We start from the raw sequence: 57,671 nt of genomic DNA on the forward strand, positions 1-57,671 counted from the left end.
AGATTGGCGATGATATATCCATGGGCACACGCATTGCAGATTCCGTTCGCGAACGCATCGAGCAGATGATTGTCACCGGCGAATTCGCCGATGGCGAACGTCTCGACGAGGTCAAGCTGGCCGAGCAGTTCGGCGTCTCGCGGACGCCCTTGCGCGAAGCATTCCAGGCGCTGGCGGCGTCGGGCCTGCTGACCCTCGAAGCCCGACGCGGCGCCTTCATCCGGCATCCGGATTTTGTCGAGCTGGTCGAGATGTTCGAGGTCATGGCCGAGATTGAGGCGATGTGCGGCTTCCGGGCAGCGCGGCGCGTCACCGATGAACAGATGATTGCCATCGGCCTGACCATCGATGCCTGCGAGGCGGCGATCGCCCACGCCGATTTCGATGAATATTACCGCGAGAACGAGAAATTTCACCACCTGATCTATGAGGCCAGCGGCAATCGCTTCCTGGCCCGCGAGGCGGCTCGGCTGCACAAGCGGCTCAAACCTTACCGGCGGCTGCAACTGCGCGCCAATGGCCGCATGCCGCAATCGATGCGCGAGCATCGCGCCGTGTTTTCCGCGCTGAAGAACTCGGACTCAAAGGCGGCCGCTGCGACCTTGCGCCTGCATGTCGCCATTCAGGGCGAGCGCTTCAACGATCTCATGGCCAGCTACCGGCAGATGGCCGCGCTGAAGATCGGCTGACGTGGCACGTCTGAACGCCACTGTTCGCTCATTGTCACGCAAGGCCTGATACGGGCTCGCGTCAGTCGTCGCCCTCGACCAGGTGACAGGCGACCATATGTCCATCGCCACAGGGTTTGAATGCGGGAACTTCGCTTTTGCAGCGGCTGATCGCCACCGGGCAGCGCGTGTGGAAGCGGCAGCCCGAGGGCGGATTGATCGGGCTCGGCAGGTCACCGGCGAGCAGCATGCGCTCCCCGCGCGACACCGTCGGGTCCGGCGAGGGCACGGAGGACAGCAGCGCCTTGGTATAGGGGTGCCTGGGATTGGAATAGAGCGTGGCACGGTCGGCCAGTTCGACCAGCTTGCCCAGATACATCACCGCCACGCGATGGCTGATGTGGTAGACGATCGACAGGTCGTGGGCGATGAAGACATAGGCAATGCCGAGTTCCTGCTGCAGATCCATCAGCAGATTGACCACCTGCGCCTGGATCGACGCATCGAGCGCGGAGACCGGCTCATCGCAGACGATCACCGACGGGTCCAGCGCCAGGGCCCGGGCGATGCCGATCCGCTGGCGTTGCCCGCCGGAAAATTCCGACGGCAGCTTATGCATGTCGGCTTCGCGCAGCCCGACGCGGCGGAACAGGTCCTCGGTGCGCGCCTTGCGCTCATCCGGCGTGCCGATGCGGTGAATGATCAGCGGCTCCATGACGATGGCTCCCGCGGTCATGCGCGGGTTCAGCGACGAATAGGGGTCCTGGAAGATCATCTGCACGTTCCGGCGCAGCTCTCCATCCTCGATCCCGGCAATATCCTTCCCGCGTAGGCGGACCTGCCCCGAGGTGGGGGTGAGAAGCCGCGTCATCATCCGTCCGGCGGTGGATTTGCCGCAGCCGCTTTCCCCGACAATGCCGAGCGTCTCGCCCGGCGCCACCGACAGGGTCACGCCATCAACGGCCTGAACATGCCCGGCCACCCTTTGAAGCAGTCCCTTGTGGACCGCGAAATGCTTGGTCAGATCTGTAACTTCCAGCAGCGGCCCGTTGTGTGGTGTGTCCGGTGTATCGGGTGTCATGGACTGGCTCATCGGTTCAGTTCCCCCAGAGCTTCGGCCCGGAAACAGGCAACGAACTGCCCCGGCGCGATTTCGTCCAGTGGCGGGCGGGCCGCGGTGCAACGGTCGGTGACATATTTGCAGCGCGCGGCAAAAGCGCAGCCTTCGGGCAGTTCCTGCAGCGACGGCACAACGCCGGGGATTTCCTGCAGCCGTTCCGAGCCGTGCCGGGCGGTGAGGTCGATCTTCGGGATCGCCGCCATCAGGCCCGCGGTGTAGGGGTGGCGGGTGTGCTTGAACAGGTCCGTGACGCTGGCGCTTTCGACAACCCGCCCGCCATACATCACCACCACGCGGTCTGCCGTTTCGGCGACAACACCCATGTCATGGGTGATGAAGATGACAGCCATGCCGAGCCGCTCCTGCAGATCCTTGAGCAGGTTGAGGATCTGTGCCTGGATGGTCACGTCCAGCGCGGTTGTCGGTTCGTCGGCGATCAGAAGTTGCGGGTTGCAGGCCAGCGCGATGGCGATCATTACCCGCTGCCGCATGCCGCCCGACAGGTTGTGCGGATATTCCCGCATGCGCTGTTCGGGTTCGGGAATGCGCACAAGCTGCAGCAACTCGATCGCCCGCGCCGTGCGTTCGGACGATGTCAGCGTGGTATGGGTTTCCAGCACTTCGGTGATCTGCTGGCCGATCCGCATGATCGGGTGAAGCGACGACATCGGGTCCTGGAAAATCATCGCGATCTTGTTGCCGCGGATCTTGCGCCAGCCCTGGGAGTCCAGGCTGGTCAGATCTGTTTCGCCGAAGCTGATCCGCCGCGCCGAGATCTGTGCCGCCGGTTCCGGCAGAAGCCGGATCAGGCTCATTGCCGTCACGCTCTTGCCAGAGCCGGACTCGCCGACAATGGCCAGTGTCTCCCCGGCCTTGACCGAGAAGGAGATGTCGTCGACGGCAGTGACGCTGCCCGATCTTGACCTGAAACGCGTGGTCAGGCCCTCGACTTCAAGCACCGTGGATGCGGCGGCACTTGCGTCGGAGTGACCGGCGACCGGTGCGGTATCCGAAGAAATCATCTCAGATATCCTTGGTATGCGGGTTGAGTGAATCCTGCGTGCCGTCGACCACCAGATTCAGTCCGATAATGGTGATGAAGATGGCGATGACAGGCAGCATTGACGGCCAGGGATTGATGTAGAGCGTCGAAAGCCCTTCACGCACCATCAGGCCCCAGCTCGGCGTCGGCGGCTGCACCCCCAGGCCAAGGAAGCTCAGGCTGGTTTCGGTCTTGATCGCCGTGGCCAGCCAGAGTGTCGAAATCGAAGACATCTCGATCATCACATTCGGCAGCAGGTGACGCAGCACGATGCGGGTGGGACTGGCGCCGATGGAGCGGGCGGCTTCGACGAATTCGCTGGTCACCAGCGTCAGCGCCACACCGCGCGACATCCGCACCATGCGGGGCAGGAACGCCACCGCGATGGCAATGCCGACATTCATCGTGCCCTGTCCGAGGATGGCAACCACGACCACGCCGAGAATGACCATGGGGAAGGTGAGCAGGATGTCCATTGACCAGCAGATCAGCGAGTCCGTCCATTTCCCCCGGTTATAGGCCGCAATCAGCCCGATCAGGATGCCGAGCGCGGCCGAGGCCATGAGCGACAGCGATGCCAGGAAGATGGTGTGGCGGGTGCCCACGATCAGACGGCTGAACACGTCGCGCCCGAAGGCGTCCGTGCCGAACCAGTGCTCCGCCGAAAACCCCTTGTTGCGGTTGATCAGCGACTGTGCCACCGGATCCTGGGGGGCGAGCAGGGGTGCAAAGGTTGCCGTAAGGACAATGAACAGCAGGATCAGAACGCCGATCTGGCCGCTTGTCGGCAGGCGGCGCACGCGGGCCAGCATCTTGCCCGGAATGGCAAGCGGTCCGGTAGCCGGTGCCGCCGCTGCCGAAGTCTGCAGATTGGTCATGTGTAACGGATCCTCGGGTCAAGGAAGGTGTAGGTGACGTCGACGATCATGTTCACGATGCTGACGAAGGCGGCGTAGAAGATGATCGCGCCCTGGATCACGGTGAAGTCACCCTGCGATATCGCCCCGATGACCAGACGGCCGACGCCGGGGCGTCCGAAGACGAGCTCGATTGCCACAGATCCGCCGATGCTGACTGCCGAATAGATCCCGATCAGCGTCACGATGCCGACCCAAGCCAGTTTGAGGACATGACGGCTCATCACCCGGTACTCGCTCAGCCCCTTGGCCCGCGCGGTCCGGATGAAGTCGCGCGACATGATTTCGAGAACCGAGGTCCGGGTCAGCCGCGCGATATAGGCTGCAACCGCAAGCCCCAGCGCCATGGCCGGCAGGAACAAATGGCTGGCGCGGCTGGACAGGTCATCGAGATCGCCGCCGCCATTGACCGGAAACATCCGGAAGGTGATCGCGAAGACGATGAGCAGCAGATAGGCGATGATGAAGGGAGGCATCGAGATGCTGGCCAGCGTGCACACGCGGATGATCTGGTCCCACATGGTGTTGCGCTTGATCGCCGAAATGAAGCCAAGCGGAACGCCGACCACCACCCCGATCACCATGCCCCAGAATGTCAGGTCAAAGGTGTTGGGCAGGACCTGCAGGATCTGCTGCAGCACCGGGCGGCCGTTCTGCAGCGAGACGCCGAGATCGCCGCGCAGCAGGCCGGTCATATACATCACATATTGCTGCCACAGCGGCTTATCGAGCCCCAGGGACTCGCTCAGCAGCGCCACGCTTTCGGCGGTCGCATAGCTGCCTTGAATGGCAATTGCCGGATCGGTGCCGCCAAGGCGGATGCCGAAAAACATTGCCGTCATGACGACAAACATCGCCATGAACATCAGCAGGAGGCGGCTCAGTATCAGTCTCGCCATGGGCCGGTCAGTTCCTTACGTATCGAGGGACGCGGGAAGCGTGCGATCCCGGCCGCCGGAAATCATCCGGCGGCCGGAAAGCCGTTCAGGTGTCAGACCGAGGTGGCCGGCGACAACTGGTAGAGATATGGCAGGCTGGTCACGTCATCGCCTTCGGCGATCTCGTAGCCCAGATTGACATAGCCCTGGCGCAGAACCGGGGTCGACATCGTGCCCAGCGGCACGACCGGCAGATCCTTCAGGGCAATCATCTGCGCCTTGGCGAATTCCTCGAGCCTGACATCGGGATCACCGCTGGCGATCGCCGCCTGATAGGCCACGTCGAAGTCCGGATTGCAGTATTCCGCAAATCCCTGGACGCCGCTCGGCTGGCTGACGCGCGCGTCGCACAGGAAGAATTCCCGCATCAGATATTCGGCGCTCGGATAACGCGAGCTGATCGACCAGACCAGCGATCCGCGCTTTTCCTTGATGATCGCAGCCACCCAGGATCCGTGATCCAGAATGTCCAGTTTCAGCGCGATGCCGACCTTGGACAAGCGCTCCTGCACGATCTGGGCAAGCGCCAGATAGTCGCCGCGCTCGCTGCACACCGTGCTGATCTCGAAGCCGTCGGGGAAGCCTGCTTCGGCCAGCAATGCCTTTGATTTCTCCGGGTCGAAGCCGTATTTCAGCTCGTCGGGGATGTCGGCGGTCTTCAATCCGCCGAAATAGCTCGGCGGAATCGATGAATTGGTTCCCTTGAACACCGGGCCGAAGAACTGCTCGAAATCGTCGCGGTTGATCGCATGGGCGATCGCCTGGCGCACCAGCGGGTTACCCAGCGGCTCGACGGTCGCCTTCATGTGCAGATTGACCGAACGTGCCGGTCCAAGCAGATCGACCTTCGGATTGCCGGGCGTGGAATTGACCACTTCGGTCAGCCAGTCCTCGTTTGAAGCGCCCTGGATGATGTCCAGCTCCTGCTGCACAAAGGCAAACCGGCGGCTGGTCTCGTCCGGCACATAGGAATAGACGACGCGCTCGAGCGCCGGGGCGCCGGCATAATAGTCCTTGTGCGCGGTAAGGGAGATATTGTCCTGCGGCGTATAGCGTTCGAACTGGAACGGACCCGAACCCACCGGTTCGGTCCTGTAGAGATCGCCCATTTCCTCAACGGCCTTGCGGCAGATGACGAAACCGCCCTGCCAGTTGGCCATCGCGGTCACGAAGGTCGGATCGGGTTCGTTGAGGTGGATGACGACGGTGTAGTCATCCGGGGTCTCGATCTCGCCCATATTTGAATAGAGCGGGCGGAAGGTCGACTGTTCGCTGTCGCGGACATTGGCAAGCGAATAGGCAACATCGGCCGAGGTCACTTCGCCGTAGCCCTTGTGCCACTGGACACCCTTGCGCAGATGGAAGGTGTGGACGGCAAAGTCGTCGGACATTTCCCAGCTTTCGGCCAGATCGGGCTGAATCGCGGTGATGTTGACGCGGGTCGGCTCATAGCGGACCAGGCCGCTGAAAATCGAGGCGATGACCGGCACGTCGTTGCCGCCGGTTGCGACATGGGGATGAAGAACGCCGATGTCGCGGGCGTTCAGGCCGATGCGAAGCGTATTGGCCTGTTGCGCCAGGGCGCTGGTCGGCAGCGACATGCTGGCCGTCGCGATCAAGCCGCCGATACCATAGGCAAGCACCTCGCGGCGGCTGAGGCCGTTGGTGGTGGAATGAGTAGGTTTTGTCATTGGATACTCCCAGTTTTCAGTTCGGTTCCAGTTGTTTTTTGTAGTTCCCTGCGTCTTGTCGTTGCCCCTTGATATCGGCACGGGGTCATTGGGCGGCCTAAAGATTGACCATGAAGGCGCCCATTCTTGCGGCTTCCGGCAGCGTCTGAACCAGGTCAAACCGCCGGAGGGCCTCGCTTTCGTCGCAGCCTGCAAAGCTGCAGCACGCGACAAATTTCTGTTGGATTTCCGCAGCACTCAGCGGATTTCTGGCGCTGCCGCGGGTGTCGGTCACGGTGACCTCGATCTGCTCGCCGCTGTGCAGCGTCGCCCGGGTGCGCACCGGAAGGCCCATAGCATTGGCCCCGTTGGGCAGGCTGTGCATGGTGATGCGCGACAGGCTGTCATGGGTGGCAAACCGGGCCACGGCTTCGGCGGTCAGATCGCTCAACGCCAGCTCCCCGGTGTCCAGCACGCGCGCGGCGCAATAGGCCATGCTGAACTGTGCCTGGGTCACGTTTTGCGGCCGGTCAAAGCGAAGATTCCCGGCAAGATCGGCAGGAACCCAGGTTTCGAGACGGGCGACCGACTGCGCGTCGACACCGCGTGAAAGCAGGTCCAGCACGCCGTCGAGAGATTTGTGGGTGGCAGCGCAGGACGGGAACCGCTTGAGTTGAAGCACTCCCGCGGCCAGGGCATCGCCGATCCGCAGATCGGCCATAGCGTCGGTTACCTGTTTCTGATCCGGATTGGCGCCGAACTGGCGGAGCATGCCCCACGTGCCGGATAGCGGTTCGGCGTCGCCTGCAATCCCGGCCCGCGCCAGCAATGCGGCCTCGACCGCAGCGCGCGCCGCCAGACCGGCATGGATCGGCTTCATCGGCGTGCCGATCTGTTTCCTGCTGCCGCCGATCATGCTTGTGCAATTGCTGATCGCGGCAAGAATGCCGTCGGCACCCAGCCCCAGCAGATGCGCGCATCCCGCTGCCGCGCCAAGCGCGCACACGGTCGAGGTGGAGTGCCAGCCGGCGGCATAATGTTCGGGATTGGCCACACGGCCGATGCGGTCCTGCACCTCGACGCCGGCGACAAAGGCACTGACCAGGTCTGCACCCGAGCGGTCTTCTGCCTCGGCAACGGCCAGCAGGGCGGGAACCATGACGGCCGAAGTGTGGCCTAGCGCCGTGGTGCAGGCGTCGTCGAAATCCAGCGCATGGGCTGCCGTGGCATTGACAAGGGCTGCGTCCGGTGCCGTGCGTCCACCGCCCTGGCCGACAACCGTGCAGGCGCCGCCTGCTGTCTGCGCGATGGCGGCAAGCCCCAGCGGAGCGCTTTCGCGCGCACCCGCAATCAGGCAACCGATGGCGTCAAGAATGGCGGATCGCGCCAGCGGCAACAGCTCCGGGCGCTGGGAGATCCGGAAGCCGGCGGCGGACTCTGCCAGGGCCCGCGCCATGCCGTCAGCGACGCCGGCATCTTGAAGTTCGGTGGTCATCCCCATCAGAACGACCCTCCGTTGACCGGCAGGATCTGTCCGGTGATGTATCCCGATCTGCCGAAGCCGAGAAACAGGACAGCATCGGCCACATCTTCGGCGGTTCCCAGGCTGCGCAGCGGAATGCTTTCGATGATGTCGCGCTGTTTTTCAGCACTGTAGCTCTCCCACTGTCTGCGGGTCCCGGGCGAGACCGGCTGCAGGCCGGGCGCCACGGCATTGACGGTCACGCCATAGGGACCGAGTTCGTGGGCAAGCTGGCGGGTCAGCCCGTGAAGGGCGTGTTTGGCGGTGGTATAGGCCTGAACGCCGGTGCGCGAGGCGCGAAATCCTGCGCCCGAGGTGATGTTGATGATCCGCCCGAAGCCTGCGGCCTTCATCGACGGGGCGACCAGCCGGCTCATCAGGAACGTGCCGCCGAGATTGACATCGAGCACCGCGTCCCAGTCCGCCAGATCGATATCCTCGATCGGCACCTGGCCCCGGCCGACGACGCCGCCGGCATTGTTGACCAGGCAGTCGACATGACCCAGTTCGGCAATCGCGGCCGGAATGGCCGCAGCCACGGCAATGCGGTCGGTAAGATCGAGTTCGCACAAAATGGTGCGGTCGGCGTCAAACTGCGCTGCCTTGAGGCCTGCGCCGTCGAGATCCACCGCGCAGACGCGAATTCCCTCGTTGAGCAAAGTCTCGACAATCGACTTGCCGAACCCGGTCGCAGCACCTGTCACGATCGCCGTGCGATCATCGGAAGATGTCGGCTGCTGACCTGGTCGTGTCATCAGCGGCGCCCCCTTGCCGGGTTGCGGGGCGTGCCCAGGGCGCGCTGGTGTTCCGCAATGATGAGCAGCGCCATTTCCGCGGCGCGTTCGATGTGAATGCGTGCCGCCTCGGCGGCCCGCTCGGCATCGCGGGCCTGCACGGCCTCGCCGATCTCGCGCAGCTCGGACATGCTGCGCTCGGCCCGCCCCGGCCAGCGCGTCGACGAGAAGCGGAACAGCGCCATGCGATTGTGAAGGGTTGCCAGAGCCTGGCTGATCGCGCCGTTGTCAGCACCTTCTGCCAGCACTTCATAGAACCGGCGCGAGGCGTCGATGACGCCGAGCATGTCGCCATCGGCATGGCCGCGCCCGATATCCTGGACGCAGGCGTTGAGCGCCGCGACCTGCGCATCGGAGGCGCGCTGCACGAACAGCGACGCGCAATGGCTCTCCAGCAGTGCGCGCATCTCGTAAAGATTGCGGGCTTCCTTTTCCGTCAACTGGGTCACGATCGGTCCGCGAAAACGCACCACGGTGATCAGGCCCTCGGAGGCGAGGGTGCGGATTGCCTCGCGCACGGCGGCACGGCTGACGCCGGTGAGTTCGCACAGCTCGCGTTCGCTCAAATGCTCGCCGGGGCGGAATTCACCCGCCACGATTCCCTGCCGGATCCGGACTTCTGCGAGCTCGCTCACACCCTGTTCGCGCGCCGCTTGTCCGGTGGTGTCGGTCAGTTGCGTGGCACTCACGCTGTCCGCCTCGTTTTCTTTCATGTGACAATCGGTAAAATATTGTCTGACAATTGTCAAACAAATTTGCATATGATAATTGACGTATTGTCATACTGTGTCGACGAGCGGCGAATCCGGCGTTCGATTGACGGCACGCAAATCAATTCAGGGCAGGGATAGTTTCGTGGCTGATCAAGGTACCCGAACGCAGCACGGCCGGTCTGCATTGCAACCGGTGGTGATCTGGGGCAGCGGCGCAATCGGCGGCACAATCGGCGCAGTGCTGGCGAATGCCGGCCGCAAGGTTGTGTTTGTCGACGCCAGCGAGGAGCATGTGCGCCGCATTCGCGAGCAGGGACTGCATGTAGAAGGCCCTGTCACCACGCTTTCCTGCCGCGGCGATGCGGTCACACCCGACCAGATGACCGGCCAGTGGCCGCTGATACTTCTTGCCGTCAAGGCCCATCATACCGAACAGGCCACCCGGCAATTGCTGCCATTCCTCAGCGATGACGGTGCGGTTGTCTCCTGCCAGAACGGTCTGAACGAGCCGATGATTGGCGATATCGTTGGCCCGCAACGCACCATCGGCGCCTTCGTCAACTTTCTGGCCGACTATATCGAGCCGGGCCGCATCCTCTATGGCGGGCGCGGCGCGGTGGTGGTGGGCGAGATCGACGGCAGCTGTACAGCGCGTGTTGCGGCCCTGCATGACATGCTCAGGCTGTTCGAGCCCGACGCCGTGCTCACCGATGACATCTATGGCTATCTCTGGGGCAAGTCTGCCTATGGCACCTTGCTCAAGGCCTCGGCCATCGCCGACGCTTCCATTGTCGACTACATCACCGGTGCCGCCTATCGCGGCGTGTTGCTGGCGATGATCCGCGAAGTCTTGACCACCGCGCAAGCCGAGGGCATCCGGCCAAGACCCTTCAACGGCTTCGAGCCAGCGGTCTTTCTCAATGGCGATGCGGAAGCAGTTGCAGCTTCGCTGGAAGCCTTGCGCCAGTACAATGCTGCCTCGACAAAAACCCACAGCGGTGTCTGGCGCGACCTTGTGAAGCGCAAGCGCCAGACCGATGTCGCCGCGCAACTGAACCCGGTCCGCGCAATCGCAGCCCGCAATGCCATCCCCACGCCCCTGCTGGACCGGTTGATCGAACTGGTCGAAGATGTCGAGTCTGGCCGGCGCGCGGTCGGTCCCCAGACATTCGCAGCCCTCAATGAAGTTGTCCCATGCAAGTGAACTCAAAATTCCTGTCCGAGCTGGTCTCGGGCATTTCCGCCGACAAGATGATGGAGCATCTGCAAGAGTTCTCCCGCTGGCAGAAACTGGCCGGCAGTGACGGCGAGGCCCGCAGTCTTGGCTATGTCCGCAAGGTTCTCGATGGCTATGGGCTGAGCACGACCCTGCTGATGCATGACGCCTTCATCAGCCTGCCCCAGGCCGCCCATGTGGATTTCGACGGGCAACGTCTCACCTGCATCACCCATTCCATGGCCCTGCCGACCCCACCGGCCGGTCTCACCCGCCCGATCGTCGATCTCGGCGATGGTTCCCAGGCCGCGTTCGACGCGGCGGATGTGGCCGATGCGATTGTCCTGATCGACGGCATGGCGACACCGGAAATGGCCTTGCGCAGCCGCAAGGCTGGGGTCGCGGGGCAGATCCATATCAGCCCCTATGAGCATCTTCACGAGATGTGCCTGTCCCCGATCTGGGGCAGCCCCGACACAGAGACCGTGCAGAATCTGCCGGCCAGTTCCGCCGTCACCATTTCCCGGGACGACGGCACGGCGCTGCGCGCACGCCTGGCAGCCGACACCGGACTCGTCGCGACGCTCCACGCAAAGGTCGATACCGGCTGGCGCAAGACTCCCATTCTCATTGCCGATATTGACGCCGGCGACGCACCCGATGACGCGCCCTATATCCTGTTTTCGGGCCATCACGACACCTGGTACGAGGGTGTGATGGACAATGGCAGCGCCAATGCGACAATGATGGAAATCGCCCGCTGCATGGCGCCGCTGCGACAGGCGATGAAGCGCCCGCTGCGGCTGTGCTTCTGGTCCGGCCATTCACAGGGCCGTTATTCGGGATCGACCTGGTTTGCCGATACCCATTGGCACGAGCTGGAACGAAACTGCGCCGTGCATGTCAATGTCGATTCGACAGGTGGCGAAGGCAACACCCTGCTCAGCCGCGCCCCTGCCGCCACCGAGCTGTGCGCGCTGGCGCGAGAGGCGATTGCCGCGCATTCTGACCAGTCCCATGACGGCAGCCGCCTGGCGCGCAATTCGGACCAGTCCTTCTGGGGGATCGGCATCCCGTCCCTGTTCGGAATTCTCAGCTGCAAGCCGGCCGACACCGTTGGCGTGCGCAATGCGCTGGGCTGGTGGTGGCACACCCCACATGACCAGATCGACCACATCGACCCGGCGCTGTTGCTGCGCGACACGCGGATCTATGCCCATGCTCTGGCGCGCCTGGTTGCCGACCCCTGCCTTCCCTTCGACCTCGCCGCCCAGGCCGCGGACCTGGCCGCAACGCTCGCCGGGATCGGGCTCCCGGCAGGCCAGGATCAGCAATTGAACTCCCTGCTTGCCGAAGCTGGAGCACTGCAAGCTGAACTGACCGCGTTCCAGGTGCAACAGCCCGAAACGGAAGAAGCTTGTGTGCGCCGCGACCGCACGCTGATGCGGGTGTCGCGGCAGATGGTGCCGCTGGACTATACCACCGGCGACCGGCACCGCCACGACCCGTCCTTGCCATTGCCGAAATGGCCAAGCCTGGAACCGTTGCGCCGTCTTGCACAGGAAACGCCTGGCACGGATGCGTTCCTGCTGCGGCAGGGCCCCGCGATGCGCGCCGCCAACCGGATCCTGTCCGGCCTGCGCGCCGCCCGCGCCGAACTGGCCGCTGCCGGATCGGGAGGGTCTGTCGCTTGAGCCTAAATCCTTCCGTCCGAATCGGCGCAGACGACCTGAATCTGCCGGCGTTTCTGGGCGAGCTGCGCGCTTGGGTCGGGATTGAAAGCCCGACAGCAGACACTCCGGCCGTCAACAGGATGGTCGACCATGTCGAGGCGCTGACGCGGCAGGCAGGACTGTCGGTGTCACGCACGCCAGGGCGTCTTGGCCGCGGCGATCTTCTGACCGTGCGTCACGGCCCGCCACCCGCCCCCGACCGCAAGGGAGTTCTGGTGCTGGCTCATCTCGATACCGTCCACCCGATCGGTACGCTGGCCGGCGCCTTGCCGTGGAAAGAAGACGCCGCACGGATTTTCGGGCCCGGAATCTATGACATGAAATCCGGGGCGCTGATGGCGCTGGAAGCGCTCAAGCTTGCCCGTGCCGCGGGGCAGGGACCACAACATCCGGTGACAATCCTTTATGTTTCCGACGAGGAAATGGGAAGCCGTGCCTCCCGCCAGACGATTGAGCAGGAGGCCGACAACGCGCTGTGCGTGCTCGTTGTCGAACCCGCCCGTGACGGCGGCAAGATCGTTACCGCACGCCGCGGTTCGGCGATCTACGACATCACCATCAAGGGGCGCGCCGCCCATGCAGGCACCCGGCCGCAGGACGGGCGCAGCGCCATCCGTGCGGCGGCGCGGCTGGTGCTGGAGCTCGAAGCCCTCAACGATCCGGCCGCCGGTATTGGCGTTTCGGTGGGCACCATCAACGGCGGTACCACCCGCAACACCATTCCCGCCGAGTGCCGCATGCAAGTGGATGTGCGCCTGCCGGACGCAGCTGCCACCGGCGTGATCATTCCGAAGATCGAGGCGCTCAGGGTCGCCGATCCCGACATCGAAATTGAGATCGAAGGCGGTGTCACCCGCCCTGCCTATGCGTCCTCGCAAGCTGGAGAGCGGCTCTTCAGCCATGCCGCAGACTATGCCCGGATGCTCGGCTACGAGCTGGAGGCGATGACCAGCGGCGGTGGGTCTGACGGCAATTTTACCGCCGCACTCGGCATTCCGACACTGGACGGGCTCGGTCCGGACGGGGAAGGCGCACACACATTGGTCGAATGCATATTCCCTTGCTCCGTCGCCGCGCGCACGGCCCTACTCGCCAATCTCATGCTTGATCCCGGCTTCTGAGCCGCGTCAAACCGCGATCAGACTTCGGTCGGCGCCTTGACCTCTTCCTGCTTGGACTTGCGGCGGCGCGTAACCAGCACGAAGAACAGCGGCACGAACAGGATGCCGAGAACCGTGCCGGAGATGGTTCCGCCAAGCACGCTGGTGCCGATGGCATTGCGGCCGCCGGAGCCGGCGCCGGTGCTGATGACCAGCGGCAACACGCCAAGGGAAAAGGCCATCGAGGTCATGATGATCGGGCGGAAACGCTGTTGTGCCGCCTCCCGCACCGCATCGAACAGAGGCTCTCCCGCCTCGTAGCGTTCACGCGCGAACTCCACGATCAGAATCGCGTTCTTGCCGGTCAGGCCGACGACGGTGAGCAGGCCCACCTGGAAGAACACGCCGTTCTGGTAACCGCCGAAAAGGGTCCACAACAGCGCGCCGAGGATGCCCACCGGCATGGCGAGCATGACGGCAAACGGGATCGACCAGCTTTCATAGAGCGCGGCAAGACACAGGAACACGGCTGCCAGGGACAGGGCATAGAGCAAGGGCGCCTGGTTGCCCGATTCCCGCTCTTCCAGCGACAATCCCGTCCAGGATACGCCGAAGCCGGGCAGCTGCGCGGCGAGCTGTTCGATTTCGGCCATGGCTTCGCCGGTGGTCACGCCGGCCGCGGGAGATCCCTGGACCTGCATCGAGTTGACCGCATTGTAGCGGTTGAGGCCCTGCGGACCGAAGGTCCAGCTGCCTTCGGCGAAATTGGCAAATGGAACCAGCCCGCCGCTGGCATTGCGTACCTTCCATTTCGAGATGTCCGAGGGCAGGGCGCGCGCATCGGCCTCACCCTGGATGTAGACGCGCTTGATCCGGTCGCGGTCGATGAAGTCGTTGACATAGGTTCCGGCCCAGGCGACCTGCAGGAGCTGCGCGACATTGGTGGCGTTGACGCCCATTGCGCCGGCTGCGCGCCAGTCGATGTCGAGGTGATATTGCGAGGCGTCTTCGAGACCGGAAGGCCGCGCCGAAGCAATCAGCGGGCTCTGCGCGGCCATGCCGAGCAGCTGGTTGCGCGCAGCCAGCAATTCCTCGTGCGATTGGCCGTTGCGGGCCTCGAGGTAGAAGTCGAAGCCGCTCATGATGCCGAGTTCGGGGACAGATGGCGGCACGATCGGGAAGGCCATCGCATCCTTGATGCCCATGAAGGCGGGGAAGGCGCGACCGGCGATTGCCTGCGCGCTTTGTCCCGGCTCTGTCCGCTCCGACCAGTCTTTGAGGCGTACGAAGGCGAGACCCATGTTCTGGCCCTGACCGGAGAACGAGAAGCCGACCACGCCGAACACCGATTCGACATTGTCCTTCTCATTGACCAGGAAGTGGTTTTCAACCTGTTCGAGAACCTTCTGGGTGCGTCCGGCGGTGGCGCCGGTCGGCGCCTGGATCAGCGCCAGCAGGATGCCCTGGTCCTCGTCGGGCAGAAAGGCGGTCGGTGTCTGGATGAAGCTCCAGGCCATCAGGCCGACAAGCGCCAGGTAGATCACGCCGACGCGGAACGGGCGGCGGACGATCCAGCCCACTGTGCTGCCATAGCCGCCGGTGATCCGGTCGAAATTGCGGTTGAACCAGCCGGCAGGCCCCTTCTTTTCATGGTGCGCCGACTTGGCCGTCAGCAGCGTCGCGCACAGCGCAGGCGTCAGCGTCAGGGCAACCAGCACGGAGAGCGCCATGGCCGACACGATGGTGATCGAGAACTGCTGATAGATGACGCCGGTGGAGCCGCCGAAGAAGGCCATGGGCACATACACCGCCGACAGCACCAGCGCGATGCCGATCAGGGCGCCGGTGATCTGGCCCATCGATTTGCGGGTGGCCTCGCGCGGACTGAGACCTTCTTCCTCCATGATGCGCTCGACATTTTCCACAACCACGATGGCGTCATCGACCAGAAGTCCGATGGCCAGCACCATGCCCAGCATGGTCAGCGTGTTGATGGAGAATCCGAACAGCGCCAGAATGCCGAAGGTTCCCAGCAGCACCACCGGCACGGCCAGCGTCGGGATCAGCGTGGCGCGGAAATTCTGCAGGAAGACCAGCATGACGAAGAAGACCAGCACGATGGCCTCGATCAGCGTCTTGACCACTTCCTCGATCGAGATCTCGACAAAGGGCGTGGTGTCGTAGGGCACGACATAGGACACGCCTTCGGGGAAGAAGGCCGAGGCCTCCTCGATCTTCGATTTCACCAGTTCAGCGGTATCAAGCGCATTGGCGCCGGCGGCAAGGCGGATGGCCATGCCGGTGGCCGGATTGCCGTTGTAGCGCGCAATCGTGGAATAGTTTTCGGATCCGATTTCGACGCGGGCCACATCCTTGAGCAGCACGAGGCCGCCATCGGTTGCGGCGCGGACCACGATACCCTCGAAATCCTCCGGCGTCGTCAACAGCGACTGCGCGGTGATGGTGGCATTGAGCTGCTGGCCTTCAACCGACGGCAAGGTGCCGAAGGCGCCGGCGGAAATCTGCGCATTCTCAGTCGAAACCGCGTTCAGCACATCGCTTGGCGCCAGGCCGTAGGCCGCAAGCTTGACCGGGTCGAGCCAGATGCGCATGGCGTATTTGGCGCCGAACACCTGGACTTCGCCGACACCCTCGAGGCGGCTGAACTCGTCGACCAGATTGGTGTTGAGATAGTCGGAAAGGTCGGTCTGGTCGAGCGCGCCATCCTCCGAAATCAGGCCGATCACCATCATGAAGCTGGCCGAGGATTTCTGCACCGTCACACCTTGGCGCTGCACCGTTTCGGGCAACAGCGATGTGGCTTGCGACAGCTTGTTCTGCACCTGGACCTGGGCGATGTCGGGATCGATGCCTGTCTCGAAGGTGAGCGTGATCGACGCGGTTCCTGCCGAGGTCGAACTCGACGAGAAATAGCGCAGCCCGTCAAGTCCGGTCAGCCGCTGCTCGATGACCTGCGTCACCGTGTTGGCGATGGTCTGGGCCGAAGCGCCGGGATAGCTGGCATTGATCGAGATCGTCGGCGGCGCGATCTGCGGATATTGCGCGATCGGCAGGATCTGGATGGAGAGCACACCTGCCCCCATGATGATGATCGCGATCACCCAGGCAAAAATCGGCCTGTCGATAAAAAAGCGTGCCATGTCGATCTCCGCAAGGTCAGTTCTGTGCCGGGTCTTCGGCGCGTTCTTCGGGGGCGACTTTGGCGCCGACGGCAATCTTCTGGAAGCCTTCGACAATCACCTTGTCGCCGGCCTCGACACCTTCCGAGACGATCCAGTCGGACCCGCTGTCGCTGACGACTTCGAGGGTGCGCTGTTCCACGACATTGTCGGGCGTGACGACCATGGCGGTCGGATTGCCGCGACGGTCGCGCGACACGCCTTCCTGCGGGACAAGCACCGCATTGTCGATGACGCCCTGCGGCATCTCGACCTGGACATACATGCCCGGCAGCAGCATCTCGTCCGGGTTGGAGAACTGCAGGCGCAATGTCACCACACCGGTGAGTTCATCGACATGCGGTTCAGCCGCGGTCAGTTCGCCGGTCTGGTCGTAAGCGGTGCGGTCGGCCAGGGTCAGCTTGACCTTGGTGTCGACATTCGCACCTGCAGCCTTGGGGCCCTTGCGCTTCCAGCGGATGAGATCGGCGGCCGACTGGGCAACATCGACATAGACCGGGTCGAGCTTGCGGATCACGGCCAGCGGATTGCTCTGCCCGGAAATGACCAGCGCGCCCTGGGTGGTCAGCGAAAAGCCGATGGCGCCGGAGATCTGAGCGCGGATGGTGGTGCGGTCGAGATCGATATTGGCGGCCAGCAATTGTGCCTGGGCAACCTGCAGCGCCGCATCGGCGGAATCACGCGTGGTGACGGCCGTATCAACGGATTGCTCGCTGGCAACATTGCTCTTGCGCAGCTTCTCCATGCGTTCGAGCTCGCGATTGGCCGAATCCAGATTGACCTGGGCCTGGTTGACGGCTGCCTCGGCGGCCACGACCTGCGCCTCGTAGGTGGCCGGATCGATGCGGTAGAGGACATCGCCCTCCTCGACTTTCGAGCCTTCCTCGAAAAGCCGTTCGATGATGATGCCGTTGACCTGCGGACGAACTTCCGCAACGCCCGAAGCGACCACGCGACCGGGAAGCGTCGACGTCACCGTGACGGTCTGCGCCTCCACCGTGACGACTGTGACCGGGGTCGGCGGGCGTTCCTGCTGCTGCGCGGCGGCGACGGATGCCGTCATGGCGACGGCCAGGAACGTGTACAGAATGTGGGGCGTGAACCGCATCGAATATCTCCGGTGTATCGGAAGTGGCGCTTGGCGAACGCGTCCGCAGCAACTAATTTGGAAACCAGCGGGTTTTATAATTGCTTTTTTACTTTAAGCAAGCGCATTGCTGCAGATGCGAACATGGAAAGGAGCGATTGTTGTCAACATTTTGTGATAGCCAGCGGGGGCCGGGAAGGCCGCGACAGCTCGATGTTTCCGAACGCGAAGCGATCATCATCGACGCAGCGGAAAGGGTGATCGTGGCCCAGGGGCTTGCGGCAGCATCGATGACGGCGATCGCACATGAAGCCAGCATGTCCAAGCGCACCCTTTACGAAGTGTTCGAAAGCCGTTCGGCGCTGTTTGCCTCCATCATCCGCCGCATGCACAACAAGCTGACCCGCCCGCTTGCGCCGTGCGAATTCGATCTGCCGCTCGCCGAACGGCTGCGCCTGCTGATGACGCCGACCGGTGAAAAATTCACCGACCCGCTCCCGCTGGCGATCTTGCGCGCAGTCATCACCGAAGCCGGGAGGCAACCCGAGCTCGCCGCTGAGTTCATGCAGGAAGGGCCGCATGCGCTTTACGCCATGGTGCGCGAGGAACTCGACCGGTCAGTGGCCCGCGGCGAGCTCCGGATCGGCGATACCGCGGCCGCCGCCCGTCTTCTGGCGGACATGGCGCATGGCAATGTGCTCGAGCATCTGGTCACATCCCAGACCGCCTGCGAACGTCAGCAGGCCTATGAAAGCCGACTCGAGCTCGCCATCCGCGTGTTCCTCGGCGGCATAGCGGACGCCGCCTGAGCTCAATGCCGGGGCAGTCATGAATTGCCTTGATGCAGCACCCGGTACCGGAAGTCCTGTATGCCGCGGATGTGTTTCAGGCTCTGCAAACCGCCTCTTTAGGCGCAGATCAGACCTCATTCGATGGGCGAATGTCCGGCCACCCTGGCCCCGGGCGATCACCAATTTGCAAAAAAACTCGAGCCCGGGCGGAACGATCCGGGCCTTCGTGCGGTTTAGGAGACACTTGCCGGCGGATTTGCCGGTGTCCTGTTTGTCCGCCGAGGGAGATCCGCCTTGTATCCGTTACACCTGACAGTCAATGGCACGGCTCATGATGTCGAGGTCGATCCGCGCCGGACGCTGCTCGATCTGGTCCGCGAAACACTCAACCTCAAAGGCCCCAAGAAGGGGTGCGACCACGGCCAGTGCGGAGCCTGCACGATGATCGTCAACGGACGGAGGATCAATTCCTGCCTGTCCCTGGCGCTGACCCACGAGGGCGACCAGGTCACCACGGTCGAAGGTCTGGCCGATGGCCAGGATCTGCATCCGCTGCAGCAGGCCTTTATCGAAAAGGACGCTTTTCAGTGCGGATTCTGCACCTCGGGGCAGCTTTGTTCCGCGGCGGCCCTGATCGATGAAATCAAGGAAGGTTTGCCCAGCACGGTAACCGGCGATGGCCCGGTGACGCTGACGGCAGACGAAATCCGCGAGCGGATGAGCGGCAATCTGTGCCGCTGCGGCGCCTATAACAACATCGTCGAGGCGATCGATAGCGTCGCGGGAGAGCAGCAATGAAACCGTTCGAATACAGCCGTCTCGAAAGCCCGCAGCATCTCGCCACCATTGCAAATGGCCGGTTTCTCGGTGGCGGAACCAATCTGATCGATCTGATGAAACACCAGATCGAAACGCCCGACATGCTGGTCGATGTCACCCGCGCCGGCATGGACCGAATCGAAGAGCGCGACGGTGCCGTCGTCATCGGCTCGCAGGTCAGCAACACCAATCTTGCCGCCGATCCGCTGATCCGCAGCCGCTACAGCGTGCTGTCCTCGGCCCTGCTGTCGGGGGCTACCCAGCAGTTGCGCAACAAGGCCACCACCGGCGGCAACCTGCTGCAGCGGACCCGGTGCCAGTATTTCTATGACACCACGCGCGCCTGCAACAAGCGCGAACCGGGCAGCGGCTGCGACGCCCTGAATGGCCTCAACCGGTTTCACGCCATCCTCGGCGCCAGCGAGCACTGCATTGCCGTTCATCCCTCCGACATGGCCGTGGCAATGGTCGCACTTGATGCGGTGGTGCACACGCGCAATGCCGATGGCGCCGAGCGCCGCATTCCGGTTGCCGATCTGCATCGGCTGCCGGGCGACCGGCCTGATCTCGACCACGTATTGGAGGACGGCGAACTGATCGTCGCAGTCGAACTGCCCGGCACGCCTCCCCGACGTCAGGCCTACAGGAAGGTTCGAGACCGTGCCTCCTATGCCTTTGCCGTGGTGTCGGCGGCAGTGGTTCTGGACATCGACGACGGCGAGATGCGCAATCTCCGGATCGGTCTTGGCGGCGTGGCGCACAAGCCCTGGCGCGCCACCCGCGCCGAGGCCGCCCTTGAAGGCAAGGCGCCCGATGCGGCGCTGTTCATGCAGGCCATGAAGCGCGAAATGGCCGATGCCAGCGGTTATGGACACAATGATTTCAAGATGGCCCTGGCGCCGCGTGTCGTTGTCTCGATGCTGAAAGAGCTTACCGGGCTGGGAGAAAACTGAGATGCAAACTTCGACCAACACCCTCATCGGTGACGCGCTGAACCGCGTCGACGGCCCGGCCAAGGTCACGGGCACGGCGGAATATGCCGGCGATCACCGGATCGAAGGCGGCATCGCCGAAGGCTACATCGTTGAAGCCCCCGCCGGTCCTGGCCGGATCACCAGGCTTGACACGACGGCTGCGGAGCGCGCCGAAGGCGTGATCACCGTTCTGACCCACCGCAATGCCCCGGCCCAGAAACCCTATGGCACGCCTGAGGAAGAAGGCCGCTTCACCCAGTCGCATGCGGTTCTGGAAAATGACCAGGTGCGCCATTTCGGCGAGCCGGTGGCTCTTGTCATCGCCGGCACGCTCGAGCAGGCACGCCATGCGGCAAGCCTGGTCGAGATCAAGATCGAAAGCACCGAGGGCGTCTACAACCCGCTCGATCACCGCGACAAGGAAGAAAAGCCCGAAAGCGTTGACGGCCTGGACGAGGTCGACACGCATGACGGTGATTTCGATGCGGCGTTTTCCGCCTCGGATATTTCTGTCGAAGCCAGCTATTTCACCGGCGCCCAGCACTCCGCAGCCATGGAGCCGCATGTGACGGTGGCGCAATGGAAAAACGGCAAACTGACCATCCACATGGCGATCCAGATCATTGCCTCCGCCGTGTCGGCCTTTGCCAACACGCTGGGCATCGACGAAGAGAATGTCCGGATCATCTCGCCCTTTACCGGCGGCGGGTTCGGCTCGAAGCTCGGCGTGCACAATGAAGCCATCCTCGCAGCCCTCGGAGCGATTGCCTGTGGACGTCCCGTGCGCGTTGCACAAACCCGGCGCAATGTCTTTTCCAACGGGCCGCACCGTTCGCGCCATCTTCAGGAGCTCAAGCTCGGCGCCAGCCGGGACGGGAAGCTGAAGGCCATCCGGCATTACTCGCTGGCAGGCATGGCCCGCAACTATCCCTTCGCAGAAGCGCCGGCGTCGCCGACCCGGGCCAGCTACGCCGCAGACGCGATCCACACCATCCACCGGGTGGTCAAGGCCGACATCCCCAAGGTCGACAGCATGCGCGCCCCGGGAGAGGCAATCGGAACCCTGACCTTCGAAACGGCAATTGACGAGCTGGCGGAAAAATGCGGCATCGATCCGGTCGAATTCCGGGTGCTCAACGAGCCCGAAGCCGACCCGTCCAGTGGCGACGCCTTTGCCGACAGGCGTCTGGTCGAATGCATCAGGACCGGCGCCGAGAAATTCGGCTGGTCGGGCCGAGTGACGCCGGGCAGCCGGCGGGACGGCCGCAAGCTGATCGGTCAGGGAATGGCGGTGGCGATTCGCCCCAATACGCTCAACCCGTCTAGCGCCGAGGTCCGGCTTTTGCCCGATGGCAGGCTGACGGCCCGGCTCGACATGACCGACATCGGCACCGGAACCTACACCATCCTGACCCAGATCGCGGCGGAAACCCTGTCCATCCCCGCCGACCGCATCACGGTCGAACTCGGCGACAGCAGCTTTCCCGAAACCTCCGGCTCGGGTGGTTCATTCGGTGCGGCTAGCTCCGGTTCGGCGCTGTTTGCGGCCTGCAATTCGTTGAAGAGTGCACTGGGCGAGCGTCTGGCCCAGGCCGGCGTCGCCGCCAATGATTTCACAATCAAGGGTGACAGGATCGCTGTCGGCGACCGCGACATTGCGCTCGCAGATATTCTTGACGCCGACGGGCTGAGCGTTGAAGGCTCTGTCGATCCCGATGACTATGCAAATGGCAAGGCCGAATATTCCTATGGCGTGCAATTCGCCGAGGTCGAGGTCGATGCAGACACGGGCGAACTCCGCGTCCGCCGTCTGCTGGGTGTGTTCGACGCCGGGCGGATCCTCAACATCAAGACCGCACGCTCGCAGCTGATGGGTGGAATGATCTTTGGCATCGGCGGCGCACTGCTGGAGGAAACCCAGATGGATGACCGTTACGGCAGCTTCATGAACCGCGATTTCGCCGAATACCATATCGCCGTCAACCGCGATGTACCGGATCTGGAAGTCCACATGCTGGATGGTTTCTCCGAGCATTCCAATCCGTTGGGCAGCAAGGGCATCGGCGAACTGGGAATCTGCGGCGCGGGTCCGGCCATTGCCAATGCCATCTATGAGGCAACCGGCGTGCGTGTACGGAAATTCCCGATTCACCTTGAGGATGTACTCGATCAGCTTCCGGCCCAGTAGCCAGCCGGATCAGCGGAACCAGATCGCCGGTCCGGCGTTTGTCAAAGGAACGAAGGAGAACGTCATGCGGACCCGTACATCCATTGCCGCCCTGATCGCGCTGCCCGTCAACGCGGTGCTGTTCGGCTTCGGCGCTATCGCAGTCCTGTCGATCCCGGCGCTTGCCGAACACGCCAAATATCTGCTTCCGGCAGTGATTCTGGCCGGATTTGCGGCCACAGCCCCGATCGCCTGGATGCTGGCGCCGCGGTTGCGCGCCCGGCAGCATCGCTCCGATCTGCCCCGCAACGCCTGAACAGGCGGTTCTAACGCTCCTCGGCGCTCATGGCTTCGGGACGCTGGAATGCGACGACATTTTGCGGCGCGATTGTCTGTGACTGGCTGATCAGCTCGCAAAGCAATTCCGCCAGGCTGTCATAGTTGATCGGTCTGGACAGGAAGTTGCGGGCACCGGCAATACGCACCGAATTGGAAGGCACGCAACCTCCGAGCGTCACCAGCGGAATCGCCGATCGGCGCAGCTTCGACGCGAACATCAGCGAGACCTCATCGGGATGATGAAGGTCGAAAATTGCGGCATCAATGCCGGAATGGGAGCAATTCCGATGCTCGCCCGGCCGCATCGGCTCAACGGCGAAGCCGCGATCCTCAAGCTCTGACAGCAAGTTCACCGTCAGCATGGGCTCGTCGGTGACAACAAGAATTTTCGGACTCGTATGCATTGTGTACTCCTTCAATGGGTGTCGCGGCGGCACCTCAATTGCTGGATGAGCAGTGCAGTCGGAGTACATGGTTATATGAAAAGCCGACCATAGAAAGGCCACGCTTGTGCAGTGAGTGCACAATGCAATTGTAACTAAGAATTGGCCACTTGAAAAATGTGGGTCACTTACTAACATAGAGCCATCGACCAGGTAGCCGGGACTTCTGAAATGTACCGTGAAAGAAATGAACGCTTGCAGATCATGGTGTCGCCGGAAGAACTCGCCGCCATCGATGACTGGCGATTCACACAGCGCATGCCAAGCCGCGCATCCGCGGTTCGCGAGCTGTTGCGCCGCGGTCTTCAGGCCGAGGGTGTCACCATCGCCGAGGCACACGAGAAATCCAGCGATTTCGGCGTCATCGAGAAACGCTACGACGCCGAGTGATGCTGACTTGCGCGGATCTGTGCACAGGGCGGAATCACCAGCCCGCCTGAATCGAGCCTGATGGGCGCGCGTTCTGAGCCGGGCTACAAGACCGGTCCGTAGACAATTCTGTTTCTTCAAATTCTGGAACCATGCTCCCGGACCGGCGTTCTCCGTTCTGGATGTTTGGCACGGGCGTACCGCGCGGTGCGACGGCCACTTCCATTGTCCAGCAGCAATTGGAGAGCGATATGGCGAACAGCAAGAGCAGCCGACCGGAGACGGTCAGCATCGGTGATCAGAAGGTCCTGCGCGGAACCGGCGGAGAACTGCACCAGACGGCAGGCGGAGACATACCGACCCTCACCACCCAGCAGGGGACCCCGGTTGCCGACGACCAGAATTCACTCAAGGCCGGTCAGCGCGGTCCCACACTCATCGAAGACCAGCATTTCCGCGAAAAGATCTTTCATTTCGATCACGAGCGCATTCCCGAGCGCGTTGTCCATGCCCGCGGCTTTGGCGCGCATGGCTATTTCGAGACCTATGAATCGCTTTCTGACATTACCCGCGCCGATATCTTTCAGCGCGCGGGCGAAAAGACAGAACTGTTTGTCCGCTTCTCGACGGTGGCCGGCAACAAGGGCTCGGCGGATCTGGCGCGCGATGTGCGCGGCTTTGCGGTGAAATTCTACACAAAGGAAGGCAATTGGGATCTGGTTGGCAACAATATCCCGGTGTTCTTCATCCAGGATGCGATCAAGTTTCCCGACCTGATCCACGCGGCCAAGCAGGAGCCCGATCGCGGCTTCCCTCAGGCGCAGACCGCGCATGACAATTTCTGGGACTTCATCTCGCTGACGCCGGAATCGATCAACATGGCGCTGTGGATCATGTCCGACCGCACCATTCCGCGCTCTTTCCGCTTCATGGAGGGCTTTGGCGTCCACACCTTCCGGATGGTCAATGCCGAAGGCAAGTCGAGCTTCGTCAAGTTCCACTGGAAGCCCAAGCAGGGGCTGCAGTCGGTCGTCTGGAACGAGGCGCTGAAGCTCAATGGCGCCGACCCGGATTTCCACCGCCGCGACATGTGGGACGCCATCAAGATGGGCGACTATCCGGAATGGGAACTGGGCCTGCAGGTCTTTGACGAGAAATTCGCCGAAGAGTTCGAGTTCGACGTGCTTGACGCGACCAAGATCATTCCCGAAGAGCAGGTGCCGATCAGGATCGTCGGCCGCATGGTGCTCGACCGTTGCGTCGACAATTTCTTCGCCGAGACCGAGCAGGTGGCCTTCCAGACCGGCAACCTGGTCCCCGGCATCGATTTCACCAACGATCCGCTGCTGCAGGGACGCAATTTCTCCTATCTCGACACGCAGTTGAGCCGGCTCGGATCGACCAATTTCAACCATCTGCCGATCAACGCCCCGCGCTGTCCGTTCCATCATTTCCAGCAGGATGGACACATGGCCTTCCAGAATCCCAAGGGCCGGGCCAATTACGAGCCCAATTCCTGGGGCAAGGACGGCGGACCGCGCGAGAACCCGGAGAAGGGTTTCCAGTCCTATCCCGAGGAACTGGAAGGTGCCAAGGGTCGCCACAGGTCCGAAACCTTTGCCGACCACTACAGCCAGGCCCGGCAGTTCTACCTGTCGCAGACAAAGGTTGAGCAGGGTCACATCGCCGATGCCTTCGTCTTCGAATTGTCAAAGGTTCAGACGGCAGCGATCCGCGAGCGCATGGTCTCGCATCTGCTTAATGTGGACCAGGATCTCGCAGCCAAGGTTGCGAAAGGCCTGCGGCTCAAGTCGATGCCGGAACCAGCCGATGCGGCGCGCCCGACGATCATGGACCTCAAGGTCTCCGAGAAACTGTCGATCGTTCTCAATGGTCCGGACAGCTTCAAGGGCCGCAAGCTCGGGGCGCTGGTCACCGACGGTGTCGATATCGATCTCGTGACCGCGCTCAAGAGTGCGATGGAAAGTGAAGGCGCGCAAATCGCGTTCATCGCGCCGCAGGTTGGCGGTGTCGAGGCCAGCGATGGCACCTGGATCGAGGCTGACGAGAAGATCGATGGTGGACCGTCGCTGCTGTATGACGCCGTTGTCATCCTGGCGTCGGAAGAGGGAGGATCGGAGCTTGCGAAAATGCCGCCCGCCCGCGATTTTGCCGCCGATGCCTTCTCCCATTGCAAGTTCATCGGCTATTCGCAGCAAGCGCAGCCGCTGCTTGAAAAGGCCGGCGTCTGGGCCGATCTCGATGCCGGATGCAAGCAGCTGTCGCAGACCGATGACGGCAAGGCATTCGTAGAGATGTGCCGCGACCTGCGCTTCTGGGAGCGCGAGGAAAAACTCGGCTAGGTCAAAAGACCTTTGACGTGAAAGAGCCCGCCATATCGGCGGGCTCTTTTGGTATGGGACCCGGTTTTCCGGGCCGGAGCGAGAGGGCGATCAGGCGTCCCGGATCAGCCCGCGTTCGCCCGGAACATCGCCTTCTTCTTCCAGAGTGACGTGGTAGAGCTTGTCGTCTCGAAAGGCGCTGGCGAAATCCGTGGTCGTCCCGTCACCGGGCTTGGCGTCGATGTCGAGAAAATCGACTTCGGCCTCGGCCGCAACGATGCGGGCGTCGGCGGGCGAGAAGGCCCGCACCCGGACGGCGCCGTGATTGGGGGCATTGTCCCATCGCGGGTCGTCGGGCCGGGTGTTGGGTTCGAGCCGGTAGATTTGCAGCTTGCCGGCCGGCTGTTCCGTCGAGACCGGGTCGCTGATCGCGCCGACCGCCGGCTGGGTGGGGAATTCGGACATGGGTTCGGATCCTTTCTCGGGTTTTGCAATGAAAGGAAAACGACCGAGACCGGTTTTGGTTGCGGATCTGCCGGTGATCCGGACTTTCCGGCAGATCAGGCATTCTTCAAGCGTCTGGCGCCGCCGGTCAGTTGCGCGCCAGGAGCGCCTTGATTTCCGACAGCGATGGCATGGAGGGCGCAGTCCCTGGCCGGGTCACCGAAATCGACGCGGTGGCGCAGCCGAATCTGACCGCATCAACCGGTTCCATGCCGGTTGCCAGTGCCGCCGCAAATCCGCCATTGAAGGCATCGCCGGCGCCGGTGGTTTCCGCCACCGGACCGGCATTGAAGGCCGGCACATGAACATTCTGTCCGGCGCCGTAATAAAGCGCGCCGTTTTCGCCCAGCGTGATCACCACCGCCCGGGCCCCCATTTCAGTCAGTCTTGCCGCCGCCCTGGTGGCGTCTTCAAGGCCGGTCACGGCAATCCCGGTCAGCGCTTCGGCTTCGGTTTCGTTGGGGGTGACATAGTCGCACAGCGCCAGCATGCCGTCGGGCAAGGTGGCTGCCGGGGCAGGGTTGAGGATGGTGGTCGCGCCGCCCTCGCGGGCAATCTGCAGGGCGCGCATTGCTGCGTCCATCGGCTGTTCGAGCTGGGTGACGAAGACTGCGGCATTGCCGATCAGGTCAGCGCGGGCATCGATGTCTGCCGGACAGATCGACCCGGCCACGCCCGGGCAGACAATGATCGCATTGTTGCCGGTCGCCGCCTCGACAAAGATATAGGCCGCGCCCGTGTAGCCGTCCTCGTGCTGGGTGATGACGGGGGTGACGCCGGCATCGGCCCAGGTCTTGAGCGCCATGTCGGCAAAGGTATCGCGTCCGAGCCGGGTGATGAAATGGGTTTCCGCCCCGGCCTTGGCGGATGCGACAGCCTGGTTGGAACCCTTGCCGCCCGGTCCGAGCGCAAAACTCTCACCCATGATGGTCTCGCCCATCCGCGGCGCCCGGGCTGCGCGATAGGCGGTGTCGGCCACAAACACGCCGAGAATGACAACCTTTGACATGATGGTCCCCTACTCCTGCGGCGGGATCACGCCCTTGCGGAACATGAAGCAGCCATAGAACCGTCGTTCTCCGGTCTGGATCACCGCATAGGCCTGCTTGGCCATGTCGTAGAAGGCGAAACGTTCGATGCTGACCATCGGCCGGGGTTGCCCTTCGGCGGCATCGATGGCGCTCTGCACTTCCGCCTGCACCGGCGGCACTTCGTCAGGGCTGCCGACGATCTCCATCCGGCCGGCAAAATCATCGACGAAAGTGTCGAGCGGCAGCACCGAAAGTACGGCTTCGACGGCTTCTGCAGCGGTCAGGTTGTCCATCCGCAGCAAATCGCCGACCACCGTCTGCCGGGCGATCGAATCGGACGGAAAATTGGTGTCGGCAATGATCAGCGTATCGCCATGGCCCATGGCGCGCAGTGCGTAGAGCACCTCGGCATTCAGTCTGGAGTCCAGTCCCTTGAGCATGCTATCCTCCTCCATGCAATGTCGTCCGGCGCCCTCTGCCCGCGCCATCCGACCTTCAATGTGCGGCCTGAAGCCGGGTCAGTTCAGCCGCAATCCGGTATCTGCGTCAAACATGTGCACCATTTCGGGGCGTGGCTTGAGCCGGATCACGTCGCCCGGCCGGAAGGCATGACGGTCCCGGAACACGGCGATGATTTCCTGGCCTGCGGCGCGCAGCACCACATGGGTTTCCGATCCGGTCGGCTCGACCACGGCGACCTTGGCCTCGAAGCCGGTGTCGTCGAGTTCGAGATGTTCCGGCCGGATGCCCAGGATCACCTTGCGGCCCGCTTCCAGCCCGGCGCGCTCCGGCGCGAGCAGGGACACGCCCTGGGCTTCCACGGTCTGGCTGGTGCCATTGTGCCCGGCGACACCCTCGATCAGATTCATCGACGGCGAGCCGATGAAGCCTGCGACAAAGACATTGTCCGGCCGGTCGTAGAGCTCGAGCGGCGAGCCTTGCTGGGAAATATGGCCGTCGCGCATGACCACGATCTGGTCGGCCATGGTCATGGCCTCGATCTGGTCGTGGGTGACATAGACAGTTGTGGTCCCCAGCCGCTGGTGCAATTCGCGGATTTCTGCGCGCATCTGCACCCTGAGCTTGGCGTCGAGATTGGACAGCGGTTCGTCAAAGAGAAACACCTGCGGTTCGCGCACGATCGCCCGGCCCATGGCGACGCGCTGGCGCTGGCCGCCGGAGAGCTCGCGCGGGTAGCGGTCGAGATAGGGCTTGAGCCCGAGGATCTCCGCAGCCGTGGCGACCCGCTGGTCGATTTCCGGCTTCGGCATGCGCTGCATCTTCAGCGCAAATCCCATATTCGCCGCCACCGTCTTGTGCGGGTAGAGCGCGTAGTTCTGGAATACCATGGCGATATTGCGTTCGGCCGGCGGCAGGTTGTTGACCACCCGGCCGCCAATATTGATCGTGCCGGCGGTAATGCCTTCAAGTCCGGCGAGCATTCTCAACAGTGTTGACTTGCCGCAGCCGGAGGGGCCGACAAGAACGACGAAACGTCCGTCCGGAATATCGATGTCGACGCCGTGGATGACCTCTACCGCCCCATAGGCCTTGTAGAGTTTCTCGATCCTGACATCCGCCATGCCGCCCCCCGCATTCTTTGCTTTTTCGTATCGTTGGCAAGTGGTAGCGCACCGAAAAGCCGCTGTCCATCATGTAGACATGCCAACATGTTAGATACTTGACAGCTCTGCGGAAGGCTGAAATGTTTTCAATCTTGTCCGGAAAAACCGGACCCGGGCGTTGGGAAATACTTGCGATCAGCGACCTGTCGGGTTGGTCGAATTCCCAGGACCGGACCGCTTGAGGAGGCGGGCAATCTTGGGAGGAATTTATGAAAGTCGAATTGTTTGAACACGCGGTACGGGTGGCGATGAGCCGTCGCCGGCTGCTGCAGGGTGCTGCTGCCGTCGGCAGTCTCGCTGCAGTGGGAGGTCTTGGTACCAAACATGCCGGCGCGCAGGACGATGTCCGCGCCGCCATCCTGAAGATCCCCGGCGTTGGCGCCGGATCACCGACCGACGCCGATTGGCAGAAGGTCGGAGAAATGTGTCTGGCAGCGACCAGGGCCAATGTCGCCGAAGGCGAGTTCGAAGGCGTTGAACTGACCTTCATGGGGCTGAATAACCAGAACCTTCACAATTTCCTGTTCCGCGGCTTCCTGAAGCCATGGGAAGCCTATACCGGCGCGAAGATCAACTGGATCGATCTGGCCCAGGCCGATTACAACGCCCGTCTGCAGCAGTCGATCGCCACCGGCACCGTGGATTTCGACCTTATAGAAATGGGCGCGCCGTTCGAAGGCGATGTCTGCGGCAAGGGCCTGGCCTCGGAAATGCCGGACTGGGTAAAGACCCAGATCGACATGGACGACTATGTGAGCTACCTGCAGGCGCCTGTCGGCACCTGGGACGGCAAGACCTACCGTGTCTCCATTGATGGCGATTGCCACACCTTCGCCTATCGCAAGGACTACTACGAGAACGCCGATTTCGCCGCAGCCTGGAAAGAGTCTGGCGGCGAGGGCGAGTGGAGTGTTCCCCGCACCTGGAAGGATGTGCAGGCGCATTCGAAATTCCTGGCCGGCAAGGAAGATCCGCTCACCGGACTTGAAGCCCATGGCTTCCTTGACCCGCTCAAGGGCTGGGGCGGCTTCGGCTTCTACTTCCTTGAAGACCGCGCCACCGCCTATGCCAAGCATCCCGATGATCCGGCATGGCTGTTTGATGCGGACACGATGAAGCCGCGGGTCAACAACCCTGCCTTCGTCCGCGCCATTCAGGACGTGATGGACCTGATTGCGGTCGACGGCGCCTATCCTGCCGACCAGATCAACGCCGATCCGGGCACGACTGCGTTCTCGCAGTTCCTGGCAGGCACCGGCTCGATGCTGACCTGGTGGGGCGATGTCGGCTCTTCGGCCCGCACCTCCGACACCTCTGTCGTCGGCGATGTTGTCGGGTTCGACATCCTGCCGGGCTCGGACGAGGTCTACAACTCCAAGACCGGCGAATGGGAAGCCACGGCCAATGAAGCGCCCAACATGGCCTATATCGGCTGGGGCGTTTACGTCATGGCCCGTGTCGATGGCGACGAGAAGAAGCACAAGGCCGCTTGGTCTGCTGCGGCGCATCTCGGCGGCAAGGACCTGTCCTTGTGGACATCGGCCTATCCGTCGGGCTTCCAGCCCTACCGCAACAGCCACTTCAACTACGAGGAATGGGAAGAGGCCGGTTATGACCGCGCCTTTGTCGAGGATTACCTCGGCTCCAACGCGGACAGCTACAATCACCCGAACTCGGCGATTGAACCGCGCATTCCGGGCATCTTCCAGTATTACTCGGTGGCCGAGGACGAACTGGCCAAGGGCTTTGCCGGGCAATATGCCTCCGCCCAGGAAACCGCCGATGCCATCGCTGCCGCCTGGGAGAAGATCACCGACCAGATCGGCCGGGAAAGCCAGATAGCGCTCTACAAGGCGTCGCTGGGCATGTAGGCCCGACACTCTGATCTGGACGCCGGCGGAAAACCCTGCCGGCGTCCGTTTTCAATCCGGGATGCGCAGATTTGGCCGAGCAAGGCGATTTCCTTCACGTTGTCACCACCGACAATCTCTCCGACCGGAGGATTGCGATCGGCCGCGCCATCATATGGGGCTCCGCCGGCATTCTGGCAGTGGTTGCCCTTTTCCAGACCCTGCAGGAAACCGGCTATGCGGATTTCGGCTTCTCCACCTGGCGGCCGACGCTCTATGCCTATGTGCTCTGGGCGATCTGCCTGTGCTGGGGCCAGGTTCTGATCCGCGGCGAACGGGGCAAACGTGTCCTGTTCGTCCTGCCTGCGGCGCTGTTCGTGATATCCATGGTGGTGTTCCCGCTGCTGTTCGGGCTGGTGATCGCGTTTTCGGACTGGAACCTTTCCTCGCCGACCGGCCGCACCTTCAACGGCCTGGACAATCTACGCCAGATGTGGACCGACGACTTCTACTGGAATGCGCTGGCCAATATGGTGCGCTACACGCTCGCTATCATCGTCGAATACGCCATCGCCTTCGGCCTTGCGCTCTTGCTCAATTCGCAGATCCGCGCCCGCAAATTCTTCCGCGTCGCTTTCCTGATGCCGCTTATGCTGTCGCCGGTTGCGGTAAGCTGGATGATCGGCAAATCAATGATGGAAGTCCGGTTCGGTCCGCTGGCGCGGCTGGCGCGCGAATTGGGATGGGACTCGCCGTCGTTTTTCGGCTCGCCCGAAATGGCCCGTCTGACCATCATGGTGATGGACGCCTGGACCTATATCCCCTTCATGATGATCATGATTCTGGCAGGCCTTCAGGCCATCCCCAAGGACATCCAGGAAGCCGCCAGGGTTGATGGCGCACGCGCCTGGCGGGGTTTTTGGGAAGTCACATTCCCGCTGATGCTGCCGGTTTCGATCACGGTGATCCTGATCCGCATCATCTTCAAGCTCAAGCTCGCCGACATCATCATCAATGTGACCTCCGGCGGTCCGGGCGGCGCCACCGACAGCGTCACCAGCTTCATCTTCCGCGAATACCGCGACCGCTCCAATGTCGGCTACGGCACATTGCTGGCAATGGTCTATCTGGTGGTCATCGTGATCGCGATCACGATCCTCATGAAGCTGACCGACCGCTGGGCGCGGCCGCGTTATTGATCGGAAAGCACAGATGAGCCAGCAGATATTTCATGACAGCCCCGATGATTTCGCCCACAAGGCGAAATGGTTCTCGGGCCGGTTTGCGGTCTATGCCGCGCTGATCCTGTGGGCAATCATCTGCCTGTTTCCGATCTACTGGACGATCACAACATCATTCAAGATGGCTCCGGACGTGATGCGGGGGCATCTCATCCCGTATTGGGACTACCAGCCGAAATGGCTTGGCTGGCGCTCGCTCGGCTTTTCCCCCGACACGATCTGGGCGGAATCCACGGTGCGTGAGGAATTCGTCAAGCGTTTCTACAATTCGGTGATCACCTCGCTGTCGGCCTCGGCGCTGGCGGTGTTCCTGGGATCGCTCGCAGCCTACGGCCTCTCGCGCTTTTCCTACCGTTTCGGCTTCATGCGCAATTCGGACATCTCGTTCTTTTTTCTGAGCCAGCTGATCCTGCCGCCGGTGGTGTTGGCGCTGCCCTTTCTGGTGCTCTACAAATCATTGGCGCTGCTTGACACCCGCATCGGCCTGATCCTGCTCTACACGCTCACCGTGCTGCCGATCGTCATCTGGATCATGCGCGACCAGTTCGCCGGCATTCCCAAGGAACTCGAAGAGGCCGCACTGGTCGACGGACTGTCGATCTGGGGCGCCTTTGCCACCATCGTGCTGCCGATTGCGCTGCCCGGCATGGTCGCGGCCTTCATCCTGTCGCTGGTGCTGACCTGGAACGAGTATTTTTTCGCAGCCCTGCTGACTTCCACCCACGCCAACACGCTTCCGGTGATGGTGGCGAGCCAGACCGGCAGCCAGGGCATCAGCTGGTGGTCGATGGCGGCGCTGTCCTTTGCGGCGATCCTGCCGCTGATCGTCATCGGCATTCTGCTCGAGCGCTACATCATCAAGGGAATGGCAGCGGGTGCCGTGAAGTAACACGCATCAGGGCACCGGCGCCCGCCGGCTGCGAGACCCTCATTCCATGTTGGTGTGGCGTGCCCGCATGCTTTCGGTGGTTTCGCCGAGCTGATCCTTGAGCTTGAGCACCAGGATTTCGAACAACACGAACAGCGCGCCCTCATAGGCCGAGCCCATCGGCAGGACCGAAGCGCCGCCGATGTCGCGCGCCATGGTCTGCGCCGGAATGGTCAGAACCAGATCGGCAAGCCCGGCGCTTTCGCAGTCCGGTTCCGCGGTCAGGAACAGGATTCTTGCCCCCGCTTCCTTGGCCACCCGCATCAGCGCCGTGACGGTCGAGAGTTCGCCGGGACCCGCAGAGCACAGAAACAGATCACCCTTGCCAAGCGGCGGCGTGGTCATGGCGCCTTGCGTCGCGGCGTTCAGGCCGAGATGAAACAGCCGCATGGTCAGCCCCTGGATCTGAAGGCTCTCGCGGCCGCATCCATAGGCGACGATCGTGCTCGCCGATCCGATCATGGCGGCGGCATGCTCTATCTCTGCCGGATCAATCGCCTCGACCACGGCCCCGATTTCCGACAGTGCTTTCCGGAATTCGGTCATGCTTCGGGATCCAGTGCTGCCATGATGTCCTTCGTCTGCTCATAGAGCTTCAGGAACAGGGGATATTGCCGGTCATAGGCGGCATGGCTTTTGGCTTCGACCACTTCGCCGGGCGGATTCCAGGCTGCCATGTCTCCGGCCTCGGCGCTGCCCACGGCAAGGGCTGCCAGGAATGCGTCGCCATAGGACGCGCCGGTGGTGACGGCGCAGACGATCTGGTCAAGCCCGGTGAGATCGGAAGTCGCCTGGAGCCATGGCCGGTTCTTGGTGCCGCCGCCGACTGCGAGCACTCGGGCCGGCCGTTGTCCGGCTTCGGCATAGGTTTCGGCGATGTGCCGTGTCGCCGATGCAATGCCTTCGAGGACTGATCGGTACATGTCGCCGCGGTCATGGGTCAGGTCGAGCCCGAAGAAGCTGCCCTTGGCATGGCTGTCATGGATCGGCGTGCGCTCGCCCGAAAAATAGGGCAGGCAGATAAGCCCCTTTGCGCCCGGCGGCGAGGCCAGGGCTTCGCTGGTCAGCACGGCGAAGGCGCTGTCGCGCTCAAGCTCGCGGGCAAAATGATCGCGGAACCAGTGGGTCAATGTGCCGGATGTCGCAAGACCGGCCATTGCCGCATGTTCGCCCGGGAAAAGCCAGGGCGCGTGCCACAGCCGCGGATCGGACAGCGGCTGGTCCGACAGCAGGATGATGAAAATGGTCGAGCCATACATCATCATCATGTCGCCTGAATGCCTGACCCCGACGCTGACCGCTTCGGCTGCTGCGTCGATGGTGCCGCAGGTGACCGGCGTGCCTGCGGCGAGGCCGGTTTCAGCGGCAGCCTCCCGGGTGACATGGCCGGCAATCTCGGTTGACCACATCAGTTCAGGCAGCATCGCGGGCGGGCAGAAATCGGCGAGGTCATCGCACCAGTCCTGCTCGGTTATGTCATAGAGCGGCGAGAAATTGGCGGCGGTGTAATGATCGATCGCATAGGCGCCGGTCAGCCGGAAGGTAAGATAGCTGGTCGAGGACAGGATCCTTGCCGTCTTCTCCCACAGCTCCGGATGGTTGCGCTTGAACCAGAGTATCTTGGGGCCGACAGATTGCGAGGTCAGCGCATTGCCGCAGCGGGCAAGGATCGTGTCCTTGCCGATCTCCGCATTGAGATCGTGGATTTCGCGCGCAGCGCGGGTGTCGACGCCGTAGAGCACGCCATTGCTCAGCGGCGCGCCATCGGCATCCACCGGGAGCATGCAGGGTCCGATGGCCGATGTGGCGATGGCGCGGATCTCGGCGGGGTCGACGCCGCTTTCGGCAATCAGCTTGCGGGTGATGAAGACAAAGTCGCCCCACCAGTCTTCCTCGGCGCGGTGCTCCGCCCAGCCCGGGCGCGGCACGATCATCTCGTGGGCGCGCGCGGCACTGGGCGACGATGCGGCCGTCATCGGCAACCAGAACGCCCTTGCTTTCGAAGGTGCCGATGTCAACGCCGAGTGTGAATCCCATAGCTCATGTCTCCCGGGTCAGCTTGAAGCCGGCCTTGATGCCAAAGATTGCCGCCAGCGCCAGCCGGACGAGAGCTTCGACATCGGCCAGGTCGCAGCATTCGACGGCCGAGTGCGAATGCCGCATCGGAAAGCCGATATCGATGGAGGCGACACCTTCGCCGACCAGTTGCACATAGGACAGGTCCGTCAGCACCCCGACCTGGGCCGAGCGCTGCAGCGGCATGCCGAGCCCGTCGGCCGCGTCCTCGAACAGCCGCACCATGGCGGGATGCGGGATCACCCCGTTCAAGGTTCCGCGGCCATGAAACGAATAGAGGCTGATGCCTGGCCCGCCGCCCAGTGTCATCTCGCCGCGATCGGCCATATCAGGCGTGTCACTGGCCAGCATCAGATCAATCTGGATGGCGATGTCGGGCTTGAGTGCCTGGGCCGCCACCAGTGCGCCGCGCAGGTTGAATTCCTCCTGCACGCTGAACACCACATGCACCGTCGGCCTGTCCGTGCGCCCGGCGAGGCCGCGGGCGATTTCCAGAAGGGCTGCGCAGCCGGCGCGGTCGTCGACCGAGGTGCCGGCAATCCGGTCGCCGGCAAGTTCGATGATCCGCGATTGATAGACCACCGGCGTGCCGATCCGGATGCCCGCCGCTTCCACCGCCTGTTTCGAGCCGTGGCCGGTGTCGATCAGGATTTCCGGCGTCGTCACCACCTTGTATTTCTCATCCGCCGTGGTGGCGTGATGCGCCTTGTTCATGATGATGCCGGGCACGTCCCGGCCTTCGCCGACGCACAGGGTGACGGCTTGCGCCGCCATCGCCCGTTCCGAGACGCCGCCCATGCGCTCGACCCTGATCAGGCCGTCCGCCTCGATGCGGCGGACGAAAAATCCGAGCTGGTCCATATGGGTGAAGATCATCACAGCCGGCGCATCCGCATCGCCTTCGAGGCTGGCGATCACATTGCCCATCCGGTCAACCCGGCTGGCAATGCCCGCTTCGGTAAGCTGCCTGCGGATCAGGCCGGCAACCCGCTCCTCGTGACCGGACAGGCCCGGCGTCTTCATCAGCTCCACCAGGTCGCTGCGCAAACGCTGTCGCATCATGTGTCACCCCGTGCGGCACGGGCGCGATCCATCAGGTCCTGCGCCCGGTGCGGATCGATCGCCTTCCAGGTGTCGCCGTCGATCTTGAGCGCCGAGCCGATGATGCAGCCGTCAGCCACCTTGAGCACATCGGCAATGGTGGCATGCTTGACGCCGGTATTGGCGAGCACCGGTGTATCGGGCAGCACTTTCTTGACGGCCTCGAGATCGGACAGTGCCGCAGCCTCTCCGGTGATCTGGCCCGAAACCAGCACTGCATCCGGGATCGAGGAAAAGACGGCGCTGCGCGCCCGGTCCGGCAGCGACCGGCGGTCGAGACTGTCAGCAAATTCAGCCGATACATTGTAGAGCAACGCCATGTCGCGGCGGCCCAGCCGGTCGCGATAGCGCACGGCCTTGCCGGCATCCGGCGTCCATGGCCCCATGTCGCTGGCATAGGTTCCGGTGAAAATCTCGCGCACGAAGGACGCGCCGGTGGCGGCGGCAAGCGCCACCGAACTCATCGGGTCCCACAGCACATTGACACCGAACGGAACCTTTATTTCGCTGCGCAACTGGCCAATCACATAGGCCATGGTGGCGGTCGATGCGGTGTCGACATTGAATTCATAGGGCCGGTCGTTCTCGTTGCCGAACATGACGGCATCAAAGCCGGCGGCTTGCAGCGCGTTGAGGTCGTTCCGCGCCCCGGTCACCAGCCCCTCGAGGCCGGCGTCGCTGTCATGGAGCGGCGAACCGGGCAGCGCGCCCAGATGGACCATTGCGATCACCGGTTTTCCGGGACCGAACACACGTTTGAAATTGTTCAAGGCAGTCTCCCTTCATGCCCGCTTTGCCAATGGTCGCGCTCAGCGGATTGGCAAGGATACCCGCATGTTAACAGCCGATCCGGCGCGGATGCAATTGGAGACACGACATTGATTTCAGATCGAAAAGGGACGGGCTGACGGCCGCTGATCCGCGCCTATCTGCCCGCCATCAGGACCAGGTCGCTGGCCCGCTCGGCGATCATGATCGTCGGTGAATTTGTGTTGCCGGAGGTGATGCTCGGCATCACCGAAGCATCCACGACCCGCAGATTGGAGATGCCGTTGACCCGCAATTGCGGGTCCACAACGGCCTGATCATCGGTGCCCATGCGGGCGGTTCCGACCGGATGGAAGATCGTCGATGCGATCTGCCCAACGCCTGCGATCAGCTCCTCTTCTGACTGAAAGTTCAGGCCCGGCTTGAACTCTTCGGGTCTGTAGCGCGCCAGCGCCGCCTGGCTCATGATCCTGCGTGTCAGCCGCACGGCGTTTGCAGCCACCGCCCTGTCGCCTTCGGTGGAAAGGTAATTTGGCTGGATCTCGGGATGGGCAGACGGATCGGGCGAGGTAATGCGAACATGGCCGCGGCTTTCCGGCCGGAGATGGCAGACACTTGCGGTGATGGCCGGGAAGTCGTGCGGAGCCTGGCCGAAGGCTTCCAGCGTGACCGGTTGCACATGGTATTCCAGGTCGGGCGTGCCGATCCGCTCATCCGAATAGGCAAAGGCCCCAAGCTGGCTGGGCGACATGGACATCGGGCCGGTGCGCCGCAGCGCATACTCCAGGCCGATCATGGCCTTGCCCCAGAGTGTCGAGCTCATGACATTGAGTGTCTTGGCGCCCTGAACCCGGTAGGCGCAGCGGATCTGCAGGTGGTCCTGCAGATTGCCGCCGACATGCGGGGCGTCATGCAGCACCTCGATGCCGTGCTGTTGCAGCAGCGCGCCGGGGCCGATGCCTGACAGTTGCAGCAATTGCGGCGAGCCGATCGCGCCGGACGACACGATCACTTCGCGCGCCGCACTTACCTTCGATTTCGCCCCTTTCCGCAGAAACTCCACGCCGGTTGCGCGCTTGCCGGAAAACAGCAACCGCTCGGCCTGGGAATGGGTCATGACCTGGAGATTGGGACGCGACAGGGCCGGGCGCAGGAAGCCTTTGGCCGCACTCCAGCGCCAGCCCGAACGCTGATTGACCTTGAAATAGCCGACGCCGAAATTGTCGCCGCGGTTGAAGTCTTGCGTCTCGGGGATCCCTGCCTGGGTGGCGGCGGTTTTCCATGCCTCGAGGATCTCCCAGCTCAGGCGCTGCTCTTCGACCCGCCATTCGCCGCCTTCGCCGTGCATCTCGTCCTTGCCGGCGTAATAATCCTCGGATTTCATGAAATAGGGCAGGACATCGTCCCATCCCCAGCCGACATTTCCCATCTGCCGCCAGCCGTCGTAATCGGCGGCCTGGCCGCGCAGATAGAGCATCCCGTTGATCGACGAGCACCCGCCCAGAACCCGGCCGCGGGGATACAGCAGTGCCCGCCCGCCCAAGCCTTCGCAGGGCGCGGTGGTGAACGACCAGTCGGTGCGCGGATTGCCAATGCAGTAGAGATATCCGACGGGGATATGGATCCAGTGATAATTGTCCTTGCCGCCGGATTCGAGCAGCAGCACCCGTGTCCCGGGATCCGCGCTCAGCCTGTTGGCGAGCACGCATCCCGCCGACCCGGCGCCGACAATGACATAGTCGAATTCGCCATAGTCCTGCATCGTGCTTCCCCCTTTAAGCCGACTGCGCACCGATCCCCTCAAGGGCACATCGTCCGCACCAGTCTATACACATATCTCATCGGTTTGGGGGGCGCAGTGAAGCTTTATGGACATCGCCAGGTCAAATACCCGCCGGATCAGTTTGCGGATGGGATCCTGGGTCTCGAGACATGGGCTGCGGCGGCGGAATTGGCCGCAGCAAGACATGCGTCGAACGGAAGGGAGCGGGCAAAGGCTTCGGCGAATGTGCCGACGAACACATCGCCCGCACCATGGGTGCTGATGAGCCTGACGGGGAGGGACGGCAGAACCACCGGCGGCTGGGCACTCTGGATACCGACCACACCGTGTTCGCCGGCGGTCACGACGACCGTCGGAAACTGCTCCGCCAGTCTCCTGGCGGCCTCGACTGCGGAATCGGAGTCGGTAACCTCGAGGCCGCAAAACTGCTCGGCTTCGATGGCATTGACCACCAGGATATCCACCAGTTCCGCCAGGTCACCGGGCAGGGCGCGATAGGGCGCCGCGTTCAGGCACACCGGCACACTCGCGTTGCGGGCGGCGCGAGCCGCCGCCAGGTTCATCGCCTCGGGCAGTTCGTTCTGCAGGATGAGAATGCGCGCATCCTGCCACAGGCCGGCCTCGTCAAGCGCGCCGGAAATCGGCAGGCTGTTGGCGCCCGACACCACCACGGCGCCATAATCGCCCTCCGCATCCTCGATGGCGACGCTCATGCCGGAGGCTGCCTGTGTGGTGCGCAGCACCCGTGATGCATCAACACCGCCGGCAGCCAGTTGACTGAGCAGGAATTGCCCGAAATCGTCCTCGCCCACCGCTCCGGCGAAGCGGACATCGAGTCCGGCCTGGGCGGCCGCAACCGCCTGATTGCCGCCCTTGCCGCCGAATTTCGGCTGCCACGCCGAGCCGATGACGGTCTCGCCCTTGCGCGGGCGGTGGTCGGTCTGGATGATGATGTCGTAGTGCAGGCTTCCCACCACGACAGCCACGGGTTTTGAACCGGATTTCATTTGTGTTGTCGCTTGGCCGTGACGGCGCCCATGGTCGCCGCGAGATTGCGTTCAGCAGCCACGAGGTCGCGCCTCGCAACCGCGGCGAAGATCGCATCGAAAATGATCAGCTGGGCAACCCGGGCAGCTGCATTCTCTCCCAGAAGCGGTGAGCCCTGCGCGGTCGAGTACAGCACCACATCCGCCGCCGCGGCGATGGGAGAATTGGCGAAATTGGTCAGCGCGATGGTGCGGGCACCGCGCTGGCGCGCCAAAGCGAGCGGTTCGATTACGGCCGTTGTCGTTCCCGAATGCGAAAACCCGATGGCCACATCGCCCCCGCCGAGCATCGAGGCCGACATCAGCATCATGTGCGCATCGTCGAACATCGAGGTCCGGACACCGATCCTGAGAAACTTGTGCGAGATGTCGCGGGCAATCTGCGCCGACCCGCCAATGCCGTAAAGGTCGCGCTGCCGCGCATGAAAGATCAGGTCGCAGGCCTGCTCGAAGGCCGCAGGGTCGAGAATGGACAGCGTTTCTTCAAGCGCCTGCACCGAGGTTCGAAAAACCTTCTGGGCGATTTCGGCGTCGGAATCCTGGGGCGTGATGTCCTGATGCAGTTCCGCGGTTGGCGACTTGTTGTAGATGATCAGCCCGGCCCGCAACTCCCGAAACCCTTTCAGGCCCAGTTTCTTGGCAATCTTGACAATCATCGCTTCCGAGACGCCGGCATCTTCGGCGATTGTCCTGATCGAGGTGTCGGGCCCGAAATCTGTCCGCGCCAATATCCCGTCCACGACCCGGAGTTCGAGGGGAGTGAGAGTGGGCATCATCATGCGGATGCGTGGACCGATGGTTTTCGGATCATCGAGGGCCAGGGTCATGGTTTCACCGTTCTTCCGGCCCGGTGGCGCATCCCGGCGTGCAAAATGTCCATCGCGGTTCCGGTCTGCGGGCCGTCTGTGTCATTGGCCGAACAGCGCCTCATTGACGATCTGCTGGCTGGCGACCGCGTCCTGGTCTGCCAGCGCGTCGGCCAGGCGGGTATCGCTGTCCAGCTTGTCGGCCACTGTCAACAAGCGCTGCACTGTCGCAATATTGGCCTCGCATTCCCTGACCGGGTCAAGCCCGCTGAGATCCGGGAACGTGTCGAAATAGAGCACGCCTTGATAGCCGTCCTTGCGGATCTGCCGCAGCAGTTCCAGCGTCGATCGCAGATGCACGGCGCCGACCATGAGGCCATCGTCGCGCTTGGAATAGCCATCATTGAGATGGACCCCGAGCAGGCGGCTGTGATGATTGATGAGATGGGCGGCGAATGCAGGCTGCTCGCCGGCATAGAGCGAATGGGCGAAATCCAGCGTCACTCCGAGATTGGCGGATCCGGCTTCGGCAATGGCGTGCAGCGTCGTTGCCGCGTCCCGCAGCAGCGAATGCGCCCGTGGTTCGTCGGGCTTGTATTCGATGCTGATCAGGCATTCGGGATCATGCTCGGCGACTTCGCGGATTGCTGCCACCTCCCACTCCCAGACCTGCTTGTAATCAACCTGGAAATTGTAGTCGAACCCGTCCTGTCCGAGCCAGATTGTCATCAGCTTCGAGCCCATCGCCCGCGCGGAATCAATGCCCTTTTTGGTCAGGTCGATGGCTGCGCGCCGGACCGTTTCGTCCGGATTGGTGAATGCGCCTCTTTTGAACGCCGGATTGGTGTAATAGCGCATTGCCAGGCCGTTGATCGTCAGGCCCAGATCGCCGATTTGGGCCGCGATCGCGGCTGGATCGCCGGAAACATGGTCAGGATAGTTCAGATCCACATCGGTGAGGCCGCCGACTGATGCCGCGCGTTCCGCCATCTGCATCATGGTCGGCTTCCCTAAAAGCTCCGGCCAGCAGAGCTGCGGCGCGGATCCGAAGGAATTGAGGCGGGTGGCGTAACGGAGAGACATCAACAGCATCCATATTGCGTGGTTTCTTCACAAGAAAACCACAACAGCGTGAAGTTCGCAAGCTGTACGTCGGTCGGTTGCGCACCCTGCGGAATTCCAATGTTTCGATCAGATGGACCAAATTCGCTGAAAAGAGTTGCAAAAATAGCCAATTCCGCGTTCTGCCGCCCATGGATTCGGGGGCAACGTTACTTTAGGAATTGCCGATGTCGCAAGTACTTGTGAAGTTTTGCCAGCCGCCGCTAGGGGGAAGGGCGCTGAATGGCCGGCACATCGCGCCCGCCTTTATGTCCCAGGTCAGCCGCAACCGCCGATCGTTCAGCGTATGATCAGATTCTTGGTTCTGAACTGCGGACGCGCGGGGCAGTCAAGGCGTGCTTTGCCACTGCCTGGTGCGACGCAATCCACACCGGGCCGCGCGCCCTTGCATGGCGCAGAACCTCTTCGAGGATCCAGATCCGTGAACGGTATCCGATCACGAATGGATGCATGACCAACTGGCAGAGGCCACCTTCGTCAAAGGCCGCATCGAACTCGCGAATGAAGATGTCGCGAACCTGTTCGGGTGATGCATAGGGGCGCGTGGGCGGCGTGCGGTTGAACGAGAGATAGACGGCGTCGTCACGGACCCAGTCGACAGGAACCTCGACCAGCCCGGAGGCCGCGCCGTCGAGGACCAGTTCATAGCAATCCTCATCGGCCATCATCGAGCTGTCATAGGCAAAGCCGAGTTCCGCCACCAGCTTGATTGTATGCGGGCTGAGGTCCCATTGCGCGGCGCGATGCCCGGTCGGGCGCTGCCCGGTGATCTGTTCCAGCACGTCGCGGGAGCGCACCAGCATGGCTCTCTCGGTCGCTTCATCCAGGGTTGAGGTGTTTTCGTGGATCCAGCCATGGACACCGATTTCGTGGCCGCCCTCGACGATGCGGCGCGGCTCGTCGGGATCGAGAAGGGCTGTGACGGCGGGGATGAAGAAGCTGGCCGATGCCTGGTGATGCGCCAGCAGATTGAGGATCCGCGGCACACCGACGCGACGGCCGAATTCGGCCCAGCCCAGCCGTCCGACAGCCTGTCCGCCGGAGCCGAGCTCGGCAGTTTCATGATCGCAATCAAATGACAGCGCCAGCGCACACCGGGCGTTACCCGGCCAGGCGGCGGGTGCCATGCGTTGCCCCGCGCGAACCCGTGAGACAGCATTTCTCCAGGTGCTTTCAGGCCAGTCGACAGGTGGCAGCGGCGGTGTTGTGTCTGGCATGGGAGACCTTCGGGCAGGGTTTCAAATGGCTCGGTGAAGCGTGAAGTTCGGTTGCCACTGACTTGGCGGCCGATCGGCGGGCGCTGCGGGCATGACCGGAAGGCAGTGGGCAGTCGGACTTCCGTATCAAAGCGTGCCTTATCGTGTTTGCAGAAGTCCGCCGTCCACCGGGACGATCTGCCCGGTCATCCAGGCCGACCTGTCGGAAGCCAGAAACAGCATGACTTCGGCGATCTCCTCCGGCTCGCCCCAGCGGGACAGGGGGTAGCGGGCAATCACCTGGTTCAGCAATTGGTCGAAATGTTCGTCACTGTCGGATCGGGCGCGGAACTGCGATTCCGACAGTGGTGTGCGCACCGCCCCCGGCGCCACCGCGTTCACCCGCACGCCCCGGTCCGCATATTCGGCGGCCAGCTGCCGGGTCAGAGCCACCACAGCGCCCTTGCTGGCGGTATAGGCGGCAACGCCCTTCATGCCCGCAAGCCCGACCGTTGATGCGGTAAAGACCAGGGTGCCGCGGCTTTCGATCAGCGCCGGCATGACTTCACGCGCGGTCAGGTAGCTGCCGGTCGCATTGACCGTCATCACCCGGTTCCAGTCCGCAAGCGACACCGAAAGAATGTCGCCCTCGACCATGATGCCGGCATTGGCGATGGTGGAATCGATGCGGCCGGTCCATTCGATCGCCGTGCGCGCCATGGCCGCCACCGACGCTACATCGGTGACATCGACACCGAGACCTTGCGCGCTGTGCCCGGCCTGGCGCAACTGGTCGGCCAGTGACAGCGCCGCGTCGGCCTGGAGATCGCAGCACAGCACATCGGCCCCGGCATGTGCCATACACTCGGCCGCGGCGCGCCCGATGCCTGAGGCGGCGCCCGTGACGATGACGGTCTTGCCTTTCATGAAGTCCGCCGAGCTCATTTGGCCTGCCTTGCCGCAAAGATATGCGGGTACAGGTTGCGGATCGCGTCATCGTCGAATGCCTGCTGGAACGGGTGGCGATCGGGCAACGACACGGCGCGGGCGGCGGCCGGGCGTGCGTTGATCTCGGCCATCAGTCGCGCCAGCGACGGATAGCCCGCCATGGCATCATCGCCCATCATGAACGGGATGCGGGTTGCCCATCCCCATACCGACATGTCGACGATGGAATAATCACCGCCCAGCATATAGGGGCTGGCTGCAAGCCGGTCCTCGATGATCTGCCAGTGCCGCCGGGCCTCATGGGCGTAGCGGTCGCGCGCATAGGGGTTCTCACCCGGCGCGAAATGCCTGAAATGAACCGCCTGCCCGGAATAGGGACCGATGCCCGAGGCGACGAACATCAGCCAGGACAGCAACTGGCCCCGGCTCTTGCCGCCGTCCGTTGGCAGGAACTGCCCGGTTTTTTCGGCGAGATAGAGCAAAATCGCATTGCTGTCGAAGATCGTGATGTCCCCGTCTATGATCGCCGGCACCTTGGAATTGGGATTGATTGCCCGGTACTCCGCGGTGTGCTGGTCGCCGCGTTTGGTGTCGACCGGGATGGCCTCGTAATCCAGCCCTGCCTCTTCAAGAAAAAGCGCGATTTTCAGCGGATTCGGCGCGCCATTGTAGAAAAACTTGATCACTGGGCTCTCCAATTCATCTGCGTTGCGGGCCATCTCGGCTGACGGCCGGCGAACGGCCAAACCTTCTGGTCACCATTGCGGCACGGCGCCGGTCAGTGTGACAGGATTCTGGATGTGAACTCGCGGGTTCGGTCCAGCTGCGGGTTCTGAAAGATCTGTTCAGGCGGTCCGACTTCGACGATGCGGCCTGCATCCATCATCACAATCCGGGAGGAGACGTCGCGGACGAAGCCCATTTCGTGGCTGACGATCAGCATGGTCATTCCATCGATCGCCAGACCGCGAATGGTATCGAGAACCTCGCCAACCAGTTCCGGGTCCAGCGCCGAGGTGACTTCATCAAGCAGCAGCAATTTCGGTTTGAGCGCCAGCGCTCGCGCAATCGCCACGCGCTGCTGCTGGCCGCCCGAAAGCTCGTCGGGATAGGCGTCGAGCTTGTGCCCGAGGCCGACCTTGTCGAGCAGGACCTTGGCCGTCTCCTCGACGTCCTTTTTCGGCCATTTCTTGATCTTCAGCGGGGCAATGGTGACATTGCCGAGAACGGTCATGTTCTGAAACAGATTATACTGCTGGAACACGATGGCCATGGAATCGCGCGCGGTGCGCAGGCTGGCGGGAGAGCGGTAATCAAGCTGCAGTCCACCCAGCGTCACGGTTCCGTTCGTCGGCTGGGCTATGCCGACCAGGGTGCGCAGCAAGGTGCTCTTGCCGGAGCCGGACGGCCCGATGATGCTGACGACCTCGCTCTGCTCAACGCTCAGGGAGACGTCGTGCAGCACCGGTACGGTGGCATAGCTGGCGCTCAGGCTGTCAATTGTGAGGTGAGGCAAGGCGTTTCTCCAGGTAACGTCCAAGACGGGTAAGCGGGTAGGACAGGGCAAAATAGAGCAGCAGGATCACACCGAAGGTGAGGGTGGCGGAAAAGCCGCGATTGGACAGGATCTTGCCGGTAAAGGTGAGCTCGACCACGCCGATCTGCGATGCAAGTGCGGTGTCCTTGACGAACATCACCATGAAGGCGAAGGCCGGCGGCAGGATCACTTTCCAGGCCTGCGGTGCAACCACCATCCAGATGATCTGCATGCGGCTGAAATTCATCACCTCGGCCGCCTCGATCTGCTGGCGCGGAACCGATTCAAACCCGGCCCGGATGATCTCCGACAGGAAAGCCGTCGCCACGATGCACACTCCGGTCAGGGCAATAGTGAACAGCGAGGCCGTCGGTGCGATGACCTGGATGCCGAACAGCACCAGAAACAGGATGACCAGAAACGGGATGCGCCGGAAGATTTCGGTATAGGCAATGGCCGTGACGCGAAGCGGAGCCAGCCAAGGCGAGCGTGTCTGCCTGATGCAGACCAGCATGAAGCCGATCGCTCCGCCAATCATGCAGCCGATGACGGAGAGCAGCAGCGTGCGTCCGGCAGCGGCGGCAAGGAAATTGACGTTCGAGGCGGTGAAGAAGCGCGGAATTTCGTCGATCAATGTCTGGATCATCTCAACAGTCCGCCTTTGACCCGGAACACATGGCGGCCGACAAGGCCGAGCGAGAGGCTGGCAGCCAGGGTCAGCGCGATGTAGATCACCGCGACGATCAGAAAGATCTCGATCGTGCGCAGGTTCGACGTCGCCACATTGAGCGCCCGTCCCGTCAGTTCCTCGACGCCGTAAAGAGCTCCGATGGACGAGCCCAGAACCAGCCAGACGAAGAAGCTCGACAGCGGCGGATAGATGGCGCGCGCGATATGCGGCACGATCACGTAGCGCAGCGTCTGCAACCTGTTCATGCCCAGCGTCAGCGCGGCGTCGAGTTCGCTCTGCCTGACGGAGAGGAAGCCGGCGCGCTGGATTTCGGCGAGATAGGCCGCTGAATTGAGCATCAGGCCGAGTGTCACCGCCGTCATCGAGCTCAGCACGATGCCAACCTCCGGAAGCGCGTAAAACAGAAAAAAGATCTGCACCACCGCCGGCGTGTTGGTGAAAAAGGTAATATAGGCCTGGATTGTATGGCGCAGCCAGGGCCGGCCATAGACGATGCCAAAGGCGCCGAAAAGGCCCATCGCTGCCCCGCCCCAAAATGCGATGAATGCGATCTGCAGGGAGAGCAAGGCGCCCCCGAGCAGATAGGGCAGGTGCATGAAGGCCTGGCCGAACTGGAATGTGTAGTTCATCAGCGTCCCCGGAAAAAGTCAGGCCGCGATCGCCGCGGCCTGACATTGCGTGGGCCTTAGAAGAAAGGCTGCGGAACGACAGGCTTCAGCATGTCGGCGCCATACCACTTTCTCCAGGTGTCGTTGACGGTGTTGGACGAATGCAGATCGTACATCGCGACATTGAGCACGCGGAGCAGGTCGTCATTGCCCTGGGAAACGCCGATGCCGCAGAAGGCGACGAAGACGGTGTCTTCTATCACGCGCCATTTCACGTCCGGATAGTTCTCGGTGAACTTCATGAAGAAGTCGATGTTCTCGATGATCGCGTCGCCACGGCCCTGTGCCACCGAGCGGACGGTGTCCGCAATGGTGTCAACCAGCAGCACATTGGCGTCGGGAAGCTTTTCCTTGAGGAAGTCGACCGACCAGTTGCCGCGCATGTTGACCAGCGTGATGTCGGCGCTGTTGAGGTCTTTCCAGGATTTGGCTGTCACGTTTTCGGTGGTGAGCGTCGCCATGGCTTCCGTGTGAAGCGGGACGGTGAAATCGATGACCTTTTCCCGCTCGACCGTGCGGGTCAGTGCACCCATCGAGATGTCGATGCGATCGGACACCAGGAACGGAACGCGCTGCTGGGACTCGGTCGGCACCAGTTCGACGGTGACGCCAAGCGCTTCCGCGAGCTTGCCCGCAATATCGACATCGAAGCCTTCGAGCTTGTTGTCGGTGCTGTACGAGCTCATCGGTGGAAAATTCGGATTGACGCCGACGCGCAGCGTTCCGCTCGAAATGATGTCGTCGAGCGATCGCGCGTCTGCCACTCCCATGGACGCCAGAATGATGAGTGATGCCTGTAGCAATCTTTTCATTGGGATTCCCCTTCCTTTGTTGACGGACGTCTTTGCCCGTTCCCGGGCCAATTGAAGTCAACCACGGACGTTGCGTCAAGCGAAAAAGTTCGTAATATGAACAAATGTGCGAAAATGCAGCTTGTGGGCAGTCTGATTTCGGCATTCTATCGGGCACAGGAGGAATGAAGCGGTGGTTTCGACAATTTCAAAAAACATCTGTGCGCTCCGTGCCATGAAGTGGAGTTGGAAACGGGATGGCGGACCATGCGGATCGGATTGATCGTCAATCCGGTCGCAGGCCTTGGCGGTGCGGTCGGTCTGAAGGGCACGGACGGTCCTGATGCCGTGGCCGAAGCACTGCGCCGCGGTGCGGTCGCGCAATCGGGGCCGCGTGTACGGCGGGCCTTGGCAGTCCTGGCCAGACGATGCCCGGGAACCACCATCCTGGCCGCGCCGGGCCAGTTGGGCGCGGATTGGACCGCGGACCTGGATCTGACTGTTGACGCGGTCCCGTCGGGTGACAGCACCGGCACCGCGCGGGACACGCGCCAGGCAATCGCCGCCTTCGGCGCGGCAGACCTTGTCCTCTTCGCCGGTGGCGATGGCACCGCGCGCGATGTCGCCGCCTGCATGCCCGAAGGTGCGGCAATGCTCGGCATCCCTTCCGGGGTCAAGATGCATTCAGGTGTCTTTGCCATATCGCCTGAGCACGCGGGACAGGTGCTGGCGGACATCATTGTTGCCAATGACCGGGTCGGCTGGACCGACGATGCCGAAATCATGGACATTGATGAAGTGGCCCTGCGGGCCGGACATTTGGCGCCCCGGCTCTTTGGTCACGCGCGGGTGCCTGTCGTGCGCAACCGGATGCAGGCGGCAAAGGGCGGACCGCGTCGCGACTGCTCTGCCGCGCTGGCATCTGCGGCCTTTGAATGCGCGACCAGGATCGAGCCCGGCGCCCTCTGCATCGTGGGTCCCGGAACCAGCGCCTGCGCCTTTGCCAACGCCCTCAATCAACCGTCGACCCTGCTCGGTGTCGACGTCTTCCGCGACGGCAAATGCCTGCTGCAGGACGCAACGGCCAGCCAGATCGAGGCGCTGATCGATGGCGCGCCGGTGCGCATCGTGCTCGGAATCACCGGGCAGCAGGGGTTCCTTCTGGGCCGCGGCAACCAGCAGATCAGCGCCGCCGTCATCCGCCGCGCCGGCCGGGAAGGCCTCAGGGTTCTGGCGACGGACGAGAAGCTGGCGGCGCTTCCCGCGCCCTGCCTGTTTGTCGATACCGGGGATCCGATGCTCGATGCGGAGCTTGCAGGCTTCATCCGGGTTCAGACCGACCGCGGAAAATTCATGATGATGCGCGTCGTTGCGAGTTGAAACAATTCGTGCGTTGTGCGAACCTTTGTGCGCGAACGACAAGTGAGGTGACAGATCCATGACTATTGAACAGCGAGCCCATCCATGGATGGCCCTATCGGCGCCCGGGGCGCTGCAGCAGATGCTCGACGAGATCGGCGTGAAAGACGTGGCTGCCGTGTTCGAACAGATTCCGGCCGATCATTACCGCAAGACGCCGCTTGATCTTCCGCCGGCGCTGAATTCCGAGATCGAGCTGAAGCGGGATCTTGTCTCGAAACTGCGCAAGAACGGCGATTGCGAAACCAATCTGAGCTTCCTCGGCGCCGGCGTCTGGCAGCATCATGTGCCCGCCATTGTCGACGAGATCGTGGGCCGCACCGAATTCGCCACCAATGTCTGGGGGTCGTATCAGTCCGATCACGGGCGCAATCAGGCCTGGTTCGAGTTCTCGAGCCAGCTCGGCGCGTTGCTCAATCTCGATGTGGTGCAATTGCCGGTCTATTCCTGGGGCTGCGCCATCGGGCATGCCATTCGCATGGCCGCGCGTCTGACCGGTCGCCGCAAGGTGTTGCTGCCGGTCCTTGCCGATCCCGAGCGCCTGTCGGTGATCCGCACCTATTGCCAGCCTTCGGAAATGGAAGATCATATCGAGGTCGTCACCATAGCGACCGATCCGACCAGCGGCAGGCTGTCGATCGCCGACCTCAAGTCCAAGCTCGGTCCCGACGTTGCGGCCGTCTATTTCGAAAATCCGGCCTATCTCGGTACCATCGAGACCGGCGCGGCAGAAATCGCCGGTCTGGCGCGTGCCGCGGGCGCGGAAACAATCGTCGGGGTCGATCCGCTGAGCCTCGGCGTGATGATGGCACCGGGTGACTATGGCGCTGACATCGTCACCGGTCCGGTGCAGCCGCTGGGCGTGCACATGAATTGCGGCGGCGGTGTCGGCGGTTTCATCGCGTCGCGGGACGAGGCGCGCTATGTGCACGAATATAACGGCTTTCTGGTCTCCATCGCACCGACGGCGGAGCCCGGACAGATCGGCTTCGGCCTCGCCTCGTCGCATCAGAATTCCTATGGCTCGCGCGAGCACGGCAAGGACTGGACCGGCAACTCCACCTATCTCTGGGCGATTGCCGGCGCGGTCTATATGAGCCTGCTCGGGCCGGACGGATTCCGCGAAATCGGCGATCTGATCCTGTCCCGCGCCCGCTATGCAGCCCGGCTGATCGGTGAAGTGCCGGGCGTCAAGATCGTCTGGCCGGACACCACCTTCAAGGAATTCATCGTCAATTTCGACGACACGGGAAAGACGGTCGATGCCGTCAACGAGGCCCTGCGCGCGCGCGGTATCTTCGGTGGCAAGGACATATCGACCGAAGGTCACGGGCTCGGTCAGGCCGCGCTATATTGTGTGACGGAAGTCCACAGCGCCGCCGACATTCGCCGTCTGGCCGATGCATTGAAGGAGGTTTGCCAATGAAACTGCCCCGTTATCAGGCCGCTCGCTGGGACGAGCCGGTGATCATGGAACTTGGCCGGCCCGGCGCCCGTGGACAATTGTTCCCCGCGCCCGAACCGGAAACCGGCAAGGCGGAAATCCCTGCCGCGATGCAACGTCGGGATCGCCCCGAATTGCCGGAAATCACCGAATTCGAGGCGCAACGTCATTATCTGCATCTCTCGCAGATGACACTCGGCATGATGGGGGTCAGCCTGTTCGGCACCTGCACCATGAAATACAATTCCAAGACTGCGGAAGCGGCGACCTTGCGGCCGGAACTGGCCGAGGTTCACCCCTACCAGCATCCCGACACGCTGCAGGGCGTGCTCGAGATCATCCATGATTTCGACGTGATCCTGCGCAGTCTCTCGGGCATGGACCAGTTTGTCTTCCAGGCCGGTGGCGGCGCCGACGCGGCCTACACCATGGCAGCGCTTGCGCGGGCCTATTGGGCCGATCGCGGCGAACTGGGCGAACGTACCGAAATGGTCACGTCGATCCAGGCGCATCCCTGCAATCCGGCAACCGCCGCTGCCGCCGGCTTCACCGTGGTCAATCTGCCGCTGGAAGAAAACGGCTATCCATCGCTTGATGCGCTGAAGGCGGCAATCGGCCCGAAGACCGCGCTGCTGATGATAAACAATCCCGACGATATGGGCATCTACAATCCCGAGATCCGGGAATGGGTGCGGCTGGCCAAGGAAGCCGGCGCCCTGTGCTTTTACGACCATGCCAATTTCAACGGCGTGATGAGCAAGCTTTCGGCGCGCGAGCTGGGTTTTGATGCCTGCATGTTCATGCTGCACAAGACCTTTGGCGCGCCCAAGGCTGGCGGCGGCCCGGCTGTCGGCGCCTTTGGCTGCTCGGACGCCCTGGCCCCCTATCTGCCGGCCCCGGTTGTGGTCAAGCAGGACGGCAAATATCTGCTTGATGATGACCGCCCGAAATCTCTGGGCAAGATCCGCGAATTCTGGGGCAACGTCCCTCAGGTGGTCAAGGCCTATGCCTGGGCCCGGGCCATGGGGGCGGACGGCATTGCCATGGCATCCGACATTTCGGTGGTGGCCAACAACTACATGGACAAGAAGCTTGGCGAGATTCCGGGGCTGAAGATTTCCAACCCGGAGATCAAGTCGCAGCGCATGGAAATGACCCGCTGGTCGCTTGGCCCGCTGGCTGAAGAGACCGGCGTGGGCACCGTCGATTTCGCCAACCGGATGGCCGATTTCGGCATCGACCCCTGGTGGATGAGCCATGAGCCCTGGATCGTCGCCGAACCTTTCACGCCCGAGGCCGGCGAGCTCTGGTCAAAACAAGACATCGATCTCTGGATCGGCGTGGTTGCGCAGATTGCCCGCGAGGCGCGCGAGACGCCCGAACTGGTCAAGACGGCGCCGCACAATCAGGCCATCGCTCAGGTGGATGGCAGCGTGTTTGATGATCCGGAAGCCTGGGCCATGACCTGGCGTGCCTGGCAGCGCAAGCGCGGCGCCTCGGGCAAGGCAGCCAGCGGCGGGGTCTGATTGGAACAGTCGTTTCGGCGCTCATGCAAGCGCCGAAACACCTTCAAGCGACATCCGCGGTGGCCGGCCCATGACCAGGTCGGCCGTCAGCCGGGCCGTGATCGGTCCAGCGGAAAATCCAACCCATGGAAACAGTGAAAGAAAGAACCCCTTATGGCCCGGCACTTCGCCGATGATCGGCTTCCAGTCGTCAGTCCCGTTCACGGTTGCGGTCCAGCTCCGCAGCGCGCGGGCCTGCGCGAGTGCGGGAGCCACCGCAGCGGCGTTGATCATGTTGCCGGTCAGGTGCTGAGGGTTTGTCACCAGCCGGCCGTCCGGCAGGCGCTGCGCATGCCATCCGCCGCCGATCAGGCAGCTGCCGTTATGGGCCTGCTTGAGCGACAGCTTGCCCGCCGCCGAATAGACCAGATGCGGAATCAGCGGCGCCACCGGTTCGGTTACGGTCACCTGCAACGGCACGCCCTGCAGATCGATGCTGACGCCAAGCATCGCGGCGATTTGGGCGGCGGCGGCACCGGCGGCATTGACCACCCGGCGCGCCTCGATCACGCCCTTGTCCGTCTGGATCCGGTATCCCGTGCTGATCGCCTCAACGGCAAGAATCCGGGTTTGCGTCCGGATGCTCGCGCCGCGGCGCTGTGCCGCCGCGGCAAAGGCAGGCGTGGCCTTCAACGGATTGGCCTTGCCCTCGGCCGGGCAAAACCCGCCGCCGATCACATTGTCGGCGAGATAGGGCGCATGTGCACGCAAGCTGTGCCGGTCCAGCATTTCGATCGGAACGCCGAAGCCGCGTTCGATCCGGGCCTTGGCCTCGATCTGGCGCATCTGTTTCTCGGTCGTGGCGATCAGCAGCCCGCCGGCAAGCTTGACGTCAAGATCGACACCCAGCTCGTCGCCGATTTCCAGCCACATTTTCTGGGAGGCGACCAGCAGGCGCAGCGTCGGACCATAGGCGCGGGCCCAGTCCGGGCCGAGGCTGACGAATTCCGGATGCTGGATCTGCACATGGATCGAGCCGGCATTGGCGCCGGAAGCCTGGGTGTTGAGGTCATGGGTTTCGACCAGCGTCACCTCGACGCCTTCGCACGCAAGATAATAGGCGGTCGCCGCACCGGCGATGCCGCCACCGATCACCAGAACATCAGTTTTCATTTTCCACCTTCAACCCGGCCGGATCTCTCCGGACACTCATAAGGACCATACGATGACTACGACTTTTTCGGGCAGCTTTACCGTCACCATCACGCCGTTCACGCCGGGAGGGGAAGCCATCGACTATCCTGCCTGGGAACGGTTTCTCGACTGGCAGGTTGCCTGCGGCGTGCCGGGCATCATCATTCTCGGAACCACCGGCGAATTTCTGACCCTCACCGATGACGAGCGCACCGCCTTCGTCGATGCGACGGTCAGATATGTCAATGGCCGCATGAAGGTGATGGTCGGCACCATGAATGCCTACACGCCCAACGCCGTGCGCTACTCGAAAGAGGCCGAAGACCTTGGCGCGGATGGCTTGATGATCGTCCCGCCCTATTACTACACCCCGACCGAGGACGAGATCTTCAACTATTACAAGGCGATCTGCGAGGCGCAGAACCTGCCGATCATGCTTTACAACAACCCGTTTACAACCAATGTCGACATGCCGGCATCGCTGGTGGCGCGGCTGACCAGGGAATTCAGCCAGATCCGCTACATCAAGGAAGCGAGCCAGGACACCGCGCGGGTGCACGACATCATCGTCGCCACCGACGGGGTGATGAATGTATGGGCCGGGCAGCGCGTGCTCGAAAGCTACAAGCTCGGCGCCACCGGCTATGTGAACCCCTATGGCAACTACATTCCCCGGGCCTCTGCCCGGTTTGTCGAATGGGCCGAGCAGGGCCGCTGGGACGATGTCTGGGCAGTCCAGAGCGTGATCAAGAAGTTCGATACCATCATCACCGCCGGCCACCCGCTCTATGGCCATCAGTGCTACTCCAAGGCACTGGCCGCGGCAGCCGGATATCCCGTCGGCGACGTGCGCGCTCCGATCACCACCTTCGCTTCGCTGGGCAAGGAAGGCACGGATCGCGTGGCGCAGATGGTGCCGCTGATGGAAGAACTGGAAACGATCGTCGATCGTATCGAGGCGCGGACGGCGCAAACGGCCCAATAGTCCGGGCGCTACCGGGACTGGACGCCCGCGCACAGCAAGCGCGGGCGTCTTCATCGGATATAGGCCGCCCCGTTGATGTCGATCGTGCTGCCGGTGAGGTGGCGCGCCCGGCCATGGGCCAGGTAGACCGCCAGGTCGGCGATCTCTTCCGGCGGCACCCATTCGCCCATCGGCAGGGTCGCTGTGACGGCCGCCTCGCCGCCAGTGCGTGCGGCGGATTCCTCCGACATGCGGGTGCGCACCACGCCGGGCGCGATCACATAGGCCAGAATGCCATCGGCGGCATGGTTGCGGGCCACGGTCTTGGTGGCGGCGGCAATCGCGGCCTTGGAGGCGGCATAGGCAATGGCGCCGGGATTGGACGAACCCCTAGTCGTCACCCAGCTGCCGATGCCGATGATCGAACCGGGCGCGCCGGCGTCGAGCCATGACCGCACGGCCAGCCGCATCAGCCGCGCCGGCGCATGGACATTGACCGCCATGGCTTCCTGCCAGACGCGGTCCCATTCCTCGGCCGGATCGGCGATGCCGCCGGACTGGCGCATGATCCCGGCATTGTTGACGAGCACATCGATCCGGCCGGCGATGGCAAATGCCTCCGCCCAGAAACGTTCGACCTCGGCCATGTCGCTGAAATCGGCCTGGATAAGATGGGCCTGGCCCGGCCTGGCATCGCCGAGAGCGTCTTCGGCGCCGGCGCGGTCGCCGCCATAATGGGCAATGACAGTCGCGCCGGCATCGATCATGGCTCTTGCGGTCGCAGCGCCAATCCCCTTGGAGGCGCCGGTGACGAGGATGGTTTTTCCTGACAGGTCGTGCAGCATCGTCAGCTCCTGGTGATGAAGGGTTTGCCGCGCATGGCGGGATTGCAGCGCGCATAAGGGGCAGGCAGCGAGATCTCGGCGCCGAGTTCCTTGGCGGCATGCCAGACCCAGCGCGGATCCCACAACATGCCGCGGGCGAGGGCAACGGCGTCGGCCTGACCGCTGAGCAGAATGGTTTCTGCCTGAACCGGCTCCGTGATCTGCCCGACCGCCATCACCGGAATGTCCGCTTGCTGACGGATCTCCCGGGCGAAATCGAGCTGGTAGCCCGGCCCGACGATAATTGACTGGCGCTGGTCGAGACCGCCCGAGCTGACATGGATCATGTCGCAGCCGGCTTGTTTGAGTGCATGCGCAAACGCGATCGACTGCTCGAGATCCCAGCCGCCCTCGATCCAGTCAGTGGCCGAGAGCCGGAGGATGACCGGCCTGTCGGCGGGAAAGGCATCCCGGACAGCCTTGAACACCTCGAGCGGAAACCGCATCCGGTTCTCCAGCGAGCCGCCATAGGCATCGTCCCGGCGGTTGCTGATCGGGGAGAGGAACTGATGCAGCAGATATCCGTGCGCGGCATGGATCTCGACGAGATCAAAACCGGCCCGCGCCGCGCGTTTGGCAGCGTCCACAAAGGCGGCCCTGATGCGGGCAAGCCCTGCCTCGTCAAGCGCGGCGGGTGCTTCCCAGCCTTCCAGATAGGCAACGGCTGAAGGCGCGCTGGCGATCCAGCCGTCATCATCCGCATGGCTGATCTGACCGGCGCCGTCCCAGGGTTTTCGGGTGCTGGCCTTGCGTCCTGCATGGCTGAGCTGGATGCCGATCCGGCTTTCGCCCACTGACCGGCAGAATTCGATGATCCGGGCGAAGGCGGCTTCCGATGCATCCGAATAGAGCCCGGTGCAATCGGGCGTGATCCGTCCTTCCTGCTCGACTCCGGTTGCCTCGACCAGGATCAGGCCGGGCCCCGATTGCGCATATTGCCCGAGATGGACCAGGTGCCAGTCCCCCGGAACGCCGTCCTGGGCCATGTACTGGCACATCGGCGCCACGACAATGCGATTGGAGAGCGTCAGCTTCCCGATGGTAAGCGGTGTAAACAGCAGGCTGGACATGCCGATCCTCTGATTTCGAGTTGAATCAAATAATTCGTGCGTTATAGTAACATTTGTGCGCAAATGAACATGTCAGGAGAGTCCTGACAAGCGAAAAGGAATCTTTTATGCCCGGAACAGACGTTGCAGCCAGCACCTTTCCCTTTCTCTACTCGCATGGCGGCCTCGACGCGCTGAAGCATTTGCGCGGCCTGGGCTATGACAAGTTCGAGATGATGATTTTCCCGCCGCATTGCTGGCCGGCCGAGATGACGGCTGCGGATCGGCGTGCGGGCCGCGACTGGCTGGAAGGCGAAGGCTGCAGCCTGACCTCGTTCTGCTACCCGCTTCTCGACAACAATCCCAACAGCGTCGACAAGCTGATGCGTGACTACACGCTTGATCGCTACCGGGAAGCTATTGATCTGGCGTCCGAATGGAACTGCCCCTATCTCGTCGCCATTCCCGGGCCGGTCAACAGCCTGATCAATCCGCCGACGGATTGGATGCTGGAATGGTTCGTGGAAGGCATGAAGGAACTGGTTGCGCATGCCAAGGGCAGTGGCGTGACGCTGCTTCTGGAAAATGTTCCCTTCACCTTCCTGCCCACGGCGCAGGACATGAAGGACACCGCAGCGCTGATTGATCCGTCCATCGGCGTCAATTTCGACATCTGCAACTCCGCTTTCATCAAGGAGGACCCGGCAGAGGCGATCCGGATGCTCGGCGACCTGGTCAAGAACGTCCATATTTCCGATTCGGGCCCCGACGAGTTCAAGCATGAACGGCTGGGTTCGGGCATCGTCGATCCGGGCCCGTCCTTCAAGGCCATGCAGGATATCGGCTATCAGGGCGCCACAGTGATGGAGATCATCACCGACGCGCTCGATCCGAATGCCGATCCGGATGGCGACATCCGCGCCAGCCATGCCATCCTTGCGCAGCATGGCTGGAAGCCGCTGGGCTGATCCTACCGCAGGCCGCATTCCACGGGCACCACGGTGCCCGTGACGCCGGCTGAGAGATCCGAAGCCAGCCACAGGGCCACATCCGCAACCTGCTCATCGGTTGCCATGCGGCCGGTGGCCGTCTCTGCCGCCATCGCTGCGAGCGCTTCCTCGACCGAAGGGCCGCCGGTCTTGTGCCGGTCCGCGATGCGGCCGATCAGGGCGTCCGTGGCAATCGGCCCGGGCGCAATGGCATTCACCCGGGTGCCGTCGGCGCCCATGTCGAGGGCGGCAGCACGCATGACCCCGATCACCGCGTGCTTTGACGTGGTGTAGAGGACTTGCTGGCCGTGGGCCTTGTAACCATTGATCGACGCCATCACCACGGCGCTGCCATGCGCGGACCGGGCCAGCGCCGGGCCAAAGGCACCAAGCGTCGCAGCAACACCCCAGACATTGATGGTCATGACCGCTTGCCACTCGGCGGCATCGAGATCGCGCATTCCGCGCCAGGGGGGAACGACCCCGGCATTGGCCACGACGATGTCGGCGTGACCGATCGTCTCGGCTATGCCGTTAAGCGTGGTGC

At 62.8% G+C, this 57,671-nt stretch carries 53 protein-coding genes (1 of these 53 cut by a window edge); 19 read left to right on the forward strand and 34 right to left on the reverse strand.

Annotated elements, in window-relative coordinates; all coding sequences use genetic code 11:
- Positions 1-20 precede the first annotated feature (20 nt).
- Positions 21-689: a GntR family transcriptional regulator gene (locus tag OEG82_RS06915; protein ID WP_267611698.1), complete on the forward strand. Its 669-nt coding sequence runs from the start codon at positions 21-23 to the stop codon at positions 687-689.
- A gap of 61 nt (positions 690-750) precedes the next feature.
- Here the strand turns inward: OEG82_RS06915 and OEG82_RS06920 are convergent, their stop codons facing one another.
- The 8 genes from OEG82_RS06920 to OEG82_RS06955 all read right to left on the reverse strand — a co-directional run bounded on the left by OEG82_RS06920 (position 751) and on the right by OEG82_RS06955 (position 9,360).
- Positions 751-1,749 (reverse strand): ABC transporter ATP-binding protein, encoded by a 999-nt coding sequence (locus OEG82_RS06920; RefSeq protein ID WP_267611699.1) that lies wholly within the window; start codon positions 1,747-1,749, stop codon positions 751-753.
- Positions 1,750-1,757: 8 nt separating this feature from the next.
- Positions 1,758-2,810, reverse strand: coding sequence for an ABC transporter ATP-binding protein (locus OEG82_RS06925; protein ID WP_267611700.1), 1,053 nt, complete (start codon positions 2,808-2,810; stop codon positions 1,758-1,760).
- Position 2,811: 1 nt separating this feature from the next.
- Positions 2,812-3,708 (reverse strand): ABC transporter permease, encoded by an 897-nt coding sequence (locus OEG82_RS06930; protein ID WP_267611701.1) that lies wholly within the window; start codon positions 3,706-3,708, stop codon positions 2,812-2,814.
- Positions 3,705-4,646, reverse strand: a complete 942-nt coding sequence (locus OEG82_RS06935) for an ABC transporter permease (protein ID WP_267611702.1) — start codon at positions 4,644-4,646, stop codon at positions 3,705-3,707. The genes OEG82_RS06930 and OEG82_RS06935 overlap by 4 nt, the downstream gene beginning before the upstream one ends.
- A gap of 92 nt (positions 4,647-4,738) precedes the next feature.
- Entirely contained in the window at positions 4,739-6,376 is a 1,638-nt protein-coding gene (locus tag OEG82_RS06940; RefSeq protein ID WP_267611703.1) for an ABC transporter substrate-binding protein, read from the reverse strand.
- A 97-nt stretch (positions 6,377-6,473) separates the two neighbouring features.
- Complete coding sequence (locus tag OEG82_RS06945; protein WP_267611704.1) at positions 6,474-7,856, reverse strand: MmgE/PrpD family protein; 1,383 nt, start codon at positions 7,854-7,856, stop codon at positions 6,474-6,476.
- Positions 7,856-8,632 (reverse strand): SDR family NAD(P)-dependent oxidoreductase, encoded by a 777-nt coding sequence (locus OEG82_RS06950; protein ID WP_267611705.1) that lies wholly within the window; start codon positions 8,630-8,632, stop codon positions 7,856-7,858. Before OEG82_RS06950 ends, OEG82_RS06945 begins: the two co-directional genes overlap by 1 nt.
- The gene (locus tag OEG82_RS06955) at positions 8,632-9,360 is read right to left on the reverse strand and encodes a GntR family transcriptional regulator (protein ID WP_267611706.1); all 729 of its coding nucleotides are present in this window, start codon (positions 9,358-9,360) and stop codon (positions 8,632-8,634) included. Before OEG82_RS06955 ends, OEG82_RS06950 begins: the two co-directional genes overlap by 1 nt.
- A 166-nt stretch (positions 9,361-9,526) precedes the next feature.
- Between OEG82_RS06955 and OEG82_RS06960 the strand changes: the two genes are divergently transcribed.
- From OEG82_RS06960 to OEG82_RS06970, 3 genes are read left to right on the forward strand one after another with little or no spacing between them, the layout of a single operon-like run.
- A complete protein-coding gene (locus OEG82_RS06960; protein ID WP_267611707.1) occupies positions 9,527-10,588 on the forward strand; it encodes a ketopantoate reductase family protein in 1,062 nt (353 codons plus the stop codon).
- Positions 10,579-12,294 (forward strand): M28 family metallopeptidase, encoded by a 1,716-nt coding sequence (locus OEG82_RS06965; RefSeq protein ID WP_267611708.1) that lies wholly within the window; start codon positions 10,579-10,581, stop codon positions 12,292-12,294. The genes OEG82_RS06960 and OEG82_RS06965 overlap by 10 nt, the downstream gene beginning before the upstream one ends.
- On the forward strand, positions 12,291-13,454 hold the full coding sequence (locus OEG82_RS06970; protein ID WP_267611709.1) for a M20 family metallopeptidase: 1,164 nt from the start codon (positions 12,291-12,293) through the stop codon (positions 13,452-13,454). Before OEG82_RS06965 ends, OEG82_RS06970 begins: the two co-directional genes overlap by 4 nt.
- Before the next feature lie 17 nt (positions 13,455-13,471).
- On the opposite strand, the gene OEG82_RS06975 is transcribed toward OEG82_RS06970, so the two are convergent.
- The gene (locus OEG82_RS06975) at positions 13,472-16,594 is read right to left on the reverse strand and encodes an efflux RND transporter permease subunit (RefSeq protein ID WP_267611710.1); all 3,123 of its coding nucleotides are present in this window, start codon (positions 16,592-16,594) and stop codon (positions 13,472-13,474) included.
- Positions 16,595-16,610: 16 nt separating this feature from the next.
- Positions 16,611-17,741: an efflux RND transporter periplasmic adaptor subunit gene (locus OEG82_RS06980; RefSeq protein ID WP_267611711.1), complete on the reverse strand. Its 1,131-nt coding sequence runs from the start codon at positions 17,739-17,741 to the stop codon at positions 16,611-16,613.
- Positions 17,742-17,881: 140 nt separating this feature from the next.
- Here OEG82_RS06980 and OEG82_RS06985 point away from each other — a divergent pair, with 140 nt between their 5' ends.
- The 5 genes from OEG82_RS06985 to OEG82_RS07005 all read left to right on the forward strand — a co-directional run bounded on the left by OEG82_RS06985 (position 17,882) and on the right by OEG82_RS07005 (position 22,787).
- On the forward strand, positions 17,882-18,529 hold the full coding sequence (locus tag OEG82_RS06985; RefSeq protein WP_267611712.1) for a TetR/AcrR family transcriptional regulator: 648 nt from the start codon (positions 17,882-17,884) through the stop codon (positions 18,527-18,529).
- A 249-nt stretch (positions 18,530-18,778) separates the two neighbouring features.
- Positions 18,779-19,309, forward strand: coding sequence for a 2Fe-2S iron-sulfur cluster-binding protein (locus OEG82_RS06990; RefSeq protein WP_267614888.1), 531 nt, complete (start codon positions 18,779-18,781; stop codon positions 19,307-19,309).
- The gene (locus OEG82_RS06995; protein ID WP_267611713.1) at positions 19,306-20,283 is read left to right on the forward strand and encodes an FAD binding domain-containing protein; all 978 of its coding nucleotides are present in this window, start codon (positions 19,306-19,308) and stop codon (positions 20,281-20,283) included. The genes OEG82_RS06990 and OEG82_RS06995 overlap by 4 nt, the downstream gene beginning before the upstream one ends.
- A gap of 1 nt (position 20,284) precedes the next feature.
- Positions 20,285-22,492, forward strand: a complete 2,208-nt coding sequence (locus tag OEG82_RS07000) for a xanthine dehydrogenase family protein molybdopterin-binding subunit (protein ID WP_267611714.1) — start codon at positions 20,285-20,287, stop codon at positions 22,490-22,492.
- 64 nt (positions 22,493-22,556) lie between these two features.
- Positions 22,557-22,787, forward strand: coding sequence for a hypothetical protein (locus OEG82_RS07005; RefSeq protein ID WP_267611715.1), 231 nt, complete (start codon positions 22,557-22,559; stop codon positions 22,785-22,787).
- Positions 22,788-22,797: 10 nt separating this feature from the next.
- Here OEG82_RS07005 and OEG82_RS07010 read toward each other — a convergent pair whose 3' ends face one another.
- The gene (locus tag OEG82_RS07010; RefSeq protein WP_267611716.1) at positions 22,798-23,214 is read right to left on the reverse strand and encodes a response regulator; all 417 of its coding nucleotides are present in this window, start codon (positions 23,212-23,214) and stop codon (positions 22,798-22,800) included.
- 210 nt (positions 23,215-23,424) lie between these two features.
- Between OEG82_RS07010 and OEG82_RS07015 the strand changes: the two genes are divergently transcribed.
- Entirely contained in the window at positions 23,425-23,643 is a 219-nt protein-coding gene (locus OEG82_RS07015) for a hypothetical protein (RefSeq protein WP_267611717.1), read from the forward strand.
- A 230-nt stretch (positions 23,644-23,873) separates the two neighbouring features.
- Complete coding sequence (locus tag OEG82_RS07020; RefSeq protein WP_267611718.1) at positions 23,874-25,985, forward strand: catalase; 2,112 nt, start codon at positions 23,874-23,876, stop codon at positions 25,983-25,985.
- A 90-nt stretch (positions 25,986-26,075) separates the two neighbouring features.
- Here the strand turns inward: OEG82_RS07020 and OEG82_RS07025 are convergent, their stop codons facing one another.
- The 4 genes from OEG82_RS07025 to OEG82_RS07040 all read right to left on the reverse strand — a co-directional run bounded on the left by OEG82_RS07025 (position 26,076) and on the right by OEG82_RS07040 (position 29,082).
- Positions 26,076-26,429: a hypothetical protein gene (locus tag OEG82_RS07025; RefSeq protein WP_267611719.1), complete on the reverse strand. Its 354-nt coding sequence runs from the start codon at positions 26,427-26,429 to the stop codon at positions 26,076-26,078.
- 127 nt (positions 26,430-26,556) lie between these two features.
- The gene (gene rbsK, locus OEG82_RS07030) at positions 26,557-27,477 is read right to left on the reverse strand and encodes a ribokinase (protein ID WP_267611720.1); all 921 of its coding nucleotides are present in this window, start codon (positions 27,475-27,477) and stop codon (positions 26,557-26,559) included.
- Between the two features lie 9 nt (positions 27,478-27,486).
- Entirely contained in the window at positions 27,487-27,939 is a 453-nt protein-coding gene (locus tag OEG82_RS07035) for an RbsD/FucU family protein (protein ID WP_267611721.1), read from the reverse strand.
- A gap of 78 nt (positions 27,940-28,017) precedes the next feature.
- Complete coding sequence (locus tag OEG82_RS07040; RefSeq protein WP_267611722.1) at positions 28,018-29,082, reverse strand: ABC transporter ATP-binding protein; 1,065 nt, start codon at positions 29,080-29,082, stop codon at positions 28,018-28,020.
- 251 nt (positions 29,083-29,333) lie between these two features.
- Here OEG82_RS07040 and OEG82_RS07045 point away from each other — a divergent pair, with 251 nt between their 5' ends.
- From OEG82_RS07045 to OEG82_RS07055, 3 genes are all read left to right on the forward strand, one after another.
- Entirely contained in the window at positions 29,334-30,995 is a 1,662-nt protein-coding gene (locus OEG82_RS07045) for a type 2 periplasmic-binding domain-containing protein (protein ID WP_267611723.1), read from the forward strand.
- A 71-nt stretch (positions 30,996-31,066) separates the two neighbouring features.
- On the forward strand, positions 31,067-32,173 hold the full coding sequence (locus OEG82_RS07050) for a carbohydrate ABC transporter permease (protein ID WP_267611724.1): 1,107 nt from the start codon (positions 31,067-31,069) through the stop codon (positions 32,171-32,173).
- 13 nt (positions 32,174-32,186) lie between these two features.
- Entirely contained in the window at positions 32,187-33,104 is a 918-nt protein-coding gene (locus tag OEG82_RS07055) for a carbohydrate ABC transporter permease (RefSeq protein ID WP_267611725.1), read from the forward strand.
- Between the two features lie 39 nt (positions 33,105-33,143).
- Here OEG82_RS07055 and OEG82_RS07060 read toward each other — a convergent pair whose 3' ends face one another.
- The 15 genes from OEG82_RS07060 to OEG82_RS07130 form a co-directional block, all read right to left on the reverse strand.
- On the reverse strand, positions 33,144-33,689 hold the full coding sequence (locus OEG82_RS07060; RefSeq protein ID WP_267611726.1) for a phosphoheptose isomerase family protein: 546 nt from the start codon (positions 33,687-33,689) through the stop codon (positions 33,144-33,146).
- Positions 33,686-35,119: an FGGY-family carbohydrate kinase gene (locus OEG82_RS07065; RefSeq protein WP_267611727.1), complete on the reverse strand. Its 1,434-nt coding sequence runs from the start codon at positions 35,117-35,119 to the stop codon at positions 33,686-33,688. Before OEG82_RS07065 ends, OEG82_RS07060 begins: the two co-directional genes overlap by 4 nt.
- A gap of 64 nt (positions 35,120-35,183) precedes the next feature.
- Positions 35,184-36,281 (reverse strand): M42 family metallopeptidase, encoded by a 1,098-nt coding sequence (locus OEG82_RS07070; RefSeq protein WP_267611728.1) that lies wholly within the window; start codon positions 36,279-36,281, stop codon positions 35,184-35,186.
- Positions 36,278-37,090 (reverse strand): BtpA/SgcQ family protein, encoded by an 813-nt coding sequence (locus tag OEG82_RS07075; RefSeq protein WP_267611729.1) that lies wholly within the window; start codon positions 37,088-37,090, stop codon positions 36,278-36,280. The genes OEG82_RS07070 and OEG82_RS07075 overlap by 4 nt, the downstream gene beginning before the upstream one ends.
- Positions 37,091-37,245: 155 nt before the next feature.
- Positions 37,246-38,850 (reverse strand): GMC family oxidoreductase, encoded by a 1,605-nt coding sequence (locus OEG82_RS07080; protein WP_267611730.1) that lies wholly within the window; start codon positions 38,848-38,850, stop codon positions 37,246-37,248.
- Positions 38,851-38,987: 137 nt separating this feature from the next.
- A complete protein-coding gene (locus OEG82_RS07085) occupies positions 38,988-39,878 on the reverse strand; it encodes a PfkB family carbohydrate kinase (protein ID WP_267611731.1) in 891 nt (296 codons plus the stop codon).
- Positions 39,875-40,744, reverse strand: a complete 870-nt coding sequence (locus tag OEG82_RS07090) for a MurR/RpiR family transcriptional regulator (protein ID WP_267611732.1) — start codon at positions 40,742-40,744, stop codon at positions 39,875-39,877. Before OEG82_RS07090 ends, OEG82_RS07085 begins: the two co-directional genes overlap by 4 nt.
- Before the next feature lie 81 nt (positions 40,745-40,825).
- Positions 40,826-41,806 carry a sugar phosphate isomerase/epimerase family protein gene (locus OEG82_RS07095; protein ID WP_267611733.1) on the reverse strand — a complete coding sequence of 327 codons (981 nt, stop codon included), beginning with the start codon at positions 41,804-41,806 and terminating at the stop codon, positions 40,826-40,828.
- Positions 41,807-42,135: 329 nt separating this feature from the next.
- A complete protein-coding gene (locus tag OEG82_RS07100; protein ID WP_267611734.1) occupies positions 42,136-42,972 on the reverse strand; it encodes a polysaccharide deacetylase family protein in 837 nt (278 codons plus the stop codon).
- Between the two features lie 228 nt (positions 42,973-43,200).
- Positions 43,201-43,968, reverse strand: a complete 768-nt coding sequence (locus OEG82_RS07105; protein WP_267611735.1) for an SDR family NAD(P)-dependent oxidoreductase — start codon at positions 43,966-43,968, stop codon at positions 43,201-43,203.
- A gap of 14 nt (positions 43,969-43,982) precedes the next feature.
- Positions 43,983-44,675, reverse strand: a complete 693-nt coding sequence (locus OEG82_RS07110) for a glutathione S-transferase family protein (protein WP_267611736.1) — start codon at positions 44,673-44,675, stop codon at positions 43,983-43,985.
- A 92-nt stretch (positions 44,676-44,767) separates the two neighbouring features.
- Positions 44,768-45,505, reverse strand: coding sequence for an amino acid ABC transporter ATP-binding protein (locus tag OEG82_RS07115; RefSeq protein WP_267611737.1), 738 nt, complete (start codon positions 45,503-45,505; stop codon positions 44,768-44,770).
- Entirely contained in the window at positions 45,486-46,172 is a 687-nt protein-coding gene (locus OEG82_RS07120; protein ID WP_267611738.1) for an amino acid ABC transporter permease, read from the reverse strand. Before OEG82_RS07120 ends, OEG82_RS07115 begins: the two co-directional genes overlap by 20 nt.
- Entirely contained in the window at positions 46,169-46,846 is a 678-nt protein-coding gene (locus OEG82_RS07125; protein WP_267611739.1) for an amino acid ABC transporter permease, read from the reverse strand. The genes OEG82_RS07120 and OEG82_RS07125 overlap by 4 nt, the downstream gene beginning before the upstream one ends.
- Before the next feature lie 56 nt (positions 46,847-46,902).
- The gene (locus OEG82_RS07130; protein WP_267611740.1) at positions 46,903-47,697 is read right to left on the reverse strand and encodes a transporter substrate-binding domain-containing protein; all 795 of its coding nucleotides are present in this window, start codon (positions 47,695-47,697) and stop codon (positions 46,903-46,905) included.
- A 246-nt stretch (positions 47,698-47,943) separates the two neighbouring features.
- Here OEG82_RS07130 and OEG82_RS07135 point away from each other — a divergent pair, with 246 nt between their 5' ends.
- From OEG82_RS07135 to gcvPB, 3 genes are read left to right on the forward strand one after another with little or no spacing between them, the layout of a single operon-like run.
- Positions 47,944-49,056: an ATP-NAD kinase family protein gene (locus OEG82_RS07135; protein WP_267611741.1), complete on the forward strand. Its 1,113-nt coding sequence runs from the start codon at positions 47,944-47,946 to the stop codon at positions 49,054-49,056.
- Positions 49,057-49,114: 58 nt separating this feature from the next.
- Positions 49,115-50,521, forward strand: coding sequence for an aminomethyl-transferring glycine dehydrogenase subunit GcvPA (gcvPA, locus tag OEG82_RS07140; protein WP_267611742.1), 1,407 nt, complete (start codon positions 49,115-49,117; stop codon positions 50,519-50,521).
- Entirely contained in the window at positions 50,518-52,065 is a 1,548-nt protein-coding gene (gcvPB, locus tag OEG82_RS07145; RefSeq protein ID WP_267611743.1) for an aminomethyl-transferring glycine dehydrogenase subunit GcvPB, read from the forward strand. The genes gcvPA and gcvPB overlap by 4 nt, the downstream gene beginning before the upstream one ends.
- 21 nt (positions 52,066-52,086) lie before the next feature.
- On the opposite strand, the gene OEG82_RS07150 is transcribed toward gcvPB, so the two are convergent.
- The gene (locus OEG82_RS07150; RefSeq protein ID WP_267611744.1) at positions 52,087-53,217 is read right to left on the reverse strand and encodes an NAD(P)/FAD-dependent oxidoreductase; all 1,131 of its coding nucleotides are present in this window, start codon (positions 53,215-53,217) and stop codon (positions 52,087-52,089) included.
- A gap of 52 nt (positions 53,218-53,269) precedes the next feature.
- Between OEG82_RS07150 and OEG82_RS07155 the strand changes: the two genes are divergently transcribed.
- A complete protein-coding gene (locus tag OEG82_RS07155) occupies positions 53,270-54,223 on the forward strand; it encodes a dihydrodipicolinate synthase family protein (RefSeq protein WP_267611745.1) in 954 nt (317 codons plus the stop codon).
- Positions 54,224-54,273: 50 nt separating this feature from the next.
- Here OEG82_RS07155 and OEG82_RS07160 read toward each other — a convergent pair whose 3' ends face one another.
- Positions 54,274-55,047, reverse strand: coding sequence for an SDR family NAD(P)-dependent oxidoreductase (locus tag OEG82_RS07160; RefSeq protein ID WP_267611746.1), 774 nt, complete (start codon positions 55,045-55,047; stop codon positions 54,274-54,276).
- A gap of 2 nt (positions 55,048-55,049) precedes the next feature.
- The gene (locus OEG82_RS07165) at positions 55,050-56,156 is read right to left on the reverse strand and encodes an NADH:flavin oxidoreductase/NADH oxidase (RefSeq protein ID WP_267611747.1); all 1,107 of its coding nucleotides are present in this window, start codon (positions 56,154-56,156) and stop codon (positions 55,050-55,052) included.
- 107 nt (positions 56,157-56,263) lie between these two features.
- Here OEG82_RS07165 and OEG82_RS07170 point away from each other — a divergent pair, with 107 nt between their 5' ends.
- Positions 56,264-57,103 (forward strand): sugar phosphate isomerase/epimerase family protein, encoded by an 840-nt coding sequence (locus OEG82_RS07170; protein WP_267611748.1) that lies wholly within the window; start codon positions 56,264-56,266, stop codon positions 57,101-57,103.
- Between the two features lie 2 nt (positions 57,104-57,105).
- Here OEG82_RS07170 and OEG82_RS07175 read toward each other — a convergent pair whose 3' ends face one another.
- On the reverse strand, positions 57,106-57,671 hold the 3' portion of the coding sequence (locus tag OEG82_RS07175; protein WP_267611749.1) for an SDR family NAD(P)-dependent oxidoreductase. 199 nt of this gene lie beyond the right edge of the window; 566 of the gene's 765 nt are visible here — the last part of the coding sequence; the start codon falls outside the window, past its right edge; it ends in the stop codon at positions 57,106-57,108.

Source organism: Hoeflea ulvae (assembly GCF_026619435.1).
GTDB classification, from domain to species: domain Bacteria; phylum Pseudomonadota; class Alphaproteobacteria; order Rhizobiales; family Rhizobiaceae; genus Hoeflea; species Hoeflea ulvae.

Coding starts and splice junctions, on each gene's coding strand:
- OEG82_RS06915 (WP_267611698.1), top strand. CDS start 21: ATGGGCACACGCATTGCAGATTCCGTTCGCGAACGCATCGAGCAGATG.
- OEG82_RS06920 (WP_267611699.1), bottom strand. CDS start 1,749: ATGACACCCGATACACCGGACACACCACACAACGGGCCGCTGCTGGAA.
- OEG82_RS06925 (WP_267611700.1), bottom strand. CDS start 2,810: ATGATTTCTTCGGATACCGCACCGGTCGCCGGTCACTCCGACGCAAGT.
- OEG82_RS06930 (WP_267611701.1), bottom strand. CDS start 3,708: ATGACCAATCTGCAGACTTCGGCAGCGGCGGCACCGGCTACCGGACCG.
- OEG82_RS06935 (WP_267611702.1), bottom strand. CDS start 4,646: ATGGCGAGACTGATACTGAGCCGCCTCCTGCTGATGTTCATGGCGATG.
- OEG82_RS06940 (WP_267611703.1), bottom strand. CDS start 6,376: ATGACAAAACCTACTCATTCCACCACCAACGGCCTCAGCCGCCGCGAG.
- OEG82_RS06945 (WP_267611704.1), bottom strand. CDS start 7,856: ATGGGGATGACCACCGAACTTCAAGATGCCGGCGTCGCTGACGGCATG.
- OEG82_RS06950 (WP_267611705.1), bottom strand. CDS start 8,632: ATGACACGACCAGGTCAGCAGCCGACATCTTCCGATGATCGCACGGCG.
- OEG82_RS06965 (WP_267611708.1), top strand. CDS start 10,579: ATGCAAGTGAACTCAAAATTCCTGTCCGAGCTGGTCTCGGGCATTTCC.
- OEG82_RS06975 (WP_267611710.1), bottom strand. CDS start 16,594: ATGGCACGCTTTTTTATCGACAGGCCGATTTTTGCCTGGGTGATCGCG.
- OEG82_RS06980 (WP_267611711.1), bottom strand. CDS start 17,741: ATGCGGTTCACGCCCCACATTCTGTACACGTTCCTGGCCGTCGCCATG.
- OEG82_RS06995 (WP_267611713.1), top strand. CDS start 19,306: ATGAAACCGTTCGAATACAGCCGTCTCGAAAGCCCGCAGCATCTCGCC.
- OEG82_RS07000 (WP_267611714.1), top strand. CDS start 20,285: ATGCAAACTTCGACCAACACCCTCATCGGTGACGCGCTGAACCGCGTC.
- OEG82_RS07005 (WP_267611715.1), top strand. CDS start 22,557: ATGCGGACCCGTACATCCATTGCCGCCCTGATCGCGCTGCCCGTCAAC.
- OEG82_RS07010 (WP_267611716.1), bottom strand. CDS start 23,214: ATGCATACGAGTCCGAAAATTCTTGTTGTCACCGACGAGCCCATGCTG.
- OEG82_RS07015 (WP_267611717.1), top strand. CDS start 23,425: ATGTACCGTGAAAGAAATGAACGCTTGCAGATCATGGTGTCGCCGGAA.
- OEG82_RS07020 (WP_267611718.1), top strand. CDS start 23,874: ATGGCGAACAGCAAGAGCAGCCGACCGGAGACGGTCAGCATCGGTGAT.
- OEG82_RS07025 (WP_267611719.1), bottom strand. CDS start 26,429: ATGTCCGAATTCCCCACCCAGCCGGCGGTCGGCGCGATCAGCGACCCG.
- rbsK (WP_267611720.1), bottom strand. CDS start 27,477: ATGTCAAAGGTTGTCATTCTCGGCGTGTTTGTGGCCGACACCGCCTAT.
- OEG82_RS07035 (WP_267611721.1), bottom strand. CDS start 27,939: ATGCTCAAGGGACTGGACTCCAGACTGAATGCCGAGGTGCTCTACGCA.
- OEG82_RS07040 (WP_267611722.1), bottom strand. CDS start 29,082: ATGGCGGATGTCAGGATCGAGAAACTCTACAAGGCCTATGGGGCGGTA.
- OEG82_RS07045 (WP_267611723.1), top strand. CDS start 29,334: ATGAAAGTCGAATTGTTTGAACACGCGGTACGGGTGGCGATGAGCCGT.
- OEG82_RS07055 (WP_267611725.1), top strand. CDS start 32,187: ATGAGCCAGCAGATATTTCATGACAGCCCCGATGATTTCGCCCACAAG.
- OEG82_RS07060 (WP_267611726.1), bottom strand. CDS start 33,689: ATGACCGAATTCCGGAAAGCACTGTCGGAAATCGGGGCCGTGGTCGAG.
- OEG82_RS07065 (WP_267611727.1), bottom strand. CDS start 35,119: ATGACGGCCGCATCGTCGCCCAGTGCCGCGCGCGCCCACGAGATGATC.
- OEG82_RS07070 (WP_267611728.1), bottom strand. CDS start 36,281: ATGATGCGACAGCGTTTGCGCAGCGACCTGGTGGAGCTGATGAAGACG.
- OEG82_RS07080 (WP_267611730.1), bottom strand. CDS start 38,850: ATGCAGGACTATGGCGAATTCGACTATGTCATTGTCGGCGCCGGGTCG.
- OEG82_RS07085 (WP_267611731.1), bottom strand. CDS start 39,878: ATGAAATCCGGTTCAAAACCCGTGGCTGTCGTGGTGGGAAGCCTGCAC.
- OEG82_RS07090 (WP_267611732.1), bottom strand. CDS start 40,744: ATGACCCTGGCCCTCGATGATCCGAAAACCATCGGTCCACGCATCCGC.
- OEG82_RS07095 (WP_267611733.1), bottom strand. CDS start 41,806: ATGTCTCTCCGTTACGCCACCCGCCTCAATTCCTTCGGATCCGCGCCG.
- OEG82_RS07100 (WP_267611734.1), bottom strand. CDS start 42,972: ATGGCACCCGCCGCCTGGCCGGGTAACGCCCGGTGTGCGCTGGCGCTG.
- OEG82_RS07105 (WP_267611735.1), bottom strand. CDS start 43,968: ATGAAAGGCAAGACCGTCATCGTCACGGGCGCCGCCTCAGGCATCGGG.
- OEG82_RS07120 (WP_267611738.1), bottom strand. CDS start 46,172: ATGATCCAGACATTGATCGACGAAATTCCGCGCTTCTTCACCGCCTCG.
- OEG82_RS07125 (WP_267611739.1), bottom strand. CDS start 46,846: ATGAACTACACATTCCAGTTCGGCCAGGCCTTCATGCACCTGCCCTAT.
- OEG82_RS07130 (WP_267611740.1), bottom strand. CDS start 47,697: ATGAAAAGATTGCTACAGGCATCACTCATCATTCTGGCGTCCATGGGA.
- OEG82_RS07135 (WP_267611741.1), top strand. CDS start 47,944: ATGCGGATCGGATTGATCGTCAATCCGGTCGCAGGCCTTGGCGGTGCG.
- gcvPA (WP_267611742.1), top strand. CDS start 49,115: ATGACTATTGAACAGCGAGCCCATCCATGGATGGCCCTATCGGCGCCC.
- gcvPB (WP_267611743.1), top strand. CDS start 50,518: ATGAAACTGCCCCGTTATCAGGCCGCTCGCTGGGACGAGCCGGTGATC.
- OEG82_RS07150 (WP_267611744.1), bottom strand. CDS start 53,217: ATGAAAACTGATGTTCTGGTGATCGGTGGCGGCATCGCCGGTGCGGCG.
- OEG82_RS07155 (WP_267611745.1), top strand. CDS start 53,270: ATGACTACGACTTTTTCGGGCAGCTTTACCGTCACCATCACGCCGTTC.
- OEG82_RS07160 (WP_267611746.1), bottom strand. CDS start 55,047: ATGCTGCACGACCTGTCAGGAAAAACCATCCTCGTCACCGGCGCCTCC.
- OEG82_RS07165 (WP_267611747.1), bottom strand. CDS start 56,156: ATGTCCAGCCTGCTGTTTACACCGCTTACCATCGGGAAGCTGACGCTC.
- OEG82_RS07170 (WP_267611748.1), top strand. CDS start 56,264: ATGCCCGGAACAGACGTTGCAGCCAGCACCTTTCCCTTTCTCTACTCG.